The organism is Acidithiobacillus sp., assembly GCF_023256195.1.
In the GTDB taxonomy this organism is placed as follows: domain Bacteria; phylum Pseudomonadota; class Gammaproteobacteria; order Acidithiobacillales; family Acidithiobacillaceae; genus Acidithiobacillus_A.
In genome coordinates this window covers 57,672-115,342 of the sequence record NZ_JAGDWX010000036.1, presented here as the reverse complement: position 1 = coordinate 115,342, position 57,671 = coordinate 57,672, and the positions used below count along the sequence as shown (strand labels likewise).

Genomic DNA, 57,671 nt, shown 5'->3' with positions numbered 1-57,671 from the left:
GCAAGAATGCCCACCTGGACCTGCTCCTGAATACGCCCCAAGCCGTCATGGTAGAGCCGGCACCCAGCGGCTACCGCATCGGCCTGGTCTCCCTCAAGGAGCCGGCCACGGCCGCTGGTACGGCGCCCGCGTCCACGGCAGTACCGCCGTCGACCGCTGCCGCGCCCCAGACGCCCATGCCTGCGCCCACGCCCGTGGCCAGCGGCACAGAAATCAACAACGTTTCTTTCGAGCGGGGCAAGAACGACGCCGGTGTTCTGAACCTCTCCATCGAGGGTCCGCAGCCGCAGATGAATGTCACGCGCGAACCCGGCCGGCTGGTGGTGGAGTTGCACGATACCGCGATCCCCGCAGCGTACACGCATCGCTTTGGCGTGACGCAGTTCGGCACTCCGGTGGACTACGTGGACGCCTATCCTTTGGGACACTCCACCCGCCTCGTCTTCGCCATACACGGACCCTTCGAGTATTCCGCCTATCAGCTGGGTCAGCGAACCATGATCGCCGTGCGCCCGCGAGCCGAGAACGCCGCAGCCAACAATCCCGAGAAGAGCGCGCGGCTCAGCATGGATTTCCAGAATATCAGCGTGCGCGATGCCTTGCAGGTCATTGCCGACTTTACCCACCAGAATATCGTCGTCTCCAACAGCGTCACCGGCACCATCTCCATCCGCCTGAAGAATGAACCCTGGGAGCAGGCCTTCCGCGTCATCCTCGAATCCCAGGGGTTGGCGGTGAAGCACATCGGCAACATCCTCTGGGTGGCGCCGGCCAGCCAGATCACCAGTCAGGAGGAGGCAGAGCTGAAGGCGGCGGCGAGCAAGCGCAAACTGGAGCCGCTGGTCACCGAACTCATCCCAATCAAGTACGCCCAGGCCAGTCAGATTGCCGACCTCCTGCGCGGCTTTTCCAAGGAAATGAACGAGCAGGAAGGGCTGAATCCGACCCAAAGCACAGCCCTGGCGACGGCCCTGGGCATTCCCAGCAGCAATCTCATCGGTAATTCTCTGCTAGGTCCGCGCGGTTCCGTGGCAGTGGTGACCCGCACCAATAGCCTCCTGGTCCGCGACACCCCGGAAGACATCGACAACATCAAAAAGCTCATCGCCAAGATCGACCGACCGGTGCCGCAGGTGCTCATCGAGGCACGGATCGTCCAGGTCACCACCAATGCGGCGCAGTCTCTGGGCATCCAGTGGGGTGGTACCTACACCTCCAATGGGGGCGGGGGCGTGATCAACCTGTCGGGCACCGGTGCGTCCCAATTTACCTCGGGACAGGGTGGTTCCTATCCCATCGGTGCCGGCAGCGGTGGCCAGGGTGCGACCACCACCGGCAGTGGGGTCGGCGTGCCGGCCGTCGTGAACCTGCCCGCCTATGCCCCGGCTGGCAGTGCGCTGACGGGCTTCAATCCGGCCTCGCTGGGTTTTGCCCTGGGCACGGCGGCGGGTAATCGCATCCTCAACCTCCAGTTGCAGGCGCTGCAGGCCAGCAACCAGGCCAAGATCATCTCCAGCCCCAAGGTGCTCACTCAGGACAACGAGAAGGCGGTCATCGAACAGGGTCAGGAGATCCCCTATCAGCAGGCCACAAGCAGCGGTGCCACCTCGGTCTCCTTCAAGAAGGCGGAACTAAGCTTGGATGTGACCCCGCACATCGCCCCCAACGGCAAGGTCACGCTGGATGTGGACGCCAAGAACAACCAACCCAACTACGCCCAGACCACGCCCTCGGGAGTGCCCATCAATACCCAGGAGGTCAAGACCAAGCTTCTGGTGAACAATGGCCAGACCGTGGTCATCGGCGGCATCTATACCGACAGCAAGAGCCACTACGATACCGGCGTACCGCTGTTGAAGGACATTCCGCTGCTGGGCTGGCTCTTCAAGAGCAAGACCTACAACGACTCCCAGTCCGAGCTTCTGGTCTTCCTGACGCCGAAGGTGGTGGGCGGCCAGAGTGAGGACGATCTGGCTGGGGAGGATACGGGTAGCGGCTCCTGACTATGGGGGATCGAATCGTCCTGATCGGTCCCATGGGCTGCGGAAAATCTACCATCGGGCGGCTTCTGGCCGCCCGTCTACGTTGCAGTTTCCTGGACTCCGACGCCATCATCGTGCGCCAGACCGGGGTGGACATCCCAACCATATTCGCCATCGAGGGAGAGTCCGGCTTTCGCGAGCGGGAACACAAGGTCCTGCAGGAGCTGTCCCAGAGGGAGGACAGCTTTGTCCTCGCCACCGGCGGCGGTGCCATCCTACGGCCGGACAATCGTCCCCTGCTGCGGAATATCGGTGAGGTCATCCACCTGGATATCAGTATCGATGAACAGATGAGACGCATCCGCCACGACCGCAATCGGCCCCTGTTGCAGGTGGACGATCTGCCCGCTCGCCTTGCACAACTGGCCGAGGAGCGCGCACCCCTGTATCGGGAAGTGGCTCACTGGCGGATTTTCAGCGACGGCCTGCGCGCCGATCAGGTCCTGAGCCGAATCCTGCGCCACCGGCGTGAACGGGCGCGATCGCGGTCCTGATCTGCCGGACCTCCCCTGCCACGCCCGCCGCTACACTTGCCAGGGAAGCGTGGAAGCCTAACAATGTCCGGACGTCTATCACGGTGAGTTTTCCATGCCCAGCCTGCACGTCGATCTCGGCCCGCGCTCCTATCCCATCCACATCGGTTCAGGACTTCTGGCGGATCCCGAGCTGTTTCTGCCCCACTGCAACTCGGGGCCCATCGCTATCCTGAGCGACGACCGGGTTGCCGGCTTGCACCTTCCGGCACTGCGCCAGACCTTGAAGGAGGCAGGCAAGCCCTTCACCGAGATCGTCGTGCCGGCGGGAGAAGAGAGTAAAAGCCTGCACAGGGTAGAAGAGGTCTGCGGTCGGCTGTTGGAAGCGGGCTATGGTCGGGATAGCACCCTCTTTGCTCTGGGGGGTGGGGTCATCGGCGATCTGGGCGGTTTCGTTGCCGCCATCTATCAGCGAGGCATCCCCTTCCTCCAGATTCCCACGACGCTGCTCGCCATGGTGGACTCTTCCGTCGGTGGCAAGACCGGTGTCAACCACGCCCTCGGCAAGAATATGATTGGCGCCTTCTATCAGCCGCGCGCCGTGGTTGCTGACCTCGACACCCTCGACACCCTGCCGGAGCGGGAATTTCGCTCGGGCCTGGCGGAGGTGATCAAGTACGGGCTCATCAGCGATCCCGGGTTCTTCGCCTGGCTCGAGGAACATCTGGACGCCGTACTGGCCGAAGATGCCGATGCCTTGAGCCATGTCATCGCCACCTCCTGCAAGGATAAGGCCGAGGTGGTTGCGCGCGACGAACAGGAGGCGGGGCGCCGTGCCATCCTCAACTTTGGACACACCTTTGGCCATGCCATCGAGGCCGCCAGTGGCTACGGCCACTACCTGCACGGCGAAGCGGTGGCCATCGGCATGATCATGGCCGCCGATCTCTCGCGACGGCTGGACCTGTTACGGGAAAGCGAGCAGCAGCGGGTTTACCAGATCATCGAGGGCGCCGGACTACCGACCCTCTGCCCGCGCCTGCCCGTTGAGGAATATCTGCGCTATATGCGCGTGGACAAGAAAGCCAAGGGTGGGCAGATCCGCTTCATCCTCCTGCGCGGCATCGGCGCTGCCACCATCACCGGCGATGTGCCGCAGGCGGCCCTGATCCAGACCCTCACCGCTTTCATGGAGCCCTGACATGGCTGCCCGTAATCAAGCCACTGCCGAGATCGCCGCCGAGATGGACGAGCGCCTGCGCCTGCATCCCGAGGGCTGTCGCCGCATCGGCAACTTTGGTTTCATCGAACTGGAGGACAGCTGGGGCGATGAGGCCACCATCCTCAATACCGCCCGTATCAGCACCACCAACAATCGTCTGCACTCCGTGGCCGATTTCAGTGACCGCGATCGCCGCCTGCTTTTTCAGTTGCTGCGCGACCAGCACGGCACACCCTTCGAGACCGTGTATTTTCGTTTTCGATTCATCGCTCCCATTTTCGTGCTGCGGCAGTGGGTCAAACATCGCGTTTCCAGCTGGAACGAGTTTTCCATGCGTTACCGCAAACCTATCTCCGAGGCTTACGTACCGGACCTTGCGGCGCGCAGTGTGGACGGTTTTCCGGTACTGGATGGCACCGCCGTGGCCGAGTATACCGCTCTCATGGAGCAGCTCTTTCAATGGTACGAGGCGCAGTACGACAAGGCTTGCGCCCGCATCGAACTGGCCCGCGAAGAGGGACTCCTGCCGCCCAAAGTCGGCGGCCGGGACCCCTACCGCGGCCGCGCCCGGGAGCTTTTGCGTAATGTCCTGCCCGTGGCCACCTACTCCGACGTCTACTGGACCGTCAACTTCCGCAGCCTCATGAATTTTTTCCGCCTGCGCCGCAAGCCCGACGCCCAGTACGAGATCCGTCAGTACGCCGACGCCGCCTACGAACTCTTCGGCGCCCGCTATCCGCTCCTTCGCGAGACCATGGAGAGCGTCCTTCGGGAGCGTGAAAAACCCAGTGGAGATGCCCTCGCGTGACCTTGGACCCATCTACCGCGCCGCAGCGGGCAAGCTATGCGGCGCGGCCCCGGCCCCAGGGGGGACGACGTCATCCCGAAGCGCCCCCTACCGGCGGACGCAGCGACTACCAGCGGGATCGGGATCGCGTCATCCACTCCAGCGCCTTTCGTCGACTGGAATACAAGACTCAGGTCTTCGTCAATCACGAAGGGGACCTCTACCGCACGCGTCTTACCCATAGCCTGGAGGTGGGCCAGGTAGGTCGTTCCGTGGCGCGGCAACTGGGCCTGGACGAGGATCTCGTGGAAGCCATCGCCCTCGCCCACGATCTCGGCCATACGCCCTTCGGCCATGCCGGCCAGGACGCCCTCAACGCCTGTATGCGCGATTACGGCGGCTTCGAGCACAACATCCAGTCGCTGCGGGTGGTAGACGTGCTGGAGCGTCGTTACGGCGATTTCCCCGGCCTCAACCTGAGCTTCGAGACCCGCGAGGGAATACTCAAGCATTGCAGCAAGGCGCGGGCGGCGAAGCTTGGCGATGTCGGCCGTCGTTTCCTGGAAGGATCCCAGCCCAGTCTCGAGGCGCAGATCACCAATCTTGCCGACGAGATCGCCTACAACAACCACGACATCGACGACGGTCTGCGCGCGGGCCTCCTCGACCTGGAAGAGCTCTGCGCGGCCACCCTCTTTGGCGAGATCTTCCGCGAGGTTCAGACCCGCTACCCCGCGGCCGACGCCAAGATCCTGCGCCACGAAACGGGCCGGCGACTCATCAATACCTTCATCATGGACCTCGTCGACACGACCCGCGTGCGGGTAGCCGAGGCTGGAGTGGAAAGCATCGACGAGCTTCGTGCTCTCACGACGCCATTGGCCGCCCACAGCCCGGCCATGACAGAGTCCATCCGTCGGCTGAAAGCCTTCCTGATGACCAGGCTCTATCGGCACCCCCAAGTCCATCGCCAGGCAGAGAAAGCCAAACGCCTGGTGCGCGAGCTCTTCGACGCCTTTTTCGCCGATCCGCGCCTCTTGCCTCTGGACCACCAAGCCCAGCTTCGGGAGGACGACAGCCCGCCGCGGCGGGCACGGGTCGTCGCGGACTACGTTGCCGGCATGACCGACCGCTACGCCATCGCCGAGCACGCCCGACTATTCGATCCGCGTCAGGGTACGTTCGCGCCCTGAGCGACGGACCATCTCCGGCGCCGAGAGGTTTTTAAGAGGAGGCGTCCTCGGAGGATCTTGCCGCTTCGTGCGAGACTCCTGACGGCTTGGGTTCCGATGGCAGCGAACCACCCAAAACACCTGGCTACCCCGCGCTTTACCCGGCCGACGATCCAAAGCCGCTGGCCGCGCAGGTCCAGAGAGCCAGGGATATCCTTCTTTGAAAATACTTTTCAAAAACGCCGCTTATCCGGGACTTTTTCCGGCATGTACGTTATCCAGCACTTTCCGAATCCCCAGGCTTCGCATCCTGCGATAGTCAGGCATTTGCCTGCCAGCATTGGTATTCCTGCCTGAGACAGAGCGGCTCTTGCCGAACCCTGGATGGCATCAGTCCGGCTTGCGTCGCGCACCCGGACATTTCATACTCAGGAACCAAACCTATGCGCATCGCATTCGCCTCCGATCTTCACCTGGAATTTGAACCGGATCTCACCGGATTGGACCTGCCTCACAGCGACGTGCTGATCCTGGCCGGCGATGTGGAGACCAACCCGGAGAACGCCTCCAAGGCCTTTGACGTCCTGCGGCGGCTACACGCCGGCCCCATCCTGTACGTTTTGGGCAATCACGAATACTACGGAGGGGTCTTCCCCAAAAGGCTGGACGAATACCGATCGGCATTGCAGTCCGACCCGTCCATCTTCCTGCTGGAGAAGTCCTCCATCGTCATCGACGGTGTGCGTTTTCTTGGCACGACCTTGTGGACGGACTTTGCGGAAGGTTGGCACCTCAACAACTGCCAGTCTGGCCTGTCCGACTTTCGGGTGATTCGCGCCGCTTCGGGCGACGCCTTTTCCGCCAACGATGCCTGGCGCGAACACCAGAAGTGTCGATCCTGGCTGGATGAAGAGTTCCACCAGCCTTTTCGTGGGCCCACCGTCGCCATCACGCACCACGCCCCTTCCTTTCGTAGCCAGCATCCCCGCTTTGCGCACAGCACGATCGGCGGCGGGTTTTGCTCCAATCTCGATGCGCAGATAATGCAATGGCAACCCGATCTTTGGATACACGGGCACCTGCACGATCCCGCCGATTATCGGATCGGGGAGACTCGGGTGCTATGCAATCCCTGGGGCTATGCCGACGAAGGTCTGGACCGCCGTTTCAGCTGCGTGGACCTGCTCACCGTATACGCGCGCCGGAAGCCCCGCCCTTAGGCGCGGGGAGGAAGACGCGCATCCTTGGCAACCGTGCCCCTTAGCCTCTATCCCCAATGGCTTATGCTCAGAGTACAGGCGCATATCTGCGCCAGACGCGCCCACGCAGGCGGCATCCATCCAATGCGCCTTGTGGTAATTAAGCCGCGGGGAGGTTCAAATCCGATATCCACGCGGATACAGACGCCCAGCTTCCGGTAGCCTTGGTGTGTTCCCGGGACGGTGATTCTTGCTATGATATCTATCGGCATGATGTTTCAGCCGCATGCAGGCGATCTGGTCATTGCTGGATGGTATTCAAACGATAGCGCAAGGGAGGTTGTATCATGGTAAAAAGAACGGTGGTGTTCCTCGCTTTGGCCAGTCTTTCCGGAATCGCGATTGCGGCCGGTCCCAGTACCGTTCCGAACGGCTATTACGGAGGGTACGGCGATAATTGCAATGTGGCATACCATATATCCGGAAAAGACGTTGTAGCGTCCGCCTTCAACATCGGCAATGCCCGGAGTCTCCCGGATACCCCAGAGACGAAGAAGGTCATAAAATATCAAACCTCTGGAAACAGAGCCGGCTACAATGGAACCGTGGTAAAGAATTCCGCCGATACCCTGGTGGTCAATTTCAAGACGGGCACAAAACACGATCCATGGATATGCCAGAGAACGTACCGGTGGGCAGGCGGAAAACTGGTGGAGTTTTCGAATCGTAGCCTGACCCCACAAGCCTGCTTTAATATGCACGGGGGAACGTGGAGTTGGGGCTCCGATACCAAAAGTAAGCTCAATTATTTTGGGAAGTAGTGGCCGCGGGCAGGAACGATTAGGAAGGTAGCGAAACACCGAGCACAGAGAAAGTTCCCGCCGTATCCCCCAGGCGAAAGCCTGGGGGTTCTGGTATCAGAATCTGGGGCCCAGCCACGATCCCTTTGCCATGGGCGTATCCGAACATCTGGGTGTCCCGGTAAAGTAGAGAGACCAGGCATTTGGTCCGGGAATTACGACACCTTTTGTAACTCGATGGTAAACGCCGTCATATGCAGATCCATCCGCTTGTCGTGATCGCTGAGCGTCGCGTGCAGAATCGGCTCTTCGCCCCCTGAACCCTTGAGAAAAATAGAAACCTGTTTCCCTTTGATCTTATACTTTTGTACCTCGGCCACCCCCTTCGGGGTAATCATCTGGGTGCTGGTAAAGCGATAGATCTGGCCGTCGAGGCTTTGGGAGAGGCTCTGGTTCATGAACGAACCGATACCCATCCCTATGTGCTCACCGTATGTGGCGCCAACGACCTTCCACTTGCCCTCGGCCGGATTGGACCCAAAGAGTCCGCATCCCCCTAGAGCAAAGGATGCGAGGACGGCGAAAACCAGCGGTGTTCTGACGTGCGGCATGATAACTCCTTTGATGTGCGTGGTAAAAGGTGTCGTATGATAACTCCTCCGATGTGCGCGGTGAACGATAGGGAGAAAAACGGGAAGCTGGGCCGGGAAAGCGCAGGTTTTCAGACATCAGGAAAGCGAGGCCTGCGCTTCCCGCTCGAGGCTGCGCAAGCAACTGTCTTTCTTGAGCCCTCTTACCCTTGACCGGGCACGTCGAGCCGGTCGCCCCCCATCCCAGGACGTTCTGGACGGGTTCTTTGTGGGCTGCAAAGCCGATGATGTGGACAGTTGGAGCGTCGAGAACCTCCCTGTCTTCGGAAGAGATCTTACCGACTACGTAGCTATCGCCCATGCCATCGCGGAAACGAAGGGCGAACAGCGCTCGCCGGATATCGCCGGGATCTCGGCCGGCCCCGATGACAGGGGCCTTGGATGCGTGTCTTGAGCAGGATATACTGATCGACCCTGCGATCTCCTTCGCTGGGGTGCCCGGCAGCAGGTGAGGACGACGATCATGAGCCTTTACTCCCCCGACTTTGAGAAGGATTCTTGCGGCTTTGGCCTCATCGCCCAGATGGACAATCGGGCGAGTCACGCCATCGTCGCGACGGCAGTGCAATCTCTGGCGCGCCTGACCCATCGCGGCGCCGTTGCTGCCGACGGCAAAAGCGGGGACGGCTGTGGTCTGCTCGTGCAAATGCCCCGGGAGTTTTTTCGGGCCATCCTGGCGGAGAACGGGTGCTCCCTGCCATCGGACTTTGGCGTGGCTCAGGTTTTCCTGCCCCGAGATGAACAACGGATCGCCGAGTTCCAGGCGCGTCTGGCCGCGGAAGCCGCAGACCTGGGGCTGCGAGTTCTCCATTGGCGCGCGGTGCGCACCGACGAATCCGTCTGCGGGCGCGAGGCGCTGCGCACCTTGCCCGCAGTCTGGCAGGGCTTTTTGAGCCTGCCCACGGACAGTGAGCCGGCGGCGCAGGAGCGCCTCCTCTACCGTCTGCGTCGGCGCCTCGAGAAACATTACGTTCAGGATCGGGAGATCTTTATCGTCAGTTGCTCCAGTCAGGTCATCGGCTACAAAGGCATGGTCATGCCGGAGCATCTGCCGGACTTCTACCCCGATTTACGCGACGAGCGCTTCCACTCCGCCCTGGTCACCTACCATCAGCGCTTTTCCACCAACACCTGGCCGGAATGGCGGCTGTGCCAGCCTTTCCGCATCCTCGCCCACAACGGCGAGCTGAACACCGTGCAGGGCAATCGGATCTGGGCGCGGGCGCGCGAGTCGCTCCTGCACTCCGAACTCCTGCCCATGGCCGAGGTGCTTCCAGCGGTGGGCGACGGCAGCGACTCCTTCAGCCTCGACAACATGCTGGAGCTCCTCGTGCAGGGCGGCATGGATTTTTTCAAAGCCTTGCGGCTACTGGTGCCGCCGGCCTGGCACAACGTGCCGCGCATGGACCCGCGTCTGCGCGCCTTCTACGAATACCAATCCATGCGCATGGAGCCTTGGGATGGCCCCGCCGGTCTCGTCCTCAATACCGGCCGCATTGCCGCCTGTGCCCTGGATCGTAATGGCCTGCGTCCGGCACGCTACGTCATTACCCGCGACCGCATCATCAACATCGCCTCGGAGGTAGGCGTGTTCGATTACGACCACCGGGATCTCTTGGTGCAGGGACGGGTGGGGCCGGGGCAGATGATTGCGGTGGATCTGGCTTCCGGTGAATTTTTGGACAGCAAGGCCATCGACGCCCGAATTCAGGGTTCCTCGCCTTACGGCGACTGGCTGCGCGCCTATGCCCGCCACCTCGAGGTCGAGGAGGATCAAGAGGTCGTCGCCACCCCCGTGGAAGACCTTCTGACGGCGGAGAAGGCCTTCGGGGTCAGTTTCGAGGAGGAGGATCAGATCATCCGCGTGCTGGCCGAAGGTGGACAGGAGGCCGTCGGTTCCATGGGCGACGACACGCCCATCGCCGTCCTCTCGCGTCAGCCCCGCCACCTGGCGGACTATTTCCGGCAGCAGTTCGCCCAGGTCACCAATCCGCCTATCGACCCCCTGCGCGAAGCCCTGGTGATGTCTCTCAACACCGCCATCGGCGCGGAGAGCAACCTCTTTGAGGAGCGGCCCGAGTACGCTCGACGGCTGGAAGTACACTCCCCCGTGCTCTCGGATGCGGCCTTCACCGCTTTGCTCCAACAGACGGATCCCGCTTTCCGCAGCCAGACCCTGGATCTCTGTTTTGCTGCCAGTGGCAGACTCGAGGACGCCGTGCACGACCTGCGTGCAGCGGCCGTGGCAGCCGTTCGGGAAGGTACGGTGATACTGGTCCTGTCCGATGCCAATCTGGCGCCCGACCGTTTGTATATCCCGGCTCTGATGGCCGTCGGAGCCGTGCATCACGCCCTCATCGATGCCGGCCTGCGCAGCCGCTGCAATCTGGTGATCGCCACGGCCCACGCCCGCGATCCGCACCACTTTGCCACCCTCATCGGCTACGGCGCGACGGCGGTCTATCCCTACTTGGCCTACGCTATCGTCCGCAGCCTCAAGGAGCGCCACGCGTTCAGCCAGCCGGTGTCCCTCAGTCAGGCTCTCAAGAACTATCGCAAGGGTATCGACAAGGGGCTGTACAAGATTCTTTCGAAAATGGGTATCTCTACCCTCGCCTCCTATCGAAGCAGTCAGCTCTTCGAGGCCCTGGGCCTTGCCCGCGAGGTGGTGGATCTGTGTTTCCCGGGCACGCCCAGCCGGATCGGCGGCGCCGGCTTCGCCGCGCTGGAGGCGGACCTGCGCCGGCTCATGGCCGATGCCTACAAGGCACGCAAGGGGCTGCCTCTCGGCGGGCTACTGAAATACGTGAACGGTGGCGAGTATCACGCCTACCATCCGGAGGTCGTGCGCAGCCTGCAGGCCGCGGCGCGCTCGGGACGCTACGAGGACTACAAGGCTTTCGCCCAGCTGGTCAACGACCGCCCCGTCACCAATCTGCGGGACCTCTTGGCCATCCGTCCGGGCCGGGCGATCCCCCTGCACGAGGTGGAGCCCATCGAAGCCATCACTCCGCGCTTCGACACCGCCGCCATGTCCCTGGGCGCCCTCTCGCCTGAGGCGCACGAGGCCTTGGCCATTGCCATGAATACCATCGGCGGACGTTCCAACTCCGGTGAGGGCGGTGAGGACCCTGCCCGCTACCACGATCGCCGGGTCAGCAAGATCAAGCAGATCGCCTCTGGGCGCTTTGGTGTGACCCCCGAGTACGCGGTCAATGCCGAGGAGTTACAGATCAAGATCGCCCAGGGCGCCAAGCCGGGTGAGGGCGGCCAGCTGCCCGGCCATAAGGTCAGTGGGATCATCGCCCGCCTGCGTTATGCCAAAGAAGGTGTGGCCCTCATCAGTCCGCCACCCCACCACGACATCTACTCCATCGAAGATCTCGCCCAGTTGATCTTCGATCTGAAGCAGGTGAATCCCGGAGCCTTCGTCTCCGTCAAGTTGGTCTCGGAAGCGGGAGTGGGCACGGTAGCCGCGGGTGTGGCCAAGGCCTATGCCGATCGCATCACCATTGCGGGTTACGATGGCGGCACCGGCGCGAGCCCCCTTACCTCCGTCAAGTACGCCGGTGCTCCCTGGGAGCTCGGTCTAGCCGAAACCCAGATCACCCTGCGCCGCAATCAGCTGCGTCACCGCGTCCGCCTCCAGGCAGATGGTGGCTTCAAGACCGGCCTCGACGTGGTCAAAGGTGCGCTGCTGGGTGCCGAGAGCTTCGGTTTTGGCACCGCACCCATGATCGTACTGGGCTGCAAGTACCTGCGTATCTGTCACCTGAACAATTGTGCCACCGGAGTGGCTACCCAGGATGAGAAGCTGCGCAAGCACTTCGTCGGTCTGCCGGAGATGGTCATCCACTATTTCCGCTTTGTCGCGGAAGAGGTGCGGGAGATTCTGGCCTCTTTGGGTCTGCGCCGTTTCGACGAACTGGTGGGGCAGAGTCAGTACCTGGAGATCCAGAAGGGAACGACTCCCAAGCAGGAGGCACTGGATCTGCGACCGTTGCTGGCCAATGCCGATCTGGTCGACGGCGATGCTCAGATTTGTACCGAACCGCGCAATCCCCCTTTCGACCGCGGCGAGCTGGCCGAACGGATCCTCAAGGACGCGGCCCCCGCAATCGACAAGCGCATAGCCACGCGTCTGCACTATCGTATCGACAACACCCAGCGCAGCATCGGCGCCCGCCTGGCCGGCGAGATAGCACGCCGCTATGGCAATGCCGGCCTTCCGGAAGGGTGTCTGGAGCTGGATTTTCAAGGCACGGCGGGACAGTCCTTCGGCGCCTTTCTGGTACCCGGCGTAACCTTGAATCTGCGCGGCGACGCCAACGACTACGTCGGCAAGGCCATGCACGGCGGACGCATCGTCATCGCTCCGCCGGCGGGTGTGAGCTATGCCTCTGAAGCATCGGCCATCATCGGCAATACCTGCCTTTACGGCGCGACCGGTGGTGTGCTCTATGCGGCGGGTCGGGCGGGTGAACGCTTCGCGGTGCGCAACTCCGGTGCCACAGCGGTCATCGAAGGCGCCGGCGACCACGCCTGCGAGTACATGACGGGCGGCCAAGTGGTCATCCTGGGGCCGATCGGGCTCAACTTCGGGGCCGGCATGACGGGCGGTCTCGCCTTCGTCTACGATCCCCGGCAACGCTTCCCCGACCAGGTCAACGGCGAGCTGATCAACAGCCACCGCATCGACACGGAAGCCATGCGCGGTTACGAAGCCTTGTTGCGACGGCATGTGGAAAACCACGTCCAGTGGACGCAGAGCAGCTACGCCGCTGCCTTGCTGGCAGACTGGTCCAACTTCCTGTCCGACGTCTGGTTGGTGGTTCCCAAGGCAGCACGCCTGGACGTGCTGCTGGAAGAAGCCAGTTGATCCACGGCCAGCGCCCTCAGCCGAGAGGAACCCATGAATAATTTTGCCTTCCTGGAAGACCCCCGCAACGATCCGCCCAAGCTCCCGGTGGAAGAGCGGCGGGAACTGTTTCGCGAGATCTACAAAAGCTTTGATCTTGCGGGCGCGCAGCTACAGGCAGACCGCTGCCTGCACTGCGGCAACCCCTACTGCGAGTGGAAGTGTCCCGTACATAACTATATCCCCAATTGGCTGCAACTCATCGTCGAAAATCGTATCGAGGAGGCGGCAGAACTCTCCCACAGCACCAACACCCTGCCCGAGATCTGCGGCCGCATCTGCCCTCAGGATCGTCTCTGTGAGGGCGCCTGCACCCTCAACGAGGAGTACGGCGCGGTCACCATCGGTCAGCTGGAAAAGTTCATTACGGAAGAAGCCATCGGCCGCGGCTGGCAGCCGGAAAAACCCCGGGTGCCTGCCAACGGCAAGCGGGTGGCGGTGGTGGGAGCAGGACCGGCGGGACTCGGCTGTGCCGACATCCTCAATCGTGCCGGCACGGAAGTGGTGGTCTACGACCGCTACCCGGCGGTGGGTGGACTGCTGACCTTTGGAATCCCGCCATTCAAGCTGGAAAAGGAAGTCGTTGCCCGCCGCGCAACCATGCTTGCCGACATGGGTATCCGTTTCGAATTGGGCGTCGAGGTCGGTCGTGACATCTCACTGGAGCGACTGCTGGCCGAGTACGACGCCGTCTTCCTCGGCATGGGTACCTACCGCGCCAAGACCGGCAACTTTCCCGGTGAAGACCTGCCAGGCGTCATCAAGGCCTTGGATTACCTCATCGGCAACATCGGTCATCTGATGGCACTACCCGACCCCATCCATCCCTATCAGAATCTGGTGGGCAAGCGCGTCGTCGTGCTGGGCGGGGGCGACACCGCCATGGACTGCGTGCGTACCGCCATTCGCCAGGGCGCCACGGCGGTTACCTGTGCTTATCGTCGGGACGAGGCCAACATGCCCGGCTCCCGCCGGGAAGTCGCCAACGCGCGCGAAGAGGGGGTCCGCTTCCTCTTCAACCGCCAGCCCGTGGAAATCCTTGGAGACGCGTCCGGACCTACCGCCGTGCGGGTAGTGCAGACGCGACTCAGCGAGCCGGACCATCGCGGCCGCCGTCATCCGGAAGAGGTTCCGGGCACCGACGAACTGCTCCCCGCCGATGCCGTCATCGTCGCCTTCGGCTTCGATCCCTCGCCGCCATCCTGGTTTACGGACTTTGGTATCGCCCTGGACGCGGCCGGGCGTGTGGTCACCAACGAACGATTCCAAACCAGCCATCCGCATATCTTCGCTGGCGGCGACATGCGTCGCGGCTCCGATCTCGTCGTCACTGCCGTGGACGAAGGCCGGCGCGCCGCCGAGGGTATTCTGGATTTCCTGGGCGTCTGAACGTGACGCCGACGGCCGCCGCCAACGATCGCTTCCTGCGGGCCTGCCTGTGCCAGCCCGTGGATCAGATCCCCATCTGGCTGATGCGTCAGGCAGGACGCTATCTGCCGGAATATCGCGCCACGCGCGCACGCGCCAAGGATTTTCTGACCCTGTGCAGCACGCCGGAACTGGCCTGCGAGGTAACCTTGCAGCCCGTCCAGCGCTTTCCGCTGGACGCCGCCATACTCTTCTCCGACATCCTCACCGTCCCCCACGCCATGGGCATGGAGCTGCAGTTCTTGGACGGCGAAGGCCCGGTATTTTCCTCGCCGCTGCGCACCGCCGAGGCCATTCGCGCCCTGCCCGTCCCCGACGCGGAGACGGAACTGCGCTATGTCATGGATGCCGTGCGCCTGATCCGCCACGAGCTCGCCGGTCGCATTCCCCTCATCGGCTTTGCCGGTAGTCCCTGGACTCTTGCCTGCTACATGGTGGAGGGTCGAGGCAGTCGGGATTTTCAGCACATCAAAGCGCTACTCTACAGCGACCCCGAGCTCCTCGATCGGCTCTTGGATACGCTAGTGCGTGCGGTTGCCCAGTATCTCAACGCCCAGATTCGTGCCGGCGCCCAGGCGGTCATGCTCTTTGACAGCTGGGGTGGGGCCCTGACTACCGCTGCCTACCGACGCTTCTCACTCAAGCCGATGACCCGAATCATCGGTGCGCTGGAGCGCACTGGCAGTGACGGGCATAAAGTACCGGTGATCCTGTTTACCAAAGGCGGCGGCAACTGGCTGGAAGACATGGCCGACAGCGGCGCCGACGTGCTGGGTTTGGACTGGACCATCGACCTGGGCGAGGCACGCCGCCGCTTGGGACCTGCCCTGGCGCTGCAGGGCAATCTCGACCCCATGGCGCTCTACGGAAGTCCCGAGCTCCTCGTTCAGGAAACTCGATCCATCCTCGAAAGCCATGGCCCGCAGGCCGGGCACATCTTCAACCTGGGGCACGGCATCACCCCGCAAACCCCGGTGGAGCAGGTAGCACGACTGGTGGATACCGTGCACAACTGGCGTCCCTAGAGGTCTCCCAGACCGCGTCGGCTATCGCTCAAAGCCTCCACGGCCAGAGTTGCCACGGCGATCTTCCGCCAGCAGCAAAAGTCCGCGGCGATGGCTTATCCAGCAATCGCTATCCCGCCATACCGCAGCGATACAGCCCAAACACGCATCGCAATGGCTACACAGCAGGAGTCAATGGACGAACGGGGCGGTGCCTCCTGGCTCAGGCACCGTGTCCCCGTCGCCAGGAGTTCCACGCATCGCGTAAGGGGTGGCGGCGGGCTGGTCCCCGCGCCGGCAAGTAGGTGACCGATGCCCCCTGCTCCATGCGCCGCAGGGCCTCGGAAATAGCCGCGTGGGTTTTACTGGCGAGTTGCCTGCGGCCGAGATCGGCGGCCAGGGGTGGACAGAACACCAGACGCAGAGTCAAAGGTGCGGCTGCCGCCAGACGCCAGAGGTGCAGCAGCAAGCTGTCGTCCCCAATAAAGGGGCACAGGCGATCGGCCTGACCCGGCCGCAGTATATCCTCGTAGCGCAAAGCCACGGGCACGGTGGGTACGCCAGCCGCCGCAGCAGTCTCAAAGGGCGCACCGTAAAACTCCCGAACCGTCTTGCCGTCGCTGGTGGTACCCTCCGGAAAGATCAGGACGATGCGACCCCGCTCCAGGACTTTGGTGGCCTCCTTGAGTACCCGCTGGCTCGCCCGGGCATCCTGGCGATCGATGAAGAAGGTGCCCAGCCACTCGCCCATGAAACCAAAAAATGGCCAGGAGCGCATCTCGCGCTTGGCCACAAACTGCCCCGGGGTAACGCTGGCAAGGGCGAGGATGTCCAGATAGGACACGTGATTGGCGGCGATGAGTACGGGTACCTCCGGGATCTCGCCTTCCACCCGTAAGCGAATGCCGAACAGGCGCAACACCCGCCGACTCCACCAACGAAAAGCCGCAAGCCCCTGGGCGTCCGGCTCACGTTTGCGCGCGTATGTCCACCAAGCCAGAGGAAAGGCGAGTACGAGGTAGGCAAGGAGCAAGGGAAGGCGCCACAGACGGCGATAGGCCTGAGGCCGGGAGCGGCGCTGTATACGGCCAGGATAAGGAATGAGTGTAGGCGCCGGGCGCCGACGTCTGGTCATTTTTTCAGGCTATCGACAGGTTCCAGGAAACGTTGCTGGTAGCGCGGTGTTATCAGGCTGGCCTCGCACCAAACGAAAAGATCGGAACAGTGGAACTGGGGATCCCAGAAGGGCTCACCACCAATGCGCACGCCCGCACGCAAGTAACCCTTGAGCAGACTCGGCAGGCTCGCCGGCGCCGCGGTGGATTCGGGATCAAAACCCGGAACCGGCCGCAGGGGAAAGACGCGCTGCTCGGGAGCGGTCAGATGCTTCTCGAGGCTTCGGTAGAGACTGCCCAGCGCGGCGCCATCGGTGCTGTGAATACTGGCACAGCCCATGAGGTAGTCGATATCCCACATCCCCATGGCCTCGGCGAGTCCCGACCAGAGGAGCGTTATCACCGCGCCCTGGCGATAGTCCGGGTGCACACAGGAACGGCCCAATTCCAGGATACGGACATTGAGCGCCATCAGCCGCGACAGATCGAACTCGGTCTGGGCGTAATAGCGTCCGACCCGGTGCACCTGCTCCGGCAGGAAGAGCCGATAGGTACCCACCACCTCCTGACACTGCTCATCCTCGACGATGAGATGTTCACAGAAAGGATCGTACTCGTCCTGATCGAGTCCCGGAGCACCGCTCAGCTGTGCCCCATACTCCGCGCTGAAGACGCGATAACGTAGACGCTGCGCCGCTTCCACCTCATCCTGGTGGCGGGCGAGATAGAGGCGCAGGGAACGCTCGCCCTTACGGGTACCAAGCTGTGAACCGCTCTGAGACTGGGTGTCGAGCATCGTCGGCTCTCCCTGTATTATGCAGTGACTCCACCATTATGACCCGAAAATATGACAATAGTGCGACATTTCCATGACACTTTTATGACAGCACTTCCACCGGGTCCCTCCCCCATAGGATACAGAACTTTTATGGGTGAATTCAAAGGCCACCCGTGAGGACTCACGCGGAGACGAAAAACGCTCAGACGATCTCAGCACGCAAAATGGTGTGATCGCGATCTGGACCGGTGGACACCACGGCGAGGGGACAGTTGGCCTGCGCGGCGATGGCCTCCAGATAATTCCGAGCGTTGCGCGGCAGTTCCTCCCAGCGGCGGACACCCGCCGTGGACGTGTCCCAGCCTGGGAAAGTTTCGTAGATGGGCTCGCAGGCCGCCAAGGCATCGGCACCCGCGGGAAGGTCTTCCTGTGCCACCCCGTCGACGCGATAACCGACGGCGACGCGGATCTCGGCCAGACCATCCAGCACGTCCAGCTTGGTCATGCACAGGCCGCTGACACCATTGACGCGACAGGACGCCCGCAGCGCCACGGCATCGAACCAGCCACAGCGACGCGCGCGACCGGTAGTGGCCCCCACCTCCGCCCCCCGCTGTGCGAGGAAATCGCCAGTCTCGTCAAAGAGTTCCGTCGGAAAGGGACCGGAGCCGACCCGTGTGGTGTAGGCCTTGGTGATACCCAGCACATAGCCCAACTCACCCGGACCGACGCCACTGCCTGCCGCCGCCGCACCGGCGACGGTATTGGACGAGGTAACGTAAGGATAGGTGCCATGATCGACGTCCAGAAGCGTGCCCTGGGCGCCCTCGAAAAGCAGTCGACCACCCTGGTCCTGCAAGCGCCGCAGGTGTCGAGAAACGTCCGTCGCCATGGTTTTCAAACGCTCGGCATAACCCAGGTACTGTTCCAAGACCCGATGAAAATCGACGGGTTCCTGACCAAAATACTGCTGGAGCACGAAATTGTGATAATCCAGGGCCTCACCAAGCTTGGCGGCAAAGCGTTCTCGGTGGAAGAGATCGCCCACACGCAGGGCACGCCGCGCCACCTTGTCCTCGTAGGCGGGTCCGATGCCACGCCCTGTCGTGCCGATCCGCGCTTCACCCTTGGCCTGCTCGCGGGCGGCATCGATACGCTTGTGGTAAGGCAGGATCAGCGGACAGGCATCGGAAATCCACAGACGCGCCTCGGCATCGTCCACGACATCCCCCAGGGTATCCAGCTCCGTGAACAGTGCTTCGGGATCCAGTACCACACCATTACCGATGAAGCACTGCACGCCGGGACGCAGTATGCCCGAGGGAATGAGGTGCAGAATCGTCTTGCGCGCGCCGATGACCAGGGTGTGCCCGGCATTGTTCCCGCCCTGGAAACGCACGACTCCCTGGCAGTGCTCCGTGAGCCAATCCACGATCTTGCCTTTGCCCTCGTCACCCCACTGGGTGCCGATCACCACGATATTCCTCACCATAGGATGGAGATCTCCACTCACTCAGCCAGCAGGAAAACGAAACTCGGGGGCACTCCCCACCAGAACCCAGGATCCGTCGCGTGCCTCCAGCCAACCGTCGAAGCCTTCCTCTGCGGCGCTTACGGTCGGTCCCGGTCCACCCTGAACGACGGTATATCCCTGGGCCCGCAGATCCGATATGGATCGCCACAGAGCCGCATCCGCCGATGCCGGCGCCCAGATCCGCGGCCCTCTGGATGGCTCCAGACCGTCCCGCAGGAGTGGCTTGAGATCCAGACTGAAGCCCGTTGCTGGGCGATCACAACCAAAACTGCGGCCGATCCCATCGTAGCGTCCGCCCTGGGCCAGGGGTTCGCCCCGTTGCGGCCCGTAGACGGCGAAGAGCATGCCGGTGTGGTAGCGGTGCCCATGCAGCTCTGCCAGATCGCACTGGATGGACAATTGTGGGTAACGCTCACACAGCACCCCCCAGACAAAGTCCAGATCGTCCAGGGCACGCTGCACCACCGAGTGGTGGCCGAGCGCACTGCGGGCACGCTGAAGGACCTCACGATCGCCGTGCAGCTCGGCCAGCATGGTCAATTCTGCCAAAGCAGACGCGCGCTCCGGCGTCGCTTCCAGAATCGCCTGCAGATCGGGCCAGGCCTTGCGCTCCACAGCCTCCAGAAGACGCGCCTGCAGCGATGCGTCCAGACCCAGGGATGCCACCAGGGAGCGGGCTATGGCCACGTGTCCCAGATCCAGAACGCAGTCGCTGGTGTCCTGGCAGACGGCGACGCTTTCGATCAGAAGCGAGAGAATTTCCAAGTCTCCCTCGGGCCCTGCTACCCCAAAGCACTCCGCTCCCACCTGGTAAGGTGCCCGACTGCCGCCCAAAGCGTCCGGCAGGGCTCGCAGGACGGTGCCCGCATAGCAGAGCCGCCGCTGATCGTGGTCGCGCGACATCTGCGCGTCCATGCGCGCCATCTGCGGCGTCATATCCGAGCGAAAGCCCAGCAGGCGACTGCTGGCCTGATCCAGCACCTTCCAGGTCTGCAGGTCGAGATCGGCGGCGCTACCCGTCAACAGGCTCTCCAGATGCTCCAGCATCGGTGGAATCACGAGGCGGTAGCCCCAGCGTCCGAAGAGATCCAGGAGTGCTCGTCGATACCTCTCCAGAGCCTCCGCCCGCGCCGGTCCGAGATCTTCGAAGCCCGCCGGCAAAAGCCAGGCAGGCGAATGACCACCGATCTTCATCGCGGCGTAGACTCCATACCATGCTGCAACACATCAAAGAAGCGGGAGTTGGCGGGCAATATCAGGACATCCTGGGAACCCAGGCTCTGACGATAGGCCTCGAGGCTCCTGTAGAAGGCGTAGAACTTGGGATCCTTGTCCGAGGCAGCGGCATAGATGCCCGCGGCTTCGCTCTCCGCTGCACCCTTGATGGTCTGCGCTTTGCGGTAGGCTTCCGCCAGGATCTGGGCTTTCTGAGCATCGGCCTCGTCCCGGATTTCCGCAGCCTTGGCCTTGCCACTCGCCTCTATGGCCTTTGCCCGATCCAGGGTGGCCTGCTCCATCGCGCGATAGACGGTACGCAGCTGTGGCTGTGGCAGGCCCACTTTGAGTAGCTGCAATCCCGCCAAGGAGATACCTTCGGCCTGCAGGGAATGGGACAGGGACTGCTGCAGACGATCCAAGCCCTGTGCGAGCTGCGCCGGCGTCATCCGCATGGGATCCTGATCCTGAAACACGCTCGCGGCCTTCTCCTTGAGAAGATCGTCGATGCGCTTCTGCGCCAGAGCGGCATCGAGACCGTGCTCGTAGAATCGTACCGGGTCCGTTACACGCCATTGATCGAAAAAGCTCAGTTCCAGTTGAGCATGCGCCGTGCTAGTAGGCACGTTTACCGGCTCGGAACTGCCATTGCGCAGGCGGGTATCGATGAGCTGGATCTTCTGCACAATGGGCCACTTGAAGTAGAGACCCGGCACCTGTCGCACCGTCGACTCGTGCCCTAGATTCAGGACTACGGCCGCCTGACCGACGTGCAGCACGTAGAAACTCGAAGACAACAGGAACAGCACCGCCACGATGGCGAGGGTCACCGCACCCCAGCCCCAGTTTTTCATGAGCCTCCTCCCGAGCCACTCGCTGCTCCATCTTCGGCACCGTCGCCGCGGGAGGTGGTGGCGGCCGCAGGCCCAACGCTGCGGGTCGGAACCACAGCCGTGCTAACGGCCGGCGGCGCGAACTGGATCACCGCTCCCTGCTTGTCACCGATCACCACTTTGTGGGCGTGGCTGAGTATGTCTTCCATGGTCTGCAGATATAACTGCTGTGCGATGACCTGGGGATGCTTCTGGTAGACATCCAGCAAGGACAGGAAGCGCGCCACGTCGCCCTTTGCCCGGGTAACTGCGGAGTCGCGGTAGGCCTGCGCAGCGCTGATCATGGCTGCCGCCTCCGTTTTGGCGCGCGGCAGGAGCGCGGCCGCATAAGATTCCGCGTCCCGCCGCTCCAGCTCGGCCTGGGCACGAGCCTTGTCCACGGTCTTGGCCACCTTGTCCAGGTCACTGGGCAGCGCTGTCTGCAGTATCTGCACCGACTCCAGCTTCACGCCTATATGGTCCGCAGCGATACGCTGCTGCGTCGCTTTCAGAACGGTCTCGGCAAGATGGCTGTGATCGCCCTTCAGCAACGCGTCGAAGTTACGCTGGGCCACTGCTTCGCGCATGGCGCTCTCCAGGGCCAGAGCAAGGATCTGATTGGGATTCTCGGCGGCGAAAAGATAATGTTCCGGGTTCTCGACCCGATAGCGCAGGGCGTAGCGCAGCTCGACGACATCCCCATCGGCCGTCAACATCCTGCCCGGCCCCAGCTGCTCACCGGTACCGCTGTAGCCTAGGACCAGACGTCGATCTTCCTGCAGATTCACGATCGCCACGGACTCGATGGGATAGGGCCAATGGTAATGCATGCCAGCCTTGACGACACCCACCGGAGCGCCAAAGCGCAGCACAACCCCCTCCTGCTGCGGATCCAGGGTATAGACACCCGAAGCCAGCCACAGCACGCAGGCGCCACCCAGTACCCACAGAGGCATCCAGCGCAAGTGGCGCCCGAACGGCTGCGAACCGCCGCCACGCCCACCGCCGAAACGCCCGGCAAACTTGCGCAACTCGCTGGTGATCTTGGCCAGGTTCCACGAGGGCTGCTGCTGACCCGGACGCCGTCCCCAGGGATTTGGATTACCGCTTTGTTTCCCGTTTCCGCCCGGATCGCTCCACGGCATCCCGCTCTCCTTGCTCAGTGTTCCTCGTGCATTGTAGGGGCCGCCTTGCGGCGCTGACAACTGTGTTGCCCGTACTCCCGCTGCAGGCGTTGCAGAGCCGCGGGGTCCAGTTCCACCAGCAGCTGATCGCGGCCCGCCTCGTCAAAGCGCTCGTCCAGAACCTCGCCCAGGGCATAGAGCTTTGCCCGCAAGGCCCCCTCCTCGGGTCCCAGGCTCCAACGCGAGCGCAGACGCGCCGGAGCAATGCGCTCGCGCACAGTAGCCACCAGCTCCGCCAAACCCTCCGCCGTCGCTGCGGAAATACGCAGGGCGTGGACGCGCCCGGCTGAATCCAGCACGACCCCGGCGCGCTCACCGCTCTGGTCCACCTTGTTATAGACCAGCAGCCGTGGGACCTCGGCAGCACCGATCTCCGACAGCACCGCGTCCACGGCGGCCATCTGCAACTCCCGGTCGGGGGCACTGGCATCGACGACGTGCAGCAACAGGTCGGCCTGATTGACTTCCTCCAGAGTGGCGCGGAACGCCACGATGAGTTCCGTCGGCAGATCGCGCAGAAAACCTACGGTATCCGCCAGCAGCCACTCGCCCTGCCCTTTGCCGAACTGAAGCCTGCGCACGGCAGGGTCGAGGGTGGCGAAAAGTTGATCGGCCACATACTGGTGGTTGGCCGTCAAACGGTTGAAGAGGGTCGATTTGCCAGCATTGGTATAGCCCACCAAGGCTACGGTAGGCACCGGCGCCCGCTGCCGCGCACGCCTTTGCGTAGCTCGCTGCGACTGAATTCGGGCGAGGCGGGCGCGCAGGGCGCGTATCCGCTCGCCGATGAGCCGGCGATCCGTCTCCAGCTGTGTTTCACCGGGTCCGCGCAAACCGATACCGCCGCGCTGGCGTTCGAGGTGGGTCCAGCCTCGCACCAGGCGGGTGCGCAGCCGATCCAGTTGCGCGAGCTCCACCTGCAGCTTGCCTTCGTGCGTCCGCGCACGCCGTGCAAAGATGTCCAGAATGAGTCCGACCCGGTCCACCACCGGTCGCTGCAGGTGCCGCTCCAGATTACGTTCCTGTATCGGACTCAGAGGTCGATCGAAGAGCACGAGATCGGCGCTATGCTCTTCCGCCAGCGCCCGAATCTCATCAATCTTGCCCCGACCGACACAGGTCGCCGGGTCCAGTCTCTGGCGATGGGCAGAGAGAAAGGCTACGACTTCTGCCCCAGCGCCCTCGGCAAGGTGGCGGAACTCCTCCCCACAGTCCTCGCTTCGCTCCGTTGCCAGAGGAACGTGGACCAGCACCACCCGTTCGACGTGGGACCGACTGGCGGTCGTTTCCAGAGTCAGGCCTCGACCTCGGGGCTGGCGGCGGCAGTTTCTTCTTCCGGCAGGGGCAAGCGAACGTCGCGACTGGGCACGACCGTGGAAATAGCGTGCTTGTAGATCATCTGACTGACGTTGTTGCGCAGGAGAACGACAAACTGATCGAAGGATTCGATGAAACCCTGCAGTTTGATACCGTTGACCAGATAGATGGCGACAGGAACGTGTTCTTTACGCAGCAGATTGAGGAAGGGGTCTTGCAGAATCTGCCCCTTTTGTTGTCCGGCCATTTTGGTCTCCTTTTCACTCATGCATTATGGCGCTTATGACGGAAAGTCTCGTGACGTTTCCAGAGACCTTAGACTAACTCAAAAGGCGATGGGACGCCATGGTCCAGAAGGGCCACTGGCACGATCCTGGGACGCGGCGATGGCCGGCACATTCTGCCTCGGCACCGTCGGTTTTGACCTTTATCGGTTTTCCCTTTAGCTTTAGGATGGCGCGTCGGCAGCGCACGCCTTGCGCCGCTCGCCGCCTACACCACCATTACGGACAGGAGAAACAGGTCGCGTGGAAAACAAAAAGGTACCCAACGATCGGGCCCTGCGGGCGCGAGTCAAGCGTCTTGGCAACCTGCTCGGGGAGGTGCTCAAGGAGCAGGCGGGTGCCCGCGTCTTTAACGCCGTCGAGCAACTGCGCCAAGGCTACATTCGCCTGCACCGTCGCGAAGATCCCAAGCTGCGCAAGCGTCTGGCCCGCTTCATCGATGCCCTGCCCCAGGACGACCTGGTCATGGTCATCCGCGCCTTCAATACCTATTTCAGTCTGGTCAACATCGCCGAGGAGGAGTTTCAGCATCTGCAGCGCCGCCGTCTGCTCCAACGCAGCGAGGCACTCTGGGTAGGCTCCTTTGAGGAAACCTTTCGCGCCCTGCAGCAACAGGGCATCCACTCCGGGCAATTGCAGTACCTGCTGGGCCAGATCCGTTACCTGCCGGTATTCACCGCCCATCCCACAGAGTCCAAGCGCCGTACCGTGCTGCATGGGCTGCGGCGGATCTTCCTGACCAGCAAGATGCTGGACGATCTCAGCCTTTCCCAAGAAGAAGAAGAGGATGTCATCCGCCAGCTCAAAGCGCAGATCCAGATCCTGTGGGAGACGGAAGAGGTACGCAGCAATCGGCCCCAGGTGCAGGACGAAGTGGAGAACGGCCTTTTTTACTTCCGCGACAGTCTCTTCAATGCCGTCCCCATGTGCTATCACGCGGCACGGCGTGCTGTGCGTCGGGTCTATGGCAATCCCAATGTGGATATTCCCGCCTTCATCCGCTTTGGCTCCTGGATCGGCGGCGATCGCGACGGCAACCCCAATGTAACGGCGGCCATCACGGGCTGGGCGCTGCGCACCCAGAGCATGGAAGTGCTGCGGGAATATCAACGGCGACTGGCCGATCTGTATCAGCTGCTGGGTCATTCCAGCCGTTTCTGTGCGGTGTCGCCCGTACTGCTGGCCTCCCTGGAGCGGGATGCCGATGACTTTCCGGAGCTGGCCGAGTGGGTCAACCAGCGTTTTCCCAGTGAGCCCTACCGGCGCAAGCTCCGGTATATGATGACGCGCCTCGACCTACGCCTGCGGCAGCTGGAAAATGGGCAGATCCTCAACGAGGTGGCAGGACCCGGCTACGGCAGTGCGACGGAGTTCCTGGAGGACCTGCTCCTCGTGCGTGATTCTCTGCGCGGCCACCGCGACCACTACATTGCCGAGCACGATGTCCAGAACCTGGTCTGGCTGCTGGAGACCTTCGGTTTCCACCTTGCGGCTCTCGACATTCGCCAAGAATCGACGGTGCACAGCCAGACCATTGCGGAACTATTCGCCGAGGTGCCGGGCTTTTCCAATTATCTGGAGCTACCCGAAGAGCAACGCCTGCTGACCCTGGCCGAGGCCCTGCGCCGACCGGGCTGCCTGGTCACGGAAACGCCTGAGCTGAGCCCCCTGGCGGCAGAAACCTGTGCCATGTTTCGCTGCATCGCCCAGCTGCGTCGGGAGGTCAGCCCTGAGGCCTTTGGCAGTTATGTCATCTCCATGACCCACGAGGCCAGTCACATCCTCGAGGTACTGCTGCTGGCCAAGGAATTCGGACTCGCAGGATGGTCGCGCGAGGGACTTTTCAGCGAAATCGCCGTGACCCCATTGTTCGAGACCATTCACGACCTTGAGCGCATGGAAGCGGTCATGAGTCGACTCCTGGACGACCCGGTCTACGCCGAGATCCTCCGCAGTCAGGGGAACCTCCAGGAAGTGATGCTCGGCTATTCGGACTCCTGTAAGGACGGTGGCATCCTCTCGTCCAGCTGGTCCTTGTATCAGGCACAGATTCGCCTGGCCGAACTGGCCGACCGTCGACGGATCCAGATTCGCGTCTTTCACGGTCGGGGCGGCAGCGTTGGGCGCGGCGGCGGCCCCACTTATGAAGCCATCATGGCTCAGCCGCCGGATACGGTGCGTGGTCAGATCAAGATCACCGAGCAGGGTGAGGTGCTGTCCTTCAAGTACGCCAACCTGGAGACGGCCGTTTACGAGCTGACGGTGGGTGTGGCCGGGCTCATCCGTGCCAGCGTCGGACTGGTCCGACGGGTCGAGTTGGACCGACCCGAGTACCTGCAGGTCATGACCGAGCTGGTGCAGATCGGCGAAGCCGTCTATCGCGATCTGACGGAGCACACGCCGGGCTTCATGGATTATTTCTATGAGGCCACACCCCTCAACGAGATCGCCCACATGAACATCGGTTCCCGGCCCTCCCACCGCCACCGCGGCGATCGTTCCATGGCTTCCATCCGCGCCATTCCCTGGATTTTTGCCTGGGCCCAGTCGCGGCACGTCTTGCCCGCTTGGTATGGACTGGGGTCGGCACTGGCAGGTTGGCGCGGTGACGACCCGGAAAGGCTTGCACTCTTGCGCGAGATGGCAAAGCACTGGCCGTTTTTCCGCGCGCTCCTCGGCAATATCTCCATGGCCATGGCCAAGACCGATATGGGTCTCGCCGGCGAATACGCGGGCCTACCTCAGGATCAGGACTGCGCTCAGAAAATTTATGCCAAGATCCGCGCCGAATACGAGCTCAGCCTGCATGAGCTGCTGGCCGCTCTGGACCTACCGGCACCCCTGGCCGACAACCCTACCCTCGCCTTCTCCCTACAGCGACGCAACGTCTATATGGAGCCCCTGAACCATATCCAGTTGGCTCTCCTGCGTCGCTACCGCAATGAGGAGACCCCCCAGGAATTTCGCGAGACTTGGCTCGATCCGCTCCTGCGCACCATCAATGCCATTGCCGCAGGGCAGCGCAACACCGGCTGAGTGCATGGAACTCATCCTCGCCTCCTCCAGCCCTTATCGCCGCCAACTGTTGGAGCGCCTGCAGCTACCGTTTCGCGTCGAGAAACCCCAGGTCGACGAATCGGCGCGTGCGCAAGAAGAGCCGCGGGACCTGGTCGTCCGACTGGCAGAGCAAAAAGCCATACAGGTGGCCAGCGGCAACCCGCAGGCCTGGGTCATCGGTGCCGATCAGGTTGCCGTTTGCGGCCAGGACATCCTGGGTAAACCCGGCACCCCCGAAAAAGCCCGAAGCCAACTGGCGCGTATGCAGGGCCAGCGCATCGACTTTCTGAATGGCCTGACCCTCGTCGGCCCAGGCTTCCGCCGTACCCGTTGCGAGCCCTACTCCGTCTGGTTGCGTCCTCTGGACGAGCAGAGCATCGCCCGCTATGTGGAAGCGGACCAACCCATGGACTGTGCTGGCAGTTTTCGGTCCGAGGGCCTCGGCATCAGTCTGGTGGAGCGCATGGCAGGAGAAGACCCCAACGCCCTCATGGGCCTGCCGCTCGTTGCTCTGTGCGAGATGCTACGTGAGGCGGGCTGGCGTCTGCCCTGAGGGGAAGTTGGGCCGTCGCGACACACAGGCAGAGCGCAAATAACGGTAGACACCCACCTGCGCTCATGTCCCCCGAGGTTCAGCCAGCGTAACTGCCCATGCGGCGTAGTCGGCGGATCATCAGCCAGCGGCCGGTAAGAATGAGCAGCAGCACCCCAGAGGTGATCATGAAGGCCGCCGCAAAGGCCAGCTGATGGGATTCTGCAAAGGGCTCGTTGATGAAGGTCCAGATGACGTAGGTGAGATAACCGATGGGTTCGTTGGTGAATTTGCCGTCCCACATGTAGTTGGACCAGCCGGCCGTGTAAATCAAGGGTGCCGTTTCTCCCATGGACAGAGCCGTGGCATAGAACAGGCCCGTCATGATGGCCGGGGCCGCACCTGGCAGCAGAATCTTGAAGGCCACCCGACCATCCCCCGCCCCCAGGGCAAAGCCTGCCTCCCGTACCGCCGAAGGAATGGCGCTCAGCGCCAGCTCCGTCGTCCGCGCGATGTAGGGCAAGAGCATGATGCTCAGCGTCAGCATGCCCGCCGCCACGGAAAACTGCCATCCCAGATAGACCACCATGGTGATGTAGCCCACATAGCCGAGCACGATGGACGGCACGCCCACCAGCACGTCCGACAGAAAGCGCAGGGAGCGGCCACCGAGATTGTCACCATACTCGTTGAGGTAGATACCCGCCGCGATGCCGATGGGGGCCGAAATGAGCAGCGCTCCCAAGGATAGCACGATGGTGCCCTCGATGGCGTTCTTGAGACCACCGCCCATGCCCGTACTGACCTCCGTGAACAGTTTCCAGCGCAGCGCCGGTAGGGCACGGACGAGCACGTCACCGATGATGGAGAGGAAGGCAAAGGCCACGATGAAGAAGCAGGCCGTGACGAACAGGCCGCCCAGCAGACGAAAGGCGTGCCGTCGCCACGAGATACGCAGACGCCGGTTGCTCAGGGAAAGGGATTCGGAGGCCATCGTCGTTTTGGCTTCAACGATACTCATCAGCGCACCTTGGACATCCACAGAATGAGACGAGCGGCACTATTGACCAACACCGATATGGCCAGGAGCACCAAGGCAATTTCCGACAGGGCCTCTACCGCCATGTTGGTAGGATCCTGCAGAGCACTCTCCAGCTGTGTCAGGATGAAAGCCGCCATGGTCGAGATGGGCGTGTAGATGTTGTTGGGTAGATAGTTGAGGGCGTTACCGCTGACCATGGCCACTGCCATGGTTTCACCAATGGCCCGCCCCAGGGCCAGAATGGACACGCCGATAAGCACCTTGCGCAGCTTGGGCAGGATGACGTGCCAGAAGACCTCCAGGCGCGAAAGCCCCAGACTGAGGCCAGCTTCCTTGAGCGGAGCATCCACGGAGGCGATGGCATCGCGCATGGTAGCCGAGATCAGGGGCACCACCATGAAGGTCAGGACGATGGCTACCGTCAGCAGGCCGTAGCCACTGCCCGGCGAGCCGCCCAGGAAGGGCACACCGTGCAAGGTATCGGCCAGCCAGGGATAGACTTTCTGTCCCATGATGGGAATGAGCAGGGAGTAACCCCACAAGCCGAAGACCACACTGGGCACCGCGGCCAACAGATCCACCAGCAAGGTCAGGGGCCCCGCCAACCATTTGGGCAATGATTCTGCAAGAAAATAGGCCGCTCCTACCGCCAGCGGCAAGGCGATGATCAAGGCCAGCAGGGAACTCAGGAAGGTTCCGACCACCAGGAACCAAACACCGTAGGCGGCTCCCGGCATGATCTGCTGCCCATGCCTATCTACGGGATTACCGTAGAGGTTGCCGAGGTTCCAGTTGTTGGTCCACAGGAAATGTACGCCATTGAACTGAATGGCAGGCCAGGAGTAGATGACCAGAAAGACAATGAGCGCAATGAGGGATAAAGGCAGGAAACTGGCCGTGGCCACGAGACTCGTGCGAAATACCGGAATTTTCACGGGTATCCTCGAAAACGCTGACGCTCAGGGAGCGGTCCTTGCCGAGCACCGACGACCACTCAAAAATCGTATGGTAATAATAGCAGGTGGGCTGGCCGAAGCCAGCCCCGGGCACCGCTTTACTTGATCTTGTCGATCTGCGCCTGGGAGAGCTTCACGACGCTCTCGGGCAGGGGTACGAAGTTGACAGCCTCGATGAAGTGGGGAGCATTGCCGCCCTTGGGACTGATGGCCCAGGTCAGGAACTTACGAATGGCCTCGGCCACTTCCGGCTTCGGCTGATCGCTCTTCACGATGGCGTATTCGTAGTTGATGATGGGGTAGGACTTGGCACCGGGCGCGTAGACCAGACTGATCCGCTCATCGGCAGGGGTCTTGGCGACCATCTCGGCCGCAGCAGCCTTGGCGTTGGGCACAGTGGGCAGGACGAACTTGCCCGCCTTGTTCTCCAGCATGGCGGTACCCAGCTTGGCCTGCTCCACCGGCTTCTTCCAGCTGATACCGATGTAGGCGATGCCATAAGGCGTGCTCTTCAGGGCCTCGACCATGCCAGGATTGCCGTTGGCGCCGATGCCGCCCTGCACGTTGGGCCAGCTGACCGTGGTGCTGTAGCCGACCTTCTGGGACCACTCAGGGGTGGTGTCGGAGAGGTAGGTCGTGAAGATAAAGGTATCACCCGAACCGTCGGTGCGGTGGATGGGCACGATCTTGTGGTTGGGCAGCTTGACGCCGGGGTTGAGCTTGGCGATGGCAGCGTCATCCCAATTGGTGATGGTGCCGGAATAGATGCCCGCCAAAACCGGACCGGAGAGCTTGAGGTGACGATTGTTCAGGCCCGGCACGTTGTAGTTGATCATCTGGATGGAGATGGCCAGGGGGATGTTGAGCATGTCCGGATGCTCTTTGATCTGCGCGTCGGACATGTAGGCGTCGGAAGCACCGATCTGCGCCACACCGGAGATGGCCTGGGCGATACCCGTGCCGCTACCCGTGCCCTGCGTGGTGATCCGCACGTCCGGGTTCATCTTGGTGTAGACGGGAACCCAGAGGTTGAACAGCGGGTACAGCAGGGTCGAACCCGTCTCCAGCAGGGAGATGGTGGGCGCCGCAGAGGCCGGCACAGCGGCGAGCGAAGCGAGCCCGAGGGCGGAAACCACCAACGCGCCTTTCAGAGCGTGGGACAAGGCTTTCTTGGAACGAAACAACATAGGTAACCTCCAAAGGTAGTTTTCGTGCAGAAGCATTGCGATACCGTGTAGTGTGCAGATCCATTACCAGGACCTGACACCCACGATAGCAGAGGATTATGACACTATTGTGAAGCTTTTATGACACTTTTATGACAAGCACCCTAGTAGCGGGCGCGAGCGTGCCTCCACAGGGCTTGGCGGCATCCTGCGGCGGGGTGACTCAGAGGAGGTCGCTCCAGCTGAATCCCTTGCGGATGTAGGCGTTGGCGGCGTAGCCGTCGCGCTCCCAGGTGCCCTCGGGGCGCACCGCGCTGAGGCTCACGCGATTCACCCACTTGACACTTTTGTAGCCATACATCTGGGGCACCAGCAGGCGCAGCGGGTAGCCTCCCTTCTGCAGCAGAGGCTCACCGGCAATATGGGTGGCCAGGATGACGCCGGGCGCGCGCGCCTGTTCCAGGGTCAGGCTGTCCACGTAGACGCCATCGGCGCTGTGAAAGACCACATAGCGCGCCGTGGACGTCGGACGCAGTCCGTCGATGAACGAACCGAGATCGATGCCGCGCCAGGATACGTTGTGCACCTCCCAGCCGGTTACGCAGTGGAAGGTTTCCACCTCGGCGTGCTTGCTGAGATCGTAAAGACTCTGCAAGCTGAAGACGCGGGGCGCGGCGATGAGGCCGTCACAGGTCAAGCGGTAGCTCTGCGCCTCTATCTTCGGGTAGAAGCCGGCGTAGGTATAGTACTCAGGGAAGATCGGGATGGTCCCCGCGCGCGCCACCGTCGGCAGCCATAGGGGCGCACTGGCCGCTCCCAGAATCAGACCCGCAGAATTCGTCAGAAATCGACGCCGTGACAAAGGCATGGTCAAGCTCCTCGCCAAAAGGCAAAAATACCCCACAGGGGCTGGCGCCGCAGGGCGTGAAAAAGGGCCATGAAGACGTGGCCGAACCAGAGATACGCCAGCAGTGGCGTACCCAGACGCATGGCCCGTAGTCCCAGGTGCGTCGCCCCGGGCCATGTGATGTAGCCCTCCAGGACCAGCCAGGCGGCGAAACCCGTGAAGGTCACGAAGGATACCCCAAGGAAGAAGACCCCCTGCCACAGGCTGGACAGGCCGGGCACCGGACCCGCCGCCGGCAGGCGCCCCGTCAACAATGCGCGCAAGTCTCTGAAGATGGCCGGCAGGTGCGCTGGAAAGAACCAGGACCACAACAAGGCGCGGCCCCAGTCAGAACCCAGGTAGAAAGCCCAGGAAAGCGCCAGCCAGACGGTCAGGAAGATACCGGCGGCTACGTGCAGGGGGAACCACTGGAAATCGGCAAACCACAGGGCGGCGAGGCTGTTGTAGAGCTCGAAGGTCACACCCAGAACGAGACCCAGGTGGAGAACCTTGGCCCAGCGTGGATAGGCGGAAGGTTCCCGCTGCGCCGACCGAAGCTGCGCCGCGGGGTGGGATGGGCTGAGCACGGCCATGGAATCTCCTGACTTGACCACCAGATAACTTGAGTACGCCATCCGCGGGGCCATGGATGCAGAAAAGGCCCACATTCGCGGGCCTTTTCCGGAGACGGTCAGCCGGCAGATCCTACCAGGTCAGCACACGGCCGGCGGCGCCCAGGGTGGGCATGGCGGCGCTGGGGTTCAGGAGTGGCAGATCCTTGGCGAGATCGTCCTTGGTCATGCCGTTCAGTTCCAAGGACTGCAGGCAGCCGATGATCTGCACGTCGTTATCTTCGGCAAGCTTCATGAAGTCGGCGACACTCTTGCCACCGGGCATGGGAAACACGCTCTCGGCCTTACCCTTGGCCAGCAGCTCCGTGGCCGGACCCGTGAAGTACATGACTACCTTTTGCTCCATAGCCGCCGCGGTGGAGGCCAGGAAGAAGGCAGAAGGAAGACGTTTGGGATTTTCCGGGCCGGTGATGAGGATGATGACGAGATCGGGGGCCTGATTGTCTGCCATGGTGCTCTCCTTTCGGGTGATGGACGAAAACTGCCACCATATTAGCAGAACACCGGCTTTACGGGGACCCCCAATGGCCGTCCACTCTGCGACGCTGGCTCGATTCTGCCTCAATCGCCGTGGGGCAAGCGCTCCAGAACCTCCGTCCGCAGGTGCGCCAACAACTCGCCGCGCTGGCGCAGGCCACCCCAGCGCAGGCAGGTCACCGAAGCCTTGGAAACACCGATGCGGGCTCCCGTGATGCTCTCGATCCATTGTCCCAAATGCGGCTGGTGACCCACCACGATGACAGCGGCCGCGAGGGTCGCCAGGCCCTGCCAATGCCGTTCCAGGATCTCGAGATCCCCCTGCGCAATGGCCTCCTGCGGCTCACTTCCCTGCAGGGGAAGCTTCTGCTCGATGGGTTCCGCCGTCTCTCGGGTGCGGCGCAAGGGGCTATAGCAGAGATGGATCGGCCCCGGGGGCAGCAGTTTGCTCAGGCGATCGGCCAACATGGCCGCATCGCGGCGACCGCGCGCCGTCAGGGCGCGCTCATAGTCGCCACCGGCGGCGCGGGCATCTTCTGCCTCAGCGTGGCGGATGAAGAGGATTTCCATGGCGGGACTCCTGACCAAACCAGCGTCTGGCAACGGCGGCGGGAACGAAACGCGCGATGATGGTCACCACGGCAATACCGATGAGGGCCGTCATCCAGCTATCGATGAGCAGTCGACTGGGGGCATGATTGCCCAAAAAAATGGCGATGGCCGACAAGAGCGCCCCCAAGAGGATGGTGGCAGGGCGCCAGCCATAGGCGGTCCAACCGGGCCAGCGGCGGGCGATGGCGCCCAGCGCCAGAGCGGCCCACAGGGCGTAGGCCGCGGAACCCCACCAGAGACTGCCGGACACCAGGGGATATCGGCGTCCCAGGACGGCGATGAGTAGATAACAGAGGGCGGCGGACAGCGCCCAGGGCCACCAAGCCGCTTTGTTCCGGAGCATCTCAGCCGCGCCTCTTCGTCTGGGGATCGTAGGGATTTTCGCCCTGACGGAAGAGCAGACGCAAGGGTATGGGTCCAAGACCCAGGGCCTTGCGAAATGCGGACTCGAGATAGCGTTTGTAGGCGCCGGGCAGGCGGTTCAACTGATTGCCGTGAAAAACCAGGGTGATGGGATTTTCGCCGCCCTGGTGACAATAGCGCAATTTGATGCGACGACCGCCGACCATGGGCGGTTGATGGGTCTCGATCACCTGCGCCAGGATCCGATTCAGCTCTCCCGTGGAAAAATGCCGGCGTGCGTCGCGCCAGAGACGGTCGATACTGGGATAGAGATCGCCAACGCCACTGCCGTGCAGAGCCGATATGGTGTAGACCGGCGCGTAGGAAAGAAAGCTCAGATGGCGCTCCAAAGCCGCCTTGGCCATCTGCCGGGCCCGGGCATCCAGGCCGTCCCATTTGTTGAGCAGAAAAATGATGGGCCGCCACAGTTCCGCCGCCAAGCCCGCCAGGTGCGCATCCTGATCACTCACTCCGTCCCGCGCATCCAGCACCATGAGCACCACATCGGCCTCTTTGAGGGCCGCCAGGGTCTTGAGTACGCTCAGTTTCTCCAGTCCTTCGCCCACCCGGGCGCGACGACGGATGCCGGCCGTGTCGATCATGACATAGGGACGTCCGGCTCGCTCGTAGGGGATGCGGATGCTGTCGCGAGTGGTCCCAGGGGCGTCATACACGATCACCCGCTGCTCACCCAGCATGGCGTTGACGAGGGTGGATTTACCGACGTTGGGACGGCCGAGAACGGCAATGCGGGGTCCCGAGAGGGCAGGATCGGCTGCGTCCTCCTCCGATGTTATGGCCAGATCGGCAAAGATCGCGTCCAGCAGGGTTTCGACCCCGTGCCCGTGGGCCGCCGCGATGGTATAGGGCATGCCGAGCCCCAGGCGATGGAACTCGGGTAATTCCGCCACTGCTCCGCGTACGTCCATCTTGTTGACCACGAGATAAACGGTCTTGCCGCTGCGCCGCAGTTCCGTCGCGATCTCCTCGTCCTGCGCCGACAGACCCTCTTTGGCATCCACCAGGAAGCAGACGGCGTCGGCCTCCGCAATGGCTTGCCGCGTCTGCGCCGCCATGGCCGCTACCAAGCCCTCGCGCTCTTCCGGCTCAAAACCACCGGTGTCGATGACGAGAAAGCGCTGCCCACCGTGCTGCGCCACCCCATAGTGGCGATCGCGAGTCAGTCCCGGCAGATCCGCCACCAGGGCTTCGCGGCTGCGGGTCAGGCGGTTGAAAAGGGTCGATTTGCCCACGTTCGGCCGCCCTACTAGGGCAATGACGGCGGCCATGGCTCAGTGCGGACGCAGATGCAGTTGATAGAGCGTGCCGGCGCCACTCAGTACCAGGAACCGATCCTTGCCAAGGCAGACGGGCGCGCTTTGGATACCGCTGGCAGAGACGGCGCTCTGTCCCACGCGATGCCCGGACTGCGGATCGAAAACGTAGATGGAGCCGGCGTCGTCGCTCACCAGCAAGTCCTTGCCACAGTGCGCGATCCCGGTCAGGTATTGACCCTTCAGGACCTCGCTGCGCCAGAGGACCACGCCAGAATGGGGATCGACGGCGGCAATGCGGCCATCTGCCTGAGCTACGTACAGATGACCGTCCGCCAGTACGGGGGTCAGATAGACCGACATGGGCACCGACCAGTCCTCGCTGCCGCCACTGACTGCGTAGGCGGCCAAGTTACCCTGATAGGCGGCAGCAATGACGCGATCGCCGTCCACTACCGGGGTGGCGGCAATATCCACCATCCGTGCCAGCTCGTTGCTGCCGTGGGGAATCGCTACCGCTGCCCGCCACAGCTCGGCGCCATTATTGAGGTTGAGTGCTACCAGATTGCCGTCGGCGAAACCCGCGTAGACCACATCACCATCCACCACCGGCGCCGGCAAGGTGCGCAGGAGCAGGGACGGCTGATTCATGGAAAAGGTCCAGTCCAGCTTGCCATCCCGGCGCTGCAGATCTACCAACTGGCCATTCACCAACTGCGCCAGCACGGCGTCCTTGCTCACCGTAATGGGACTGAGCACCTCGGAGTCCAGTTGCGTGACCCACAGACGGTGTCCGTTCTTGGCCGCAAAAGCGTAGAGCTTGCCGCTGTCCGTGCCGATGTAGACGACACCGTCGGCCAGGCTGGGACCGCGGGCGCTCTTGCCGTCCAGACGCACCATCCACTGCTGCTTGCCCTGGGAGTCGAGACAGAGCAGATGCCCGGAGGCATCGACCAGGAAGATGTGCCCATCTCCCACAGCGATATTGGAGGTCTCGTAGGGCTGCAGACGCCAGGTGCCGTAGAGGCGCGCCTGCCAGTCCATCCCGACCTGCACCTTTTCGGCTTGGCTGGCCAGCGGCGCGACGGCCTTAGGACTGGGCTTGGACGAAGAAAACCACGAGAGCATGCCACAGCCGGACAGGGAGAAGAGCAGCACCGGCAGCAGGAGCGCTCGCCCAAGGCCACGCGCGGTGAAAGGATGCGAGCTCACGAATGGACTCCGATATTGGCCAGTTTCAATTGCAGGTATGCGCGATAGGGATCGGTCGCCGGCAGGGCTTGCTCCGCCTTCCGGTAGTCCTGTCGCGCCTTGGGCCACTCCTTCAGCTGCTCGCGCGCATCGCCGCGCAGCTCCCAGAACAGTGGTGCATAGGCATCACCGGGCGAACCCAGCGTCTCCAGAGCGGACTTGGCCTGCCCCTGACCGAGCTGCAGCCGCGCCAAAGCGAAGCGGGCGAGTCCCTCCATGCCGGTGGGCAGGTGCCCGCTCTTGAGGATTGTCTGCAATTGCGCCTGCGCCTGTGCGTCGTGGTGCTGCATCATCTCCATGCGCGCCATGAAAAAACGCGCCATGGTGGCATACGGTGTATGCGGGTATTTTTGCAGCAGAGTCTGGGCGCTGGCCTGCGCTGCCGCCGTTTCATTGGCTGCCACGGTCTGCGTCAGCTCGCTGTAGACCGACGCCGCCTGCGCCATCTGATGCCGCTGATATTTGGCATAACCGAAGAAGCCCATGGCGCCTAGCACCACGAGCGCAACGACGACGATGAGGGATTTTCGGTGGCGATAGAGATAGTCGGAGAGTTCTGGGCCGGTCACGTCACACTTCGGGTATCGATAAGATGCGCTCAGTATGGGGAGGCGGCGCGCCGAAATCAACGCCCAGGGAACGCAACCCCTGTTCCAGCTCGGACCACGGTCCTTCCCAACCGCCGACAGCGTCCTGCTCCCGCAGTCGGACCGGCTGGCCACCGTCAGCCAACTGAGCACCGCCGACGATGGCCTGCAGCCGGGCAGCGCTGCGCTCCGCCTGCTTGAGCAGGGTCTTGAGGCTGGCCGGTCCGCCTACCACCACCGCCACACCGTCGGCGCGCAGGGCCTCTGCCCGCCGCAATACCGCCGCCATCGCCTCGCTGTCCAGGGCTCCCAAAAAGAGCTGCACCCGTGCTGCCGGCAGCTTGTGGCCCGTGAGCGCCTGCAAAGCGAGCAGGCGCTCGAGCCCCGCTGCAAAACCGAGAGCCGGCGTCGTCGGTCCGCCCAACTGTTCCACCAGACCATCGTAGCGACCGCCGGCAAGCACCGTCCCCTGGGCGCCCAGGGCGTCGCTCACCCACTCGAAGACGGTCCGGTGATAATAGTCCAGACCGCGCACGAGACTGGTATTAATCCGATAGGGAATCTCCAAGGCGTCCAGGTAGGACCGTAGCTGATGAAAGTGTTCCGCCGACTCCGGGTCCAGATACTCCAGTAGCCGCGGCGCGTCCGCCGCCACCGCACGACAGCCTTCCACTTTGCAGTCCAGGACACGCAGAGGATTACGCTCGAGGCGGTCGCGGCAATCCGCGCAAAGATCTGCCTCTCGCGGACGCAGGTACTGCAAGAGGATCTCGCGATAACGGGAACGCGCCTGCGGCGTGCCCAGGGAGTTGATCTGCAACTGCGCCTGCACACCGATCCTGTCCAAGAGTCCGGCAGACAGGGCGATGAGCTCGGCGTCGCTGCTGGCATCGGCGAGACCGAACATCTCGACCCCCAACTGATGGAACTGGCGGTAGCGGCCCTTCTGCGGCCGCTCGTGGCGAAACATGGGGCCAAGGTAATAGAGCCGTGGTTGCGCACCGCGCAGGCGGCCGTGCTCGATGAGGGCGCGCACCACTCCCGCCGTGCCCTCTGGGCGCAGGGTCAGAGAATCCCCATTGCGGTCCAGAAAAGTGTACATCTCTTTCTGAACGATATCCGTGACGTCACCGATGGCTCGGGCAAAAAGCTCCGAGTGCTCAAGCAAGGGCAGCCGAATCTCGCCAAAACCGTAGCGATGGAGCTGCTCCCGCAGAGTCGCCTCCAGCGCCTGCCAGGCCGAGGTGTCCTCCGGAAACAGATCGTTCATGCCGCGAACGGCCTGCAAACCCTTGTGCGCCATGAGTAGTCGGGGTCAGGCGTCGGCGCTGCCGGCGCGACGGCGGGCTACCTCGGCGCGGATTCGCTCTTCCAGGACGTCCACGATGTCGCGGTTCTCGACCCGATCCACCTGCTTCCCTTTGAAGTAGAGAATGCTGCGCTTGTCGCCGCCAGCCAGACCGATATCGGCCTCCTTGGCCTCGCCAATGCCGTTGACCACGCAGCCGATGACCGAGACATCCATAGGCTCGAGGATATCCTCCAGCCGCGCCTCCAGGGCGTTGATGGTACTGATGACATCGAATTCCTGGCGCGAGCAGGACGGACAAGCGATGAGATTGATACCCTTTTGCCGCAGGTGCAGGCTTTTGAGGATGTCAAAGCCTACCCGGATCTCCTCCACGGGATCCGCCGCGAGGGACACGCGAATGGTGTCGCCGATGCCTTCATGGAGGAGCAGGCCGAGACCGATGGCCGACTTCACCGTCCCCGAACGCAGGCCACCCGCCTCGGTGATGCCGAGGTGCAGGGGATAATCCACCTTCTGTGCGAGCAGACGATAGGCGCCCACGGCAAGAAACACATCCGAGGCCTTGACGCTGATCTTCACGTCGTGAAAATTCAGTTCGTCGAGGATGGCAACGTGGCGCAAGGCGGACTCGACCAGAGCTTCCGGCGTGGGTTCACCGTATTTTTCCTGAATGTCCTTCTCCAGAGAGCCGGCATTGACGCCGATGCGGATGGGGATACCGCGATCCTTGGCCATTTCCACCACTAGGCGGGTCTTGTCAACCGAGCCGATGTTGCCGGGATTGATGCGCAGGCCGTCCACTCCATCCCGCATCACCTGCAGGGCGATACGGTGATCGAAATGGATATCGGCCACCAGCGGCACCTCGACCTCGGCACGGATGGCGCGAAAGGCCTCGGCGGCTTCCATGCTGGGCACCGATACCCGGACGATGTCCGCACCCACGGCCTCAAGCCGGCGGATCTGCGCCACCGTGGCGGCGACGTCCCGCGTTTCGGTGTTGGTCATGCTCTGCACGCTGATGGGCGCACCGCCCCCGATGGCGACCTTGCCTACGTGGATTTGGCGGCTGTGGCGACGGCGGATGGGCGACTCGTGGTACATGACAAACCTCGCTGTATTGAGCTCAGGATGCGGCCGAGGACGTGCTGGCGAGCGGCCTGCTCGGCGTGGCACCCATACCGGCGGAAGCATTGGACTGCGGCGATGATAACCCCGGCGCCGTCGGCGAATCCATCCCCGCTGGCGCGGGAACCGGATATCGCTGGCCATGACCTGGCCTGAGGGGCGAGCGCCCGCTGGCGGTGACGCCATTCGGCGCATTGGCGACAGCGGGCGTACTCGGAATCGGCGCCGTCCCTACCTCCAGACGGGCCACACCCAAGGCGTTGGCGGGCAGCGCCACCGGCTTGCCGTCGTAGGAAATCTCGACATTCTCTGCCTTGCCTATCAATATCCGATACGGTGGCTGTCCCTGGTCTACCGCCAGGGTCTGGCCAGCCTCTGCCAACCGTGCGAGGAGCGTCTTGCCTCGCGCGTCTTGGACCTGCACCCAGCAGCGACCGGTGAAGACGAAGTGTAGACCGGTAGACGGTCCTGGCACACTCTGGGCCCCGGCCACGGCCGCACTGGCCACAGCCGCCGTCGACGCCGAACTGGCGGTAGAAGCCAATGCGGCGCTGGGCGCCGGCACCGCCAGACGCACCGCACTGCTGGCTGTCGTGCTCGACAGGGAACTCGCCACCGGCGCACTGGCCCCGACGCCCGATGCGGCGGCAGACGTCGATTCTGCGCTCGTCGACTCTGCCGTCTTTGGTTCGGCCGCGCCACCTCCGCCCCAGATCCACCAGGCAATGGCAGCAATGGCGGCGGCTACCACCAGGGACAGCAGCAACATGGGTCGGCTGTAATCCAGCAGCGGATCTTCCGAGTCCGGCAGGACGTGATCCGTCGGTTTCACTCCGGCACCGCCGCTGCGCCCATCGAAGAGCACCAACAAGGGTTCCGGATCGAGATCCAGCAGGCGGGCATAATTCTTGAGGTAACCGCGCGCGAATGCCGCTCCCGGCAGTGCTTGGAAGTTTCCCTGTTCCAGAGCCTCTACCTGACTTGCGCGGATGTGCAAGCGCTCAGCGGCTGCTTGGGGACTCCAACCACGCCGCTCTCGCGCTTGACGCAGCACATCGAAGTCTTGGACGGACTCGGGCGGATGGGCGCTCATAGGAGAACGATCACCCTCCTCCCACCAGCAGACGCTGCGCTTCCTTGCCCGCCGGAGAATAAGGATTGGCATTGACGCAGCGCTGCCAGTACTTTTCCGCCTCGCGCCGCTGCCCCTGAGCGGCCGCGATGCGACCGGCGAGCAGAAGTGCCGGCGGATCCTCGGGTTCCTGTGCCAGCACCTCGCGCACGTGGGAGTAGGCAGCAGGCAGGTCGCCCGTCTCAAAATCCAGTTGCGCCAGAACTTGCAGTGCCGGTGGGTAGGCCGGCTTGAGGTAGAGTGCCCGAGCCAAGGCGGCCCGAGCCGCTGCCTCATCCTTCAGACCGATATAGGCCAACCCCAGATTCGTCCAGGCGAACTGCGGGGTGGCGTACAAGGGATCTTCCGTTGCGCGCTTGAGGTACCCGACGGCCTTGGCATACTGCTTTTGCTGCACCAGAAAAGCGCCGAAGTTGTTGAGGTACTCCGGGTTCTTGGGGTCCGCCTCCAGGGCCTTGGAAAAGGCCTTGGACGCCGCCTCCGGCTGATCGAGATTGGCATAGGCCAAGGCCATGACATTGTAAGCGTCGCCGTGATTGCCGGGCTCCTTCAGCGCCAGTTGCAGTTGCCGGATGGCCTCACGCGGGTGTCCATCCTGCAGATAAGCCGCGCCCAGGGAGGTGTAGATGGCTGCCTTATCGGTAGGTGGCGCGCGCAGCCCACGGGATTCTGCAGCAGCGGCATTCTGGCGGGCTTCCTGCGCCGCCAGTTCTGCCGGAGCGAGAGTACTGCGCTTGCTGGAAAAGAGCCCACAGCCCGAGAGCGAACCGGCCACCAGCGCCACAGCCAGAGAAAGCCGCCAGGCCATCCCCCTCATGGCCGCAGCTCCGGACGGGGTGCGGGCATGCGTACCAAGGCGCGACGACCGTCGCGGACCTGCCCGGCCAACTGACCACAGGCCGCCGCGATATCGTCACCGCGCGGACGTCGAGTCACCGTCATGATGCCGGCGCGCAGCACGATCTCGCGGAAGGCATCGATACGCGCGGTGCTGGAGCGGCGGTAGGGGCTGCCCGGGAAGGGGTTGAAAGGAATGAGATTCACCAAGGCCGGCAGTCCCTGCAGCAGACGCACCAGAGCGCGGGCATCGCCATCGCCGTCGTTGATACCGTCCAGCATGACGTACTCGAAGGTGATACGCCGTCGCGGCGGCAAGGGATAGTGGCGACAGGCGGTCATGAGTTCCGCCAGGGGATAGTGACGGTTGATGGGCACCAGCTCATCCCGCAGCGTATCTCGACTGGCATGTAGGCTGATGGCGAGATTGACGGGAGTCTCGCGTCCCAACTGCTCGAGTCCCGGCAGGACCCCCGCCGTGCTCACCGTCACCCGTCGCGCGCTGAGGCCATAGGCAAAATCGTCCAACAGCAGACGGATGACCGGGATCACCTGTTTGAGGTTGAGGAGCGGTTCCCCCATGCCCATGAAGACCACGTTGGTAATGGCATCCAGGCCCAGGTGGCGACGCGCCACCCGCAACTGCGCGATGATCTCGTGGCTGGCGAGATTGCGATTGAGGCCCTGGGCGCCCGTGGCACAGAAGCTGCAGGCCAGCGAGCAACCCACCTGGGAGGATATGCACAGAGTCCCGCGATCCTCTTCCGGGATGAAGACCGTCTCGATGGCGTTTCCGTCGGGCAAGCGTAGAAGCCATTTGCGGGTTCCATCCTGCGCCAGCTGATCGGCAATGACCTCGGGCTCATCCCAGCGAGTCTCCGCCAGAAGTCGCGCCCGCAAGGTCTTGCTGATATTGCTCATATCGGCGACATCGTCCACCTGCCGCTGATGCACCCACTGCAATACCTGGCTCGCCCGAAAGGGTGATTCACCCCACTGCTGCAGCAGGGCCGTCAGGCCCGACCGATCCAGCCCTAGTAGGTGGGGCAGGTCGGCCCCTGGGGCCGCCGCCAAGCGCAACTCGCTCATGACCGCGGACACAACTCCCTCTGCGAGAAGAAGTAGGCTATCTCCCAGGCGGCGGTCTCGGCGCTGTCCGATCCGTGCACGGCGTTGGCGTCGATGCTCTCGGCAAAATCGGCGCGTATGGTGCCCGGTGCCGCATCCTTGGGATTGGTAGCTCCCATGAGTTCACGATTCTTGGCAATGGCACCCTCACCCTCGAGAACGCTCACCAACACCGGCCCGCTGCTCATGAAATCGCAAAGTTCGCCGTAAAAAGGACGGGCTTTATGGACGGCGTAAAAGCCCCCGGCATCGGCCGCGCTCAACTGCATCATCCGCGCGGCAATGACCCGAAGACCAGCTTGCTCAAAGCGGGAAAGGATGGCGCCGATGGCGTTTTTTTTGACGGCGTCCGGTTTGATGATCGATAGAGTGCGCTCAACTGCCATAAATTCCTCAATGGGGCCAAAAGGTAAAAGCGAGCATAGACTAGCACCGGCCTGCCTTGCCCGCAATTTTACCGGCCCGACCGGGATAACCGGCACCCAGCTTGGGCCGAGCGCTCGGTGTATCGGCGCGGTCACAATCCGGGGCGCAGGTCACGATCGACGGCGACCACAGAGGATCGGCGTCGGTTTCACCGAGGCTCTCGGGAAGACTCAGCTGCGCACTACCGTAAACTGCCCCATCATGCCATTGTCCTCATGCTCCAGCATGTGGCAGTGGTACATGAAAGGAAAGGCTTTGGACGCGGGTTGTGTGAAGGTCATGCCCAGACGTAGGGTTTCGCCGCGGCGGATCAGAGCGACATCCTTCCAGCCGCGCTCCCCGGGCGGCGGCTCCTGACCGTTGCGACTGAGGATGCGGAAAGAAACGCCGTGGACGTGAAAGGTGTGGGCCATGTGCGCCTGATTCACCACTTCCCAGACCTCCGTCGTGCCGAGACGAGTGGACAGATCGATGCGCTGCATGTCCATGGCCAGGTGGTTGATGGTGAAGAGAGGCAGATTACCGATACCCATGGACATGCCGCCCGGACCATTGTGCAGGGCCTTGGCCGCCGCCTGCCGCAGCGCGCCCATGTCACTCCCCATGCCTTTTCCGCCCATGTCGTCCATCATGCCCTGGAGGCTGAAATGTCGCTCCCGCTGGGCCGGCGGTAACTTCGCCAGGGTCGTGAGCTGCTCTGGCAGGCGCCCTCCGGGCCCCAGCGGCGGACCGACCTGGATCTCGAGCAGATCGAATACGCTGCGATCGTAGGCATCGCTGTCCATGGGCATGGTACTGAGACTGGGTACGACAGCGGCGGAGTCGCTGCGCAGCCGCAGGCGTCGACCCTGGAGGCGGCGCAGATCCACCAGGATTTCAGCCCGCTCCGCCGGTGCCAGGAGCAAGCGATGCATGGCCACCGGAGTCTCCAGAAAGCCTGCATCCGTGGCAATCTGGTAGAACACGCGGTCGTCGGAAAACGCAAAATTGTAGAGCCGGGCGTTGGAACCGTTGAGCAGGCGCAGCCGCAGCCAGCCTGCCGGCGCCTTGAGTACCGGCGATTCGCGACCATTGATGAGAAAACGGTTGCCCTTCATGCCCATGACGTCCATGGGCTTCGGCATGTAGACGAGACGCCCGCGATCATCCAATAGACGGTCCTGGACGATGATCGGGACGTCGTCGATGCCGTAGCGCCTCGGCAGACCCAGACGTTCCGCGCTGCCGTCCTGCACCAGATAGAGTCCCGCCAGGCCAGCATAGACGTGTGGTCCGGTGCGCCCGTTGGGATGGGGATGATACCAGAGCGTCGCCTCCGGCTGATCGATGGTGTAGTGGTAATGCCAAGTCTGCCCGGGCGCGATGAGGCTCTGCGGTCCACCGTCCATGTCCCCTGGCACGTGGGCGCCGTGCCAGTGAGTCGTGGTGCTCTGATCGAGACCGTTGTGTACCCAAATGCGGACGGGCTCGCCCCGAGGAATCTGCAGGCTGGGTCCCAGCAAGGCACCGCGATACCCCCAGGTGGGGGTTGGCGCGAGTCCGGAGGCCAGCGGCGCCTGCCCCGCGGCAATGCCGAGGTGATACTCGCGAACGCCGTCTGCGGCACGTTCACCCGCGTACAAGGGCGGGATGGGCAAAGCCGTCGCAAAGACTGGTGGATGGGCCAGCACGGGGGTCGTCGCGGCCATGGAGCCCATCCCCATGGATTTGGAACCCGCACCCATGGCCATACCGGCCATATGGCCCATGTCGGCGGCGCGTAGCCAGCCGCTGGTACCCGACAGCAGCACAAGGGCCGCGAGCTCTTGTAGGAAGAGGCGGCGGGATGTGGAAGGAGACTGCGGCGGTACGTCCTGGTTCTGCATGGAAAGGATCCTCCTGCACTGGAACATGTCTCAGTCTAGAGCGGCATTCTCAACCGCACAACCGTGAAGCGATTGTAAGGTTTATATTTTTTCGGGGCGACCGAGTGACAGGTCCACCGTCGCCCTCATTTGCCAGGGAGCGTCTTGAGCCTGCGCAACAAAACCGCCACCATCCGCGCCTTGTCCGAGGTGCGCGTTTGCCCCCCCATGGATCGGGAGAGAAAGCCATAATCCGCCGGGATCCGCCTGGATTGGGCGGGCCTGCGATTCGCCAGGGCAGAAGCGGCGGTTGCCCCGCCTTTTCGGGAGCGACATGTGTCCGCCCCCCTGCTTGTGGGTGCACCCGCCGCACACTACACTGATATCGACCACTGGAGAGGAGCAAATAACATGCTGTCCGTTACCGATCGTATCCGGATGCTGTTCACCAATCCGCGCGACTTCTGGGCACAGGTTGCCGCCGAAGACACATCCCTCAACGCCGTCTATATCGGCTGGGTCCTCTGGCTCGCCGCCCTTCCCGCTGTCGCAGGTCTCTTGGGCAGCCTGTGGTGGGTGGGTCGGATGGCCGGCATGCTGAGCCCGTACATGACCATGGGTGCGGGCATCCTGGTCACCAGCGCCGTTCTCGGCTATGCGACGACCATCGTTCTGGTCGCCCTGCTCTCCTGGATAATCAAGGCGCTCTGCCCATCCTTCCAGTGTTCGGGGAACCTGGTGCAGGCCACCAAGACCGTGGCCTACGCCATGACCCCCGTGTGGCTTGCCGGTATTCTGCTCATCATCCCGCCCCTCGGTGCCGTAGCCGTCTTGGTCGGTGCGCTCTACGCCATCTACCTCACCTATCTGGCGTTGCCGCGGACCCTCGAGTGCCCTGAGGACAAGACAATCGCCTTCACCGCGGTAATCGTCGTCGTCGCCGTGGTCGTGAACGTCGTTCTGCAGATGATCGTCAGCTCCCTGACTCTGGCAGGCACGTCCTTCTCCACACCCAGGTTCTGACCGCGCCCGTGCTGGCTGTGCCCTCGGCAATCTTCCGTCCGGGGGCGAGATCTCGCCGCGGCCCTGCGACCATGGGCGGGACCTTGCAGCGATGGGAGGGACCCGATGTCGGGGATGGGCGGCGGTCCTGAACGCAGCCCTTGCCCTAGCTCGGCGGGATCACTTGCTTCAGACTGTGGGACGAACTACCAAGCCTCCAGGGATCGACGCCAGAAGGGATCGTCCAGGGGACGTCGGTCAGCGATGCCGGCGCGGACCGTGTCCACCTTGTCCCAGAGGTTCCACAGCAGTACCCCCTGCACTTCGCTGCCCTCGCCATAATAGACCACCGCCGCTTTGCCGCCACGCTCTGCCGCCACCCGCAGCACCCTTTGCACCTCGCATCGGCCCACCGCTTCGAAACCGAATTCGTAGAGGTCGCTGAAAAAGAGGGACTGGTGCGTAAAGGGCTCCCCTGCCCCGGCCATGGCGAGTCCAGCCGCCCGCCCTGTGGCTTCGGCGTTGTCCCAGTGCTCCAGACGAATCGGCACCTGCCATACCGGGTCGGGATAGCTGGCCAGGTCGCCCGCAACCCAGATGTGAGGGTCGCTGCTGCGCATCTGGGCGTCCACGCGAACACCGCCAAGGCGGAGGGTGAGGCCTGCCTGCTGCGCGAGCTCGACATTGGCCTCCATGCCCGTCGCGTAGATCAGCAGATCGCAGGCCAGCGCTCCGACGCCATCAAAGCGTGCCGTGAGCCGGTCCTGTTCCAAGGAAAGATCCGCCAAGCGATGCTGCGGATGGAGCACCACACCCGCCTTTTCGTAGCGGGCACCGATTTCCTTCTGCAGTACTGGCGGCAGGATGTGGGCCAGAGGGGCAGCACCGGCGACGGCGTAGTGGACGCTCAGCCCCTTCTGCTGGGACAGGGCCGCCGCCATTTCGGCACCGAGAAAACCACCACCGACGACAAGGACTTCCAGACCCGGATGCAGAGCCGCCCGCAAACCCTCATAGTCGTCGAGGCTGCGCAGCGTGAAGACGCGCGTCGCCAGCTCGGGGGGCAGATCTCGGGGGCGACGTGCGCGCCCACCCGTAGCCAGCAGCAGGCGATGGTAGGTGTAGGTCTTGCCCGCGGCTGTGGTGACCTTACGGGCGCTGGCATCCAGCTGGCGGACGGGATCGCCGAGATGTCGCTGCACCGCTAGAGCCTCCCACTCGGCGGGGGACTTCAGGGGGAGATCATCCAGGTGGTCTTTGCCCAGCCACAGGCCCTTGGACAGCGGTGGCCGCTGATAGGGCCCCTCGGCCTCTGCGCCCAGCATCAGCAGGCTTCCTTCGCGGTCGCATGCGCGAATGGCCACCGCCGCCGCCGCTGCAGCCGGCCCTGCACCGATGAGCAGATAACGCCAATCGGGGATTTCTTCTCGCATCGGACCTCCTCCACTATCGACCTTTGCAATCGATGCCGACCGCCTTGACATACTTCAGGATAGGACAGAGCGCCGCATAACGCTTTCCATGGGGCAAAGCGGCGGCGCGGTGTAACCCTCAGCCCGAGTTCTGCGCGATGATCGTCCGTGCCAGCTTTTTCGCCTCCTGTAACTCGTGTCCGTAGATGCGGGTCTCGTAACCGTGGACGGGCGTCTTGGTAAGAGGCAGGAGCACGCTGTGTCGCCGCTGACCGCCAGTGTCTATGCGCGCCACCATCGACAGGCCCGGACGCAGCGGGTGGCGCGCCAGGGCCTTGGGCGGCAGGGATATCCGCACCGGAACCCGCTCGACGATATGGATGTAGTTTCCCGTGGCATTCTCCGGCGGCAAAATGGAAAAGGCGCTGCCGGCGCCCGGCACCAGCCCTTCCACGAATCCGTGGTAGACCACCGAATCCCCGTAATAGTAGCTGGTCAGGCGGACCGGATCGCCCGGCTGGACCCCTGCCATTTCCGTCTCCTTGACGTTCGCTACCACCCAGAGCGTCTGCAAGGGCACGACACTGAAGAGCGGCTGACCGGGATGAATGCGCAGACCCGGATAGGCATGGCGCTCCGCCACATAGCCGCTGACGGGGGCACGCAGATCCCGACGCGCCCAGGCGACATAGGCACGCTCCAGTTGCGCCACCGCGGCACGCACCAGCGGATTGTCGTCCAGGGTCGTATTCCCCACCAGCGCCAGGGCGGCGGCCAGCTGCGCACGCGTCGCCCCCATCTGCGCACGCAGTACCTGCATATCCGCCTGGGTGTCGGTGATCTGGATGGCGGCCACAGCCCCACTTGCCTGCGCTCTGCGGTAGCGGGCCAGATTGTCGGCAAGTTTGGCATATTCCGCGGTCTGCGCGGCGAGGGTGTGGCGCAGGCGTTGCACCTGGGCAAATTCCCGCCGCAACTCGCGCACCGTGCGGCCCAGAGCCGCCTCACTCGCCTTCAGGGCCAGATAGCTGCGATCCCCTTGAACGCTGGCGAGAAGCGCTCCCGCGTGGACGTACTCGGTGTCCTCGACATAGACACGACGAATGGTGCCCTCGGTCTGCGCCTGCACGGGGACGATGTTGCCTTGCACGTAGGCATCGTTGGTACGCACGCGCTGGCTTCCAACCAGAATCCACCAGATCCCCCAGGCTGCGGCGAGCAGCAGCAACACTGCGGCAAAGATAAAAAAGTTCCGATAGGGGTGCGGTGGATGTGCTTTTTGGTCTGCGTCAGCCATCGTGGTCCTTTGTCTTCTTCCCGAGGGTGGCGTCATAGCCCCCACCCAGAGCCGATTCCAGCAGTACCCAGTTCTGCAGGCGCTGGATCCTGTTGACCGTTTCCGCTTCCAAGGTACCCTGCAGCTGGATGCGTGCCTCGATACTGGGCAGACGGGATGTCAGACCGCTGCGCCAGGCCGTCCGCTGCAGCTGCCATTGCCGATCCTGCGACCGCTGCTGGGTCTGCAGGGCCTTGGCGTCGCGCTCCAGGCGCCGGGCGTCGCTGAGCACGTCGGCCACCTGCTGCAGCGCGGTCAGGATCGTCTCGCGATAGTGGTCCTGCGCGGCCAGAAAGACAGCATTCTGTGCCCGGAGCTGAGCGCGCAGTGCACCTCCCTCAAAGATCGGCAGGGTGATGGCGGGACCCACGGCGTGAGCAAAATTACCGGGGTTGAAAAGATCGCCAAGACGAATGCTGTTCCACCCGGCCAAGAGCCGCAGGTTGATGTCGGGATAGAAGGCGGCACGCGCCGCACCCACCTGGGCGGCAGCGGCACGCACGGCCCAGCGCGCCGCCACGATATCGGGCCGTCGGCCCAGAAGTTCCATGGGCAGCTGCGCCGGCAAGCCAACGCTTGGCCTGGCATGGCCGGAGTCTGCGGTGTCCACCGGGACGGACGCGTCGGGCCCCTGCCCTGCCAAGGCGGCCAGAGCATGCCTCTCGGCAGCGATGACCGCCACGAGAGCATCGCAGCGTCGAGACGATTGCTGCAGGGCCACCTTTGCCAGGTCTACCGCGCTGCGATCCTCAAGACCGCTGGCATAGGCCAGCTCCGCCACCTGCAAGGCCGTTTTCTGCCAGTGCCGTAGTTGTCTTTCCTGGTGCAGGACCCGCTCATCCCCCTGCAAGGCCAAATAGTGCAGGGCCGTGGCCGTACTCAGGAGCAGGCGTGTCTGGGCAGCCTCCGCCCGCGCCATGGCCAGACGCCCTCGCGCTGCCCGCACGAGATCGGCATCCTGCCCCCACAGATCCAGGTGGTAACGGGCCTCGATGGGATTGAGTTCGGTGTAGAAGTTGCTGGTGCCATTGGCGCTGAGGTGCAGACCCTGGTCTGAGAAGTACTGTTGGGTGAAGGACAGGCCGACATCGAAATGGGGCAGCAGACGCGAGTGGGCCGCCGCTACCTGCGCCTGGGCCAGAAGCACCCGGGCATCGGCCTCCTGGAGATCCGGATTGTGTTCCAAGGCCCGTTCCACCAAGGTATCCAGGGCCGGCTGCCGCAGCTCCCGCCACCAGCGTGCCTGGGGCCAAGGGATGTTTGCCATATCCATCGGCCGCTTCAGGTCCGGTACGGCCCCGGCGTCGCGATTTTTTGGAAGGTGCTGCGGCAGCGCCGCGCAACCGGCCAGCAACAGACCCAGCGCAGCCACTACCAGCCGACCCTGAGTCTTCACCGTGCCGCCCTGATCCCCAGCAGCAGCCAGCACCACGCGGCGCCTGTCGGCAGGTAGTCGCAGGCGCAGATCTTGGCAAAAACGTCCCCCAACGGCACGGCCACCCACATTCCTTCAGCAACAACGAGCGAATCGTCGAAGTCTAGCACCGTCGACGCGGGCTCGTCCCCCCCTGCCCCGCATCACGCCACAGTGGTCAGTGGCCGTCGGTAGACCAGGGTCAGCCCAGGTGCAAGGGCCATGACACTGCCAACCCCTGCGACTCTAGATGGAAAAAGGCTGCGGTTTCTGCGTCCAGTCAAAGGCATCCAGCAGATCGTAAGCAGCACCGTCACGCGCATTCAGCTCAGGCAAGCCAAAACGCTGCTCGATAAAGCGCAGGATACTCGCTGTGGAGCTTGGATGGTGGTCCACAAAGCCGCGCCGCGCCCAGGGGCTGACAAGGATCAGCGGCACGCGGGTGCCGAAGCCATACGCATCCACCGATGGTGGCGGCAGCGAATCCCAGAAGCCGCCACCCTCGTCGTAAGTGATGAAGATGGCGGTCCTCTCCCAGGCGGGACCGTCGGCCACCGCACGCACCAGCTGCTCCACCCAGGCCATTCCTTGGGCTGGGGCGCAGTCTGCGGGGTGCTCGTCGTGAGCGGCGCTGGCCTTGAGGAAGGAGACGGCGGGAAGATGACCTCGCCGAGCATCTTCCAGGAAGTCCTGACTGTCGCGCATGTGCCCGGCACGCACGTAGTCTGGCCAACGCGGGTAGTACTGGAAAGGATTGTGATGCGCGACATAGATGCTGCTGCTGTCGATGATGGCAGATCCATCACCGGGACCAAAGGCATTCTTCAGAGCCCAGTTTTTGACGAGATGCCAGTTCTCGTTGTACCAGGCCCAATCGAGGCCGGCTCCGCTCAACAGGTCGCCGATATTGGCATAATCCTGAGCTGCCGGAGGCGGTGATATCTTCAGGCTGGCCGCACGTCCCGCATCCGTTGGTCCCTGGATGGGCGGCAGGTCATTGATGAGTACCCGACGGTGATCGTAGGGAAGATCGAAAAACACGAGAGCTTTGCCGCTCTCCCGCGGATCGAAAGGCGCGCAGTGCTCCGGCGCCACCTTGGGGTGAACGCAGGAGCGAGCCGCCACGAGGTAGAGAGCATTGCCCGTACTGCCCCCGCTCATGGCCTGAAAACAGTGGTCGAAGAGCGTGTAGGAATGGGCCACGCGATGATAGAAAGGCAGATCCCCCGCGTCGTAGTAGCCGAGGACGGGACCACTGGGCCGGGCCAGATCGAAGACTATTTCCTCGGCGTCCATTTGCCAAAAATCCTGGCGCCGCAGGTGCATGGTGCCACTCCCTGCCAGGGCAACGAAACGATCCATGCCACCGTCGTGCATCTGTGCCAACATACGATAGAAACGGTGCTTGGGGTCCCAATGCAGGCGACTGTCCGCCGGCATGAAAGGACCCAGGTGGAAGGGCCTGTTGGGAAGTTGCACATGGGCAAAGGCCGGGATCTCCGGCGGCAGTGGCAAGTCGGGATAGGGAATTCCCGCCGGGTTTTTCTGCAGCCCGTCAAAATGCCGGGCTATCCGACCATCGTCGTCAAGCAGATTGAGGATCCCCTGCCCGGTAGCGGCCTGAAAAGTACCGAAGTAGTGGTCGAAACTGCGATTCTCCTGAAAAATGACGACCACATGGTCGATCTTCTCCCGTAGAGCCGCAGCCTCCCGGCCTGCCGCCCGGCTACGGCCCACCAGGCCCGGGGCAAGCCCTGCCGCGATACTTACCGCGGCCAGACTCTTCAGAAAGTGGCGGCGGTCCATTTTTGCCTGAGCCATATGCTAGCCTTCGCTCAGGGCAGGATGTGGATGAGGCGCGCGCAGTTCCCCTTGCGCCCCGCCATCAAGCTGTCGCCCGCAGGAAAGTCGGCGACCTTGTCCGCGCGCAAGGTGATCCAGGCCTCCGTCAATACGGTACCCTCGCTCCGAGACCCACCGCGCTTACCATCGGGCTGTTCGCAGCGCAGCTCCAGCGCATCGCTGTGGCCGTGAAAAGCATCGGCGAAGGCCCGCAGCAAGGCATCGCGACGCACCCACTCACCGCGATGATCGCGGACGAAGGCCGTGAAGCTACTGGCATTGACCCTGTCCAGAAGGCGCAGAGCCTGGCTGAAGTAGGCATCGGGACTGGAGCCGAAGCACACCTCGTGCTTGTAGAATTCATGCCGGTCCAGACAGTTACTCGCCATGGGCATGTGCGCATGCAAACGCTGCTCGACGGCCGGTGATAGCTTCAGGGCCGGCAGGGCGCTGCAGGAATCGTGCGGGAGCGGTGGGTGGCCCGGCTCGAACCAGTTGCAGCCATAGCGCCACCAAGTCTCGTCCGGTACCTGCTGACGGACCAGCACCTCGGGACGGCTGGCCCAGAGACCGTGCAGGCTCCACTCCTGACTGGCACGCGAGCGCGGGCCGATGTTACTGCAACTCGCGCCCACATCGGTCCAGGTCTTGCACACCCCTGGCTGCCACAACATGGCAAAGGTGTAGTGCTGAAATCGCATCTCCGTCGCGGGCGGAACGGGGCCCTCGGCCCAGGCCGTCGCCGGCTCCAACCCACCAAGCAGCCCTACCAGCAGCCAGATCATCCACCACATCACGCTCCCCTCCTTTTTCTGCTGCACATCAATCTCCTTGTCGCCAGGCCATCCAGACGATGCCTGCCATGAGCAGGGCAGGAAAGCTGTAGGTCACCACATACGCCCAGGGGCTGCGCAAGAGCGCGTAGTTCAGGGCCAGAGCCAGCAGCACCACGGCCACGGTATAACGGTCACCGAACAGGGTCTTCCACAGTGCCTTCATGCCGCTACCCCTCGCACCTTGTTGGTCCGCAGCATCAGGACCGCGACGATCCCCGTCAGGAGATAGAATGCCACCAGAGCCAAGATCGCGGCATCCTCTCCCGGCCACTGCAGACCCAGGGCGTGCAGGCTCCAATAACTGCCGAAGGCCGTAATCATGGCACCGACAAAAAATTTCATGCTGTTTTCGGGAACCCGCCGCAACGGTCGGTGGATGATAGCTCCAGCCAAGGCCACCAACACCAGGGCACCGGCGGCGGCAGCAGCGGCCAGATCGATGGTGTGGGTCTGGGCACCCAGAGCGATGACGATCAGCCAAACTTCCAGCCCCTCCAAAAGCACGCCCTTGTAGGCCACGAGCCAGGCCGCCGAGACATCGCCGCGGAGCAGGTTCTGGGTCTTGGCAAAGGCCTTTTCCTCATCGTGCAGAGGCACCCGTCCGGCGGCACGGGCAATGGCCTTGGCCAACCAGCGACTGCCGAAAAAGAGCAGGAATATCCCCACTATTGCCTGCAGCCACTGGATATCGATACCCGCCAGGAGCAGGCTTCCCCCTACGGCCGTCATGACCACCAAGGTCACGATAGCGGCGAGACTTGCCCCCAAGGCCCGCGGCCAGCCGATGGTGAGGGCGACAGCGAGGACGATGGTGAAGGCCTCGACCCATTCGACGATGGCCGCAAGACCGGTGGCGGTAACGATTTGCCAGGGCGACATGTTCACTCCTGTGGAGACTGTGGAAAGAAGAAAAGCTGGCTCGGATCGATCCAGAGCCGGGCGCGCGGCGGCGGCGCCACGGAGGAGGTAGCCACCAGAGACTCGGACAAACCCGGAAGCTCCCAGTAGCTGCGATAGTGACCGCGTTCGAAGGCACAATGGCGCAGCACGCCGACAAGCCCCTGCTGCTCCTCCGTCCGGATCTGTACGCTTTCGGGTCGGATGAAGAGCATTCCGGGACCTGCCTCGCCCACAGAGCCCGCCAGCGCCAGTCGCTGCCCGGCAACAGTGAGCGCACCATCCTTACATTGCGCCGGGAACGGACCCTGCGCACCGGTAAAACGGGCAATCCAGGGCAACCGAGGGCGATCGTAGAGGGCCTGGGGCGGACCATCCTGCACGATGTGGCCATCCGCCAAAACCACGACCCGATCCGCAAGACGCCAGAGATCGTCGGGATCGTGGCTGACGATCAGGGCACCGATATCCAGCGCACGCAAGCAGCGGCGGATCTCCAGGCGCAACTGTTCGCGCAGCTCCACATCGAGACTGGACAGCGGCTCGTCCATGAGCATCAGACTCGGCGCGACGGCCAGTGCTCGCGCCAGACCCACCCGCTGCCGCTGCCCCCCGGAAATCTCGTGGGGACGACGTTTCGCCAGGTGGGCGATACCCATGCGCTCTAGAAGCGCCAGGGCCTTGTCGCGACCGTCGCGACCGGGAATCACCAGCCCCACATTTTCCTGCACCGACAGGTGTGGCCAGAGCGCGTGATCCTGGAAAACCATGGCCATCCGCCGCTGTTCCGGATCCAAAGCGGTACCTCGACCGTCGTCCAAAACCTTCCCACACAGGCGGATACTTCCTCTCTCGAGCGGCTCCAGACCGGCGATGGCGCGCAAAAGGCTGCTCTTGCCAGACCCTGACGGACCGATGATGAGCACGACTTCACCCTTGCGCAGGTTCAGGTCGATGCCACGCAGCACCGCCTTTTTGCCCAGACGCAGGTGCAGCCCTTCCACTTCCAGAAGCGACGCGGCCTCGCTGGCTCCCATCTCTTGCGCGGTGCTCACCGCAGGCATCCTTTCCCTTGCCGTCGCCATATGGTCTCGCTCCTATTCTGCCACAAGCACACGATAGTCCGGCAGTGCCAGGCGCAATAGCACCAGCACCGCCACAGTCACCAGCGCCACGCTGGCGAGGCCGCCGAGGGCAAGGCGCGCCGCCGCCGCATAATGCTCGCCGTTGTTCAGGGCCAGAACGGCAACGCCCAGGGGGGTCTTACCCGCCGGATACAGCAGCTCCGATACGGGCAGTTCAAACATCACGGTGCCAAAAGCCAGGAGCCAGCCGCGCACCAGCGGTCGCGACAGTAGAGCCGCGTCGATATCCAGCCAGCGAGCCCATGCCGATACCCCGTGGATCCGAGCCGCATCCCCCAAAGAGCGATCCAGCTGCGCCATGGGCGCCTGCAGGAGACGGGTGAGCATCGGTGCCGTGGCGGCGGTGTAGGCAAGGATCAGCAAGAGACTGCCACCATACAGCGAAAAGCCCGGCACATTGAAAGCCATGATATAGGCAGCCCCCAGTACCAGTCCGGGAACGGCCATGTTGCCCATGGAAAAAACATCCATCGCCCGGCCACCGACCCCCCCGGAGACCAGGCTGCGGGCAAAGAGCCAGGCGAGCAGGATCGCCAGAGACGCCGCCATCAGCGAAAACCCCAGGGAGTGCAGGACCGGACTCCAGTCGGCGGTGCGCAATGCTGCCCAGCCACCACGAAAGGCGGAGCCGACCACGGCCAGCATAGGAAGGAACAAAACGAGCAGGCCCACCGACAGATTGAGAGCGGCGATCATGGCCGCTTCGGATCGCCGAGGTCGCGATGGCAGCCGATGCCGTACCTGCCCATGCACCAGCACCGCACCGAATCGCTTCTGCAAGACGATCTGCAACAAGGCTCCGGAAAGCGCCAGAACCACCAGCAGCAAGGCCAGACGCGACGCGCCCACGAAATTCAGGGGCGAGGTACTCAAGGCCGAGTAGATGGAATAGGTCAGGATCGGCAGGTGCAAGTGGGCTCCCAGGGTCGCGGGAATGCCAAATTCCTGCACGCTCTCGATGAAGGATACTACCAGGGCCGCCGAGGCAACGGGAATGGCCAGGCGCAGAAAAATCCAGAGCGCCCGCCCCGGACGTACCGCAAAGATGCGCATCGCTTCCGTCAGTTCATGCCCCAGGGCAGCCCACAGTGGACGTACCACGAATACGGCAAAGGGCAGCGCCTTGGCAGCCAGCAGGGCAACGATACCCAAAGGGCTGTAGAACCACTCATGCAGGAGGCCGTGGCGAAGGGCCGGGGCGGCGAAGAGAATCTCCCAGCCCGTGCTCAAAAGATAGCTGGGCATGAGAAAGATCAGCCAGAGAATCGCCTCCGACCAAGGATGCCAGACGCTGCTCCGACGCTCCATGGCCCAAGCCCAGAGGGTCCCCAACAAGGCCGCGATAATCGCCGCCGCCGTGGCAAGCAGCAGGGAGTTCCGCAGGGCCGCCCAGGTATCACTGGGCCAGGAAGTCGCCCCGATGCTCTGGGGCGCCCAATCCGGGAACCAGGGCAACAGCAGAAAGCGACCCAAGGGATAGACGAAAAAGATCAGGATGATCAGCCACACCGGAAGAGTTCGCAGGACGCCTCGAAAACCGCGCACGATACCCCTCACTGACCGAGAATATGACTGCTGAACCAGGCATTGATGGCGCTCTCGCGCTCACCCCAGAGTGTTGGATCCAGGTTGATCAAGGGCAAGGCATGGGTGTCGGCCATCCCCGGGTCCGCCGCCGGAGCATTCCGGGTGATGGGCCAGTAGAAACCGTCCGGCGCTCCCTGGCGCATGGCGAGCTCCTGAGCCTTTGGACTCAGCATGAACTGGGCAAACTCCGTGGCCTCACGCTCCCGCTTGGGATTCAGGTGATTAGCAAACACCATCACGCGCGGCAAGAGCACCGCCGGCTTTGGGATGCTCACAGCCCAATGACCGGGCTGCTCCGCCGCCAGGGCATAAGCCGCCGATGACTGGACGATGGCCAGGTCGATATTCCCCTGGGTCAAGGCATGGATGGTGTTGCTGTTCTTGGGAAAGACCTGCATGCCATTGCCCTTCAAGGCAAGCAGGAAAGACTGCCCCGCCGGCCAGCCACCGTGGCTCTCCAGCCACCCTGCCACCTGCGGATAGGTCGGGCCGGAAATGGCTGGGTTGTTCATGGCAAAATGCCCACGCCAGCGCGCCTGTAACAGGTCGTCCCAGGTCGTCGGTGCGGCGCTCTTGGCCGGATGCAGAAAGACCCCGGCGAGAGTATAACCCGTGGGAATCCAGGCACCATCTGCGGGAATCAAGGATTTCCCCAGAGTGGTCCAGGGGATGTCCTTAGGTACGATCCCCGTGCTCACGAGATGGGCGCGGTCGAGACCGGCCGCCGCCGAAGCTCCATCAAACCAGGCCACATCCCACTGCGGGTTGTTGCCCTGCGCCGAGACCCTGGCCAGCAGGGCGCCCGTCGACATTTCCACCACCCGGACCGGAATGCCCGACTCCCGGGTAAAGGCCTGGGCCAGCATGGGTCCGTAGCTGACGGCACTATAGAAGACGAGCCCCCCCTTCTGCCGCGGCCAGAAACTCCACACGGCCACGATGACGAGCAGGGGAATGAGGATCCAGATGAGTCTACGCACGATAGTCCTTCCAAAACGGGTGTGTCAGCCGCCACTCTCTGCCGAGAGGTGCACCTCGACATCAAAGCGCGTGGTGTGTTTGGGCATGTCCTTGGTGAAGGGGGGATAACTGGTGTTCTCCACCGCCGCCAGAGCCGCCTTGTCGATGGCGCTGATGCCGCTGGATTGCGCGATTCGGGCCGATACCAGACGTCCAGACGGAGTGAGCTCAAAGGAAATGACCGCCGTGCCCCGCAGATGCATGAGGCGGACGGCTTCCGGCACCCGCGTATCCGCCTGCACCCGCGCCCGCACCAGAGATGCGTACTCGGCCATGGCCGTTCTCTGCGCCGAAAGGCTCGGGGCGGGTGGCGGCGGCGGTGGAGGTGGCGCCGTCACCGGCGGGCTGGGCGGTACTACCGGAGCCGTGGGCGCGGGTGTCTTGGCCACCAGCGGTTTGGGAGTCGGTTTTGGGACGTGGTGTATTACCGGCTGGGGCTTGGGCTGTGGTGCGGGTTTTGGCAAGGGTTTCGGCACCGGCTTGGGTTTTGGCTGCACCACGGGCT

At 63.2% G+C, this 57,671-nt stretch carries 51 protein-coding genes (2 of these 51 cut by a window edge); 13 read left to right on the top strand and 38 right to left on the bottom strand.

The window, feature by feature from the left end; genetic code table 11:
• From Q0C23_RS09425 to Q0C23_RS09395, 7 genes are all read left to right on the top strand, one after another.
• Positions 1 to 2,003, top strand: partial view of a type IV pilus secretin PilQ gene (locus Q0C23_RS09425; RefSeq protein WP_291512123.1) — the 3' portion only. The gene continues 334 nt to the left of window position 1, outside the view; the window shows 2,003 of its 2,337 coding nt (coding positions 335-2,337); its start codon lies off the left edge, out of view; it ends in the stop codon at positions 2,001 to 2,003.
• A 2-nt stretch (positions 2,004 to 2,005) separates the two neighbouring features.
• Positions 2,006 to 2,536: a shikimate kinase gene (locus Q0C23_RS09420; RefSeq protein WP_291512122.1), complete on the top strand. Its 531-nt coding sequence runs from the start codon at positions 2,006 to 2,008 to the stop codon at positions 2,534 to 2,536.
• A 94-nt stretch (positions 2,537 to 2,630) separates the two neighbouring features.
• A complete protein-coding gene (gene aroB / locus Q0C23_RS09415; protein WP_291512121.1) occupies positions 2,631 to 3,716 on the top strand; it encodes a 3-dehydroquinate synthase in 1,086 nt (361 codons plus the stop codon).
• A 1-nt stretch (position 3,717) separates the two neighbouring features.
• Positions 3,718 to 4,545 carry an FAD-dependent thymidylate synthase gene (gene thyX, locus Q0C23_RS09410; protein WP_291512120.1) on the top strand — a complete coding sequence of 276 codons (828 nt, stop codon included), beginning with the start codon at positions 3,718 to 3,720 and terminating at the stop codon, positions 4,543 to 4,545.
• Positions 4,542 to 5,717 (top strand): deoxyguanosinetriphosphate triphosphohydrolase, encoded by a 1,176-nt coding sequence (locus tag Q0C23_RS09405; RefSeq protein WP_291512119.1) that lies wholly within the window; start codon positions 4,542 to 4,544, stop codon positions 5,715 to 5,717. Before thyX ends, Q0C23_RS09405 begins: the two co-directional genes overlap by 4 nt.
• A 422-nt stretch (positions 5,718 to 6,139) precedes the next feature.
• Entirely contained in the window at positions 6,140 to 6,916 is a 777-nt protein-coding gene (locus Q0C23_RS09400) for a metallophosphoesterase (RefSeq protein WP_291512118.1), read from the top strand.
• Between the two features lie 326 nt (positions 6,917 to 7,242).
• On the top strand, positions 7,243 to 7,716 hold the full coding sequence (locus Q0C23_RS09395; protein WP_291512117.1) for a hypothetical protein: 474 nt from the start codon (positions 7,243 to 7,245) through the stop codon (positions 7,714 to 7,716).
• 194 nt (positions 7,717 to 7,910) lie between these two features.
• Here the strand turns inward: Q0C23_RS09395 and Q0C23_RS09390 are convergent, their stop codons facing one another.
• Positions 7,911 to 8,306, bottom strand: coding sequence for a hypothetical protein (locus Q0C23_RS09390; RefSeq protein ID WP_291512116.1), 396 nt, complete (start codon positions 8,304 to 8,306; stop codon positions 7,911 to 7,913).
• A 502-nt stretch (positions 8,307 to 8,808) separates the two neighbouring features.
• On the opposite strand from Q0C23_RS09390, the gene gltB reads away from it, so the two are divergent.
• The 3 genes from gltB to hemE are packed head-to-tail and all read left to right on the top strand — an operon-like array spanning position 8,809 to position 15,716.
• Positions 8,809 to 13,224, top strand: coding sequence for a glutamate synthase large subunit (gltB, locus tag Q0C23_RS09385; protein WP_291512115.1), 4,416 nt, complete (start codon positions 8,809 to 8,811; stop codon positions 13,222 to 13,224).
• Between the two features lie 33 nt (positions 13,225 to 13,257).
• A complete protein-coding gene (locus Q0C23_RS09380; protein WP_291512114.1) occupies positions 13,258 to 14,652 on the top strand; it encodes an FAD-dependent oxidoreductase in 1,395 nt (464 codons plus the stop codon).
• A gap of 2 nt (positions 14,653 to 14,654) precedes the next feature.
• On the top strand, positions 14,655 to 15,716 hold the full coding sequence (gene hemE, locus Q0C23_RS09375; RefSeq protein ID WP_291512113.1) for a uroporphyrinogen decarboxylase: 1,062 nt from the start codon (positions 14,655 to 14,657) through the stop codon (positions 15,714 to 15,716).
• A 202-nt stretch (positions 15,717 to 15,918) separates the two neighbouring features.
• Here hemE and Q0C23_RS09370 read toward each other — a convergent pair whose 3' ends face one another.
• The 8 genes from Q0C23_RS09370 to hfq form a co-directional block, all read right to left on the bottom strand.
• Positions 15,919 to 16,830 (bottom strand): 1-acyl-sn-glycerol-3-phosphate acyltransferase, encoded by a 912-nt coding sequence (locus tag Q0C23_RS09370; protein ID WP_291512112.1) that lies wholly within the window; start codon positions 16,828 to 16,830, stop codon positions 15,919 to 15,921.
• Entirely contained in the window at positions 16,827 to 17,606 is a 780-nt protein-coding gene (locus Q0C23_RS09365; RefSeq protein WP_291512111.1) for a GNAT family N-acyltransferase, read from the bottom strand. Before Q0C23_RS09365 ends, Q0C23_RS09370 begins: the two co-directional genes overlap by 4 nt.
• A gap of 184 nt (positions 17,607 to 17,790) precedes the next feature.
• Positions 17,791 to 19,080 carry an adenylosuccinate synthase gene (locus Q0C23_RS09360; RefSeq protein ID WP_291512110.1) on the bottom strand — a complete coding sequence of 430 codons (1,290 nt, stop codon included), beginning with the start codon at positions 19,078 to 19,080 and terminating at the stop codon, positions 17,791 to 17,793.
• A 21-nt stretch (positions 19,081 to 19,101) separates the two neighbouring features.
• Positions 19,102 to 20,316, bottom strand: coding sequence for an ATP phosphoribosyltransferase regulatory subunit (locus Q0C23_RS09355; RefSeq protein WP_291512109.1), 1,215 nt, complete (start codon positions 20,314 to 20,316; stop codon positions 19,102 to 19,104).
• The gene (hflC, locus tag Q0C23_RS09350) at positions 20,313 to 21,191 is read right to left on the bottom strand and encodes a protease modulator HflC (protein ID WP_291512108.1); all 879 of its coding nucleotides are present in this window, start codon (positions 21,189 to 21,191) and stop codon (positions 20,313 to 20,315) included. The genes Q0C23_RS09355 and hflC overlap by 4 nt, the downstream gene beginning before the upstream one ends.
• On the bottom strand, positions 21,188 to 22,354 hold the full coding sequence (gene hflK, locus Q0C23_RS09345) for an FtsH protease activity modulator HflK (protein WP_291512107.1): 1,167 nt from the start codon (positions 22,352 to 22,354) through the stop codon (positions 21,188 to 21,190). The genes hflC and hflK overlap by 4 nt, the downstream gene beginning before the upstream one ends.
• Positions 22,355 to 22,368: 14 nt before the next feature.
• Complete coding sequence (gene hflX, locus Q0C23_RS09340; protein ID WP_291512106.1) at positions 22,369 to 23,646, bottom strand: GTPase HflX; 1,278 nt, start codon at positions 23,644 to 23,646, stop codon at positions 22,369 to 22,371.
• Positions 23,647 to 23,687: 41 nt separating this feature from the next.
• On the bottom strand, positions 23,688 to 23,957 hold the full coding sequence (hfq, locus tag Q0C23_RS09335) for an RNA chaperone Hfq (RefSeq protein WP_291512105.1): 270 nt from the start codon (positions 23,955 to 23,957) through the stop codon (positions 23,688 to 23,690).
• Between the two features lie 280 nt (positions 23,958 to 24,237).
• Here hfq and ppc point away from each other — a divergent pair, with 280 nt between their 5' ends.
• Positions 24,238 to 27,030: a phosphoenolpyruvate carboxylase gene (ppc, locus tag Q0C23_RS09330; protein WP_291512104.1), complete on the top strand. Its 2,793-nt coding sequence runs from the start codon at positions 24,238 to 24,240 to the stop codon at positions 27,028 to 27,030.
• A 4-nt stretch (positions 27,031 to 27,034) separates the two neighbouring features.
• Positions 27,035 to 27,604 carry a nucleoside triphosphate pyrophosphatase gene (locus tag Q0C23_RS09325; RefSeq protein ID WP_291512103.1) on the top strand — a complete coding sequence of 190 codons (570 nt, stop codon included), beginning with the start codon at positions 27,035 to 27,037 and terminating at the stop codon, positions 27,602 to 27,604.
• A gap of 79 nt (positions 27,605 to 27,683) precedes the next feature.
• On the opposite strand, the gene pstA is transcribed toward Q0C23_RS09325, so the two are convergent.
• The 18 genes from pstA to Q0C23_RS09235 form a co-directional block, all read right to left on the bottom strand.
• Complete coding sequence (pstA, locus tag Q0C23_RS09320; RefSeq protein ID WP_291512102.1) at positions 27,684 to 28,604, bottom strand: phosphate ABC transporter permease PstA; 921 nt, start codon at positions 28,602 to 28,604, stop codon at positions 27,684 to 27,686.
• Positions 28,604 to 29,560, bottom strand: a complete 957-nt coding sequence (pstC, locus tag Q0C23_RS09315; protein ID WP_291512101.1) for a phosphate ABC transporter permease subunit PstC — start codon at positions 29,558 to 29,560, stop codon at positions 28,604 to 28,606. The genes pstA and pstC overlap by 1 nt, the downstream gene beginning before the upstream one ends.
• Before the next feature lie 119 nt (positions 29,561 to 29,679).
• Entirely contained in the window at positions 29,680 to 30,768 is a 1,089-nt protein-coding gene (gene pstS / locus Q0C23_RS09310; RefSeq protein WP_291512100.1) for a phosphate ABC transporter substrate-binding protein PstS, read from the bottom strand.
• Positions 30,769 to 30,970: 202 nt separating this feature from the next.
• The gene (locus Q0C23_RS09305; protein ID WP_291512099.1) at positions 30,971 to 31,615 is read right to left on the bottom strand and encodes a molybdopterin-dependent oxidoreductase; all 645 of its coding nucleotides are present in this window, start codon (positions 31,613 to 31,615) and stop codon (positions 30,971 to 30,973) included.
• Between the two features lie 2 nt (positions 31,616 to 31,617).
• Positions 31,618 to 32,226 (bottom strand): hypothetical protein, encoded by a 609-nt coding sequence (locus Q0C23_RS09300; RefSeq protein ID WP_291512098.1) that lies wholly within the window; start codon positions 32,224 to 32,226, stop codon positions 31,618 to 31,620.
• A gap of 112 nt (positions 32,227 to 32,338) precedes the next feature.
• Entirely contained in the window at positions 32,339 to 32,716 is a 378-nt protein-coding gene (locus Q0C23_RS09295; protein WP_291512097.1) for a DsrE family protein, read from the bottom strand.
• Between the two features lie 110 nt (positions 32,717 to 32,826).
• Positions 32,827 to 33,312 carry a histidine phosphatase family protein gene (locus Q0C23_RS09290; RefSeq protein WP_291512096.1) on the bottom strand — a complete coding sequence of 162 codons (486 nt, stop codon included), beginning with the start codon at positions 33,310 to 33,312 and terminating at the stop codon, positions 32,827 to 32,829.
• Positions 33,284 to 33,697: a hypothetical protein gene (locus Q0C23_RS09285; protein ID WP_291512095.1), complete on the bottom strand. Its 414-nt coding sequence runs from the start codon at positions 33,695 to 33,697 to the stop codon at positions 33,284 to 33,286. Before Q0C23_RS09285 ends, Q0C23_RS09290 begins: the two co-directional genes overlap by 29 nt.
• 1 nt (position 33,698) lies before the next feature.
• Positions 33,699 to 35,045: a ribosome biogenesis GTPase Der gene (gene der, locus Q0C23_RS09280; protein WP_291512094.1), complete on the bottom strand. Its 1,347-nt coding sequence runs from the start codon at positions 35,043 to 35,045 to the stop codon at positions 33,699 to 33,701.
• Between the two features lie 3 nt (positions 35,046 to 35,048).
• Positions 35,049 to 36,242 carry an outer membrane protein assembly factor BamB gene (gene bamB, locus Q0C23_RS09275; RefSeq protein WP_291512093.1) on the bottom strand — a complete coding sequence of 398 codons (1,194 nt, stop codon included), beginning with the start codon at positions 36,240 to 36,242 and terminating at the stop codon, positions 35,049 to 35,051.
• Positions 36,239 to 36,850, bottom strand: coding sequence for a tetratricopeptide repeat protein (locus Q0C23_RS09270; protein ID WP_291512092.1), 612 nt, complete (start codon positions 36,848 to 36,850; stop codon positions 36,239 to 36,241). Before Q0C23_RS09270 ends, bamB begins: the two co-directional genes overlap by 4 nt.
• A 1-nt stretch (position 36,851) precedes the next feature.
• On the bottom strand, positions 36,852 to 38,171 hold the full coding sequence (gene hisS, locus Q0C23_RS09265) for a histidine--tRNA ligase (RefSeq protein WP_291512091.1): 1,320 nt from the start codon (positions 38,169 to 38,171) through the stop codon (positions 36,852 to 36,854).
• A 12-nt stretch (positions 38,172 to 38,183) separates the two neighbouring features.
• Positions 38,184 to 39,284 carry a flavodoxin-dependent (E)-4-hydroxy-3-methylbut-2-enyl-diphosphate synthase gene (gene ispG, locus Q0C23_RS09260; protein WP_291512090.1) on the bottom strand — a complete coding sequence of 367 codons (1,101 nt, stop codon included), beginning with the start codon at positions 39,282 to 39,284 and terminating at the stop codon, positions 38,184 to 38,186.
• 22 nt (positions 39,285 to 39,306) lie between these two features.
• A complete protein-coding gene (locus Q0C23_RS09255) occupies positions 39,307 to 40,401 on the bottom strand; it encodes a helix-turn-helix domain-containing protein (protein WP_291512089.1) in 1,095 nt (364 codons plus the stop codon).
• 10 nt (positions 40,402 to 40,411) lie between these two features.
• Positions 40,412 to 41,248, bottom strand: a complete 837-nt coding sequence (gene pilW, locus Q0C23_RS09250; protein WP_367273192.1) for a type IV pilus biogenesis/stability protein PilW — start codon at positions 41,246 to 41,248, stop codon at positions 40,412 to 40,414.
• A 5-nt stretch (positions 41,249 to 41,253) separates the two neighbouring features.
• Entirely contained in the window at positions 41,254 to 42,366 is a 1,113-nt protein-coding gene (rlmN, locus tag Q0C23_RS09245) for a 23S rRNA (adenine(2503)-C(2))-methyltransferase RlmN (protein WP_291512087.1), read from the bottom strand.
• A complete protein-coding gene (gene ndk, locus Q0C23_RS09240) occupies positions 42,363 to 42,791 on the bottom strand; it encodes a nucleoside-diphosphate kinase (RefSeq protein WP_291512086.1) in 429 nt (142 codons plus the stop codon). The genes rlmN and ndk overlap by 4 nt, the downstream gene beginning before the upstream one ends.
• A gap of 210 nt (positions 42,792 to 43,001) precedes the next feature.
• Positions 43,002 to 44,696: a multicopper oxidase domain-containing protein gene (locus tag Q0C23_RS09235; protein WP_291512085.1), complete on the bottom strand. Its 1,695-nt coding sequence runs from the start codon at positions 44,694 to 44,696 to the stop codon at positions 43,002 to 43,004.
• A 390-nt stretch (positions 44,697 to 45,086) separates the two neighbouring features.
• Here Q0C23_RS09235 and Q0C23_RS09230 point away from each other — a divergent pair, with 390 nt between their 5' ends.
• Positions 45,087 to 45,698, top strand: a complete 612-nt coding sequence (locus tag Q0C23_RS09230; RefSeq protein WP_291512084.1) for a Yip1 family protein — start codon at positions 45,087 to 45,089, stop codon at positions 45,696 to 45,698.
• A gap of 185 nt (positions 45,699 to 45,883) precedes the next feature.
• Here the strand turns inward: Q0C23_RS09230 and Q0C23_RS09225 are convergent, their stop codons facing one another.
• From Q0C23_RS09225 to Q0C23_RS09175, 11 genes are all read right to left on the bottom strand, one after another.
• Entirely contained in the window at positions 45,884 to 47,110 is a 1,227-nt protein-coding gene (locus Q0C23_RS09225) for an NAD(P)/FAD-dependent oxidoreductase (protein ID WP_291512083.1), read from the bottom strand.
• Positions 47,111 to 47,228: 118 nt separating this feature from the next.
• The gene (locus Q0C23_RS09220) at positions 47,229 to 48,386 is read right to left on the bottom strand and encodes an efflux RND transporter periplasmic adaptor subunit (protein ID WP_291512082.1); all 1,158 of its coding nucleotides are present in this window, start codon (positions 48,384 to 48,386) and stop codon (positions 47,229 to 47,231) included.
• A complete protein-coding gene (locus tag Q0C23_RS09215; RefSeq protein ID WP_291512081.1) occupies positions 48,379 to 49,857 on the bottom strand; it encodes an efflux transporter outer membrane subunit in 1,479 nt (492 codons plus the stop codon). Before Q0C23_RS09215 ends, Q0C23_RS09220 begins: the two co-directional genes overlap by 8 nt.
• 228 nt (positions 49,858 to 50,085) lie before the next feature.
• Entirely contained in the window at positions 50,086 to 51,660 is a 1,575-nt protein-coding gene (locus Q0C23_RS09210) for an alkaline phosphatase family protein (RefSeq protein ID WP_291512080.1), read from the bottom strand.
• A gap of 14 nt (positions 51,661 to 51,674) precedes the next feature.
• Positions 51,675 to 52,502 carry a ribonuclease I gene (locus tag Q0C23_RS09205; RefSeq protein WP_291512079.1) on the bottom strand — a complete coding sequence of 276 codons (828 nt, stop codon included), beginning with the start codon at positions 52,500 to 52,502 and terminating at the stop codon, positions 51,675 to 51,677.
• Position 52,503: 1 nt separating this feature from the next.
• Positions 52,504 to 52,680: a hypothetical protein gene (locus tag Q0C23_RS09200; RefSeq protein ID WP_291512078.1), complete on the bottom strand. Its 177-nt coding sequence runs from the start codon at positions 52,678 to 52,680 to the stop codon at positions 52,504 to 52,506.
• Positions 52,677 to 53,396: a hypothetical protein gene (locus Q0C23_RS09195; protein WP_291512077.1), complete on the bottom strand. Its 720-nt coding sequence runs from the start codon at positions 53,394 to 53,396 to the stop codon at positions 52,677 to 52,679. Before Q0C23_RS09195 ends, Q0C23_RS09200 begins: the two co-directional genes overlap by 4 nt.
• A 2-nt stretch (positions 53,397 to 53,398) precedes the next feature.
• On the bottom strand, positions 53,399 to 54,478 hold the full coding sequence (locus Q0C23_RS09190; RefSeq protein WP_291512155.1) for an ABC transporter ATP-binding protein: 1,080 nt from the start codon (positions 54,476 to 54,478) through the stop codon (positions 53,399 to 53,401).
• A 33-nt stretch (positions 54,479 to 54,511) separates the two neighbouring features.
• Positions 54,512 to 56,104 carry an iron ABC transporter permease gene (locus Q0C23_RS09185; RefSeq protein ID WP_291512076.1) on the bottom strand — a complete coding sequence of 531 codons (1,593 nt, stop codon included), beginning with the start codon at positions 56,102 to 56,104 and terminating at the stop codon, positions 54,512 to 54,514.
• Between the two features lie 8 nt (positions 56,105 to 56,112).
• The gene (locus tag Q0C23_RS09180) at positions 56,113 to 57,126 is read right to left on the bottom strand and encodes an extracellular solute-binding protein (RefSeq protein ID WP_291512075.1); all 1,014 of its coding nucleotides are present in this window, start codon (positions 57,124 to 57,126) and stop codon (positions 56,113 to 56,115) included.
• 24 nt (positions 57,127 to 57,150) lie between these two features.
• Positions 57,151 to 57,671 carry the 3' portion of an energy transducer TonB gene (locus tag Q0C23_RS09175; RefSeq protein ID WP_291512074.1) on the bottom strand. The gene runs 229 nt beyond the window's last position, so 521 of the gene's 750 nt are visible here — the last part of the coding sequence; its start codon lies off the right edge, out of view; the stop codon is at positions 57,151 to 57,153.

Excerpts from the sequence above, each read along its gene's own strand:
- Q0C23_RS09290 (WP_291512096.1), bottom strand. The coding sequence starts at position 33,312 with ATGGAAATCCTCTTCATCCGCCACGCTGAGGCAGAAGATGCCCGCGCC.
- gltB (WP_291512115.1), top strand. The coding sequence starts at position 8,809 with ATGAGCCTTTACTCCCCCGACTTTGAGAAGGATTCTTGCGGCTTTGGC.
- Q0C23_RS09225 (WP_291512083.1), bottom strand. The coding sequence starts at position 47,110 with ATGCGAGAAGAAATCCCCGATTGGCGTTATCTGCTCATCGGTGCAGGG.
- Q0C23_RS09210 (WP_291512080.1), bottom strand. The coding sequence starts at position 51,660 with ATGGCTCAGGCAAAAATGGACCGCCGCCACTTTCTGAAGAGTCTGGCC.
- Q0C23_RS09255 (WP_291512089.1), bottom strand. The coding sequence starts at position 40,401 with ATGAGCGCCCATCCGCCCGAGTCCGTCCAAGACTTCGATGTGCTGCGT.
- Q0C23_RS09230 (WP_291512084.1), top strand. The coding sequence starts at position 45,087 with ATGCTGTCCGTTACCGATCGTATCCGGATGCTGTTCACCAATCCGCGC.
- ispG (WP_291512090.1), bottom strand. The coding sequence starts at position 39,284 with ATGTACCACGAGTCGCCCATCCGCCGTCGCCACAGCCGCCAAATCCAC.
- Q0C23_RS09295 (WP_291512097.1), bottom strand. The coding sequence starts at position 32,716 with ATGGCAGACAATCAGGCCCCCGATCTCGTCATCATCCTCATCACCGGC.
- pilW (WP_367273192.1), bottom strand. The coding sequence starts at position 41,248 with ATGGCCTGGCGGCTTTCTCTGGCTGTGGCGCTGGTGGCCGGTTCGCTC.
- Q0C23_RS09400 (WP_291512118.1), top strand. The coding sequence starts at position 6,140 with ATGCGCATCGCATTCGCCTCCGATCTTCACCTGGAATTTGAACCGGAT.
- pstS (WP_291512100.1), bottom strand. The coding sequence starts at position 30,768 with ATGTTGTTTCGTTCCAAGAAAGCCTTGTCCCACGCTCTGAAAGGCGCG.
- Q0C23_RS09305 (WP_291512099.1), bottom strand. The coding sequence starts at position 31,615 with ATGCCTTTGTCACGGCGTCGATTTCTGACGAATTCTGCGGGTCTGATT.
- Q0C23_RS09390 (WP_291512116.1), bottom strand. The coding sequence starts at position 8,306 with ATGCCGCACGTCAGAACACCGCTGGTTTTCGCCGTCCTCGCATCCTTT.
- Q0C23_RS09190 (WP_291512155.1), bottom strand. The coding sequence starts at position 54,478 with ATGCCTGCGGTGAGCACCGCGCAAGAGATGGGAGCCAGCGAGGCCGCG.
- hflK (WP_291512107.1), bottom strand. The coding sequence starts at position 22,354 with ATGCCGTGGAGCGATCCGGGCGGAAACGGGAAACAAAGCGGTAATCCA.
- Q0C23_RS09360 (WP_291512110.1), bottom strand. The coding sequence starts at position 19,080 with ATGGTGAGGAATATCGTGGTGATCGGCACCCAGTGGGGTGACGAGGGC.
- Q0C23_RS09325 (WP_291512103.1), top strand. The coding sequence starts at position 27,035 with ATGGAACTCATCCTCGCCTCCTCCAGCCCTTATCGCCGCCAACTGTTG.
- Q0C23_RS09395 (WP_291512117.1), top strand. The coding sequence starts at position 7,243 with ATGGTAAAAAGAACGGTGGTGTTCCTCGCTTTGGCCAGTCTTTCCGGA.
- rlmN (WP_291512087.1), bottom strand. The coding sequence starts at position 42,366 with ATGAGCGAGTTGCGCTTGGCGGCGGCCCCAGGGGCCGACCTGCCCCAC.
- ndk (WP_291512086.1), bottom strand. The coding sequence starts at position 42,791 with ATGGCAGTTGAGCGCACTCTATCGATCATCAAACCGGACGCCGTCAAA.
- Q0C23_RS09380 (WP_291512114.1), top strand. The coding sequence starts at position 13,258 with ATGAATAATTTTGCCTTCCTGGAAGACCCCCGCAACGATCCGCCCAAG.
- aroB (WP_291512121.1), top strand. The coding sequence starts at position 2,631 with ATGCCCAGCCTGCACGTCGATCTCGGCCCGCGCTCCTATCCCATCCAC.
- Q0C23_RS09220 (WP_291512082.1), bottom strand. The coding sequence starts at position 48,386 with ATGGCTGACGCAGACCAAAAAGCACATCCACCGCACCCCTATCGGAAC.
- Q0C23_RS09420 (WP_291512122.1), top strand. The coding sequence starts at position 2,006 with ATGGGGGATCGAATCGTCCTGATCGGTCCCATGGGCTGCGGAAAATCT.
- Q0C23_RS09370 (WP_291512112.1), bottom strand. The coding sequence starts at position 16,830 with ATGACCAGACGTCGGCGCCCGGCGCCTACACTCATTCCTTATCCTGGC.
- Q0C23_RS09195 (WP_291512077.1), bottom strand. The coding sequence starts at position 53,396 with ATGTCGCCCTGGCAAATCGTTACCGCCACCGGTCTTGCGGCCATCGTC.
- pstA (WP_291512102.1), bottom strand. The coding sequence starts at position 28,604 with ATGAGTATCGTTGAAGCCAAAACGACGATGGCCTCCGAATCCCTTTCC.
- Q0C23_RS09365 (WP_291512111.1), bottom strand. The coding sequence starts at position 17,606 with ATGCTCGACACCCAGTCTCAGAGCGGTTCACAGCTTGGTACCCGTAAG.
- hfq (WP_291512105.1), bottom strand. The coding sequence starts at position 23,957 with ATGGCCGGACAACAAAAGGGGCAGATTCTGCAAGACCCCTTCCTCAAT.
- Q0C23_RS09285 (WP_291512095.1), bottom strand. The coding sequence starts at position 33,697 with ATGCTCCGGAACAAAGCGGCTTGGTGGCCCTGGGCGCTGTCCGCCGCC.
- thyX (WP_291512120.1), top strand. The coding sequence starts at position 3,718 with ATGGCTGCCCGTAATCAAGCCACTGCCGAGATCGCCGCCGAGATGGAC.
- Q0C23_RS09300 (WP_291512098.1), bottom strand. The coding sequence starts at position 32,226 with ATGGCCGTGCTCAGCCCATCCCACCCCGCGGCGCAGCTTCGGTCGGCG.
- Q0C23_RS09200 (WP_291512078.1), bottom strand. The coding sequence starts at position 52,680 with ATGAAGGCACTGTGGAAGACCCTGTTCGGTGACCGTTATACCGTGGCC.
- der (WP_291512094.1), bottom strand. The coding sequence starts at position 35,045 with ATGGCCGCCGTCATTGCCCTAGTAGGGCGGCCGAACGTGGGCAAATCG.
- Q0C23_RS09235 (WP_291512085.1), bottom strand. The coding sequence starts at position 44,696 with ATGCAGAACCAGGACGTACCGCCGCAGTCTCCTTCCACATCCCGCCGC.
- Q0C23_RS09355 (WP_291512109.1), bottom strand. The coding sequence starts at position 20,316 with ATGAAGATCGGTGGTCATTCGCCTGCCTGGCTTTTGCCGGCGGGCTTC.
- hisS (WP_291512091.1), bottom strand. The coding sequence starts at position 38,171 with ATGGCGCACAAGGGTTTGCAGGCCGTTCGCGGCATGAACGATCTGTTT.
- hflC (WP_291512108.1), bottom strand. The coding sequence starts at position 21,191 with ATGAAAAACTGGGGCTGGGGTGCGGTGACCCTCGCCATCGTGGCGGTG.